The sequence below is a fragment of the Pedobacter humicola genome (assembly GCF_056490705.1).
In genome coordinates this window covers 115,343-173,013 of sequence record NZ_JBWJIG010000007.1, presented here as the reverse complement: position 1 = coordinate 173,013, position 57,671 = coordinate 115,343, and the positions used below count along the sequence as shown (strand labels likewise).

At 38.7% G+C, this 57,671-nt stretch carries 47 protein-coding genes (2 of these 47 running past the window's edge); 35 read left to right on the top strand and 12 right to left on the bottom strand.

Annotation, left to right across the window (positions count from 1 at the left end; genetic code table 11):
• A protein-coding gene (gene porT, locus AC04Q1_RS13345) for a type IX secretion/gliding motility protein PorT/SprT (protein WP_478365091.1) crosses the window boundary here: on the bottom strand, positions 1–118 show its beginning. The gene continues 680 nt to the left of window position 1, outside the view; 118 of the gene's 798 nt are visible here — the first part of the coding sequence; its start codon is at positions 116–118; its stop codon lies beyond the left edge, outside the window.
• The gene (gene ubiE / locus AC04Q1_RS13340) at positions 115–846 is read right to left on the bottom strand and encodes a bifunctional demethylmenaquinone methyltransferase/2-methoxy-6-polyprenyl-1,4-benzoquinol methylase UbiE (protein ID WP_478365090.1); all 732 of its coding nucleotides are present in this window, start codon (positions 844–846) and stop codon (positions 115–117) included. Before ubiE ends, porT begins: the two co-directional genes overlap by 4 nt.
• Before the next feature lie 154 nt (positions 847–1,000).
• Here ubiE and yihA point away from each other — a divergent pair, with 154 nt between their 5' ends.
• From yihA to AC04Q1_RS13320, 4 genes are all read left to right on the top strand, one after another.
• Positions 1,001–1,624 (top strand): ribosome biogenesis GTP-binding protein YihA/YsxC, encoded by a 624-nt coding sequence (gene yihA / locus AC04Q1_RS13335; protein WP_116251379.1) that lies wholly within the window; start codon positions 1,001–1,003, stop codon positions 1,622–1,624.
• A gap of 221 nt (positions 1,625–1,845) precedes the next feature.
• Positions 1,846–2,703, top strand: coding sequence for a UbiA-like polyprenyltransferase (locus tag AC04Q1_RS13330; RefSeq protein WP_478365089.1), 858 nt, complete (start codon positions 1,846–1,848; stop codon positions 2,701–2,703).
• Between the two features lie 73 nt (positions 2,704–2,776).
• Positions 2,777–4,483 carry a M3 family oligoendopeptidase gene (locus AC04Q1_RS13325; RefSeq protein WP_478365088.1) on the top strand — a complete coding sequence of 569 codons (1,707 nt, stop codon included), beginning with the start codon at positions 2,777–2,779 and terminating at the stop codon, positions 4,481–4,483.
• 382 nt (positions 4,484–4,865) lie between these two features.
• On the top strand, positions 4,866–7,289 hold the full coding sequence (locus tag AC04Q1_RS13320; RefSeq protein ID WP_478365087.1) for a TonB-dependent receptor: 2,424 nt from the start codon (positions 4,866–4,868) through the stop codon (positions 7,287–7,289).
• 3 nt (positions 7,290–7,292) lie between these two features.
• On the opposite strand, the gene AC04Q1_RS13315 is transcribed toward AC04Q1_RS13320, so the two are convergent.
• Positions 7,293–8,528 (bottom strand): MFS transporter, encoded by a 1,236-nt coding sequence (locus AC04Q1_RS13315; RefSeq protein WP_478365086.1) that lies wholly within the window; start codon positions 8,526–8,528, stop codon positions 7,293–7,295.
• 273 nt (positions 8,529–8,801) lie between these two features.
• Between AC04Q1_RS13315 and AC04Q1_RS13310 the strand changes: the two genes are divergently transcribed.
• Together AC04Q1_RS13310 and AC04Q1_RS13305 are read left to right on the top strand one after the other, a co-directional pair.
• Positions 8,802–10,751: an amino acid permease gene (locus AC04Q1_RS13310; protein WP_478365085.1), complete on the top strand. Its 1,950-nt coding sequence runs from the start codon at positions 8,802–8,804 to the stop codon at positions 10,749–10,751.
• Positions 10,752–10,755: 4 nt separating this feature from the next.
• Complete coding sequence (locus AC04Q1_RS13305; RefSeq protein WP_478365084.1) at positions 10,756–11,310, top strand: transposase; 555 nt, start codon at positions 10,756–10,758, stop codon at positions 11,308–11,310.
• A gap of 194 nt (positions 11,311–11,504) precedes the next feature.
• Here the strand turns inward: AC04Q1_RS13305 and AC04Q1_RS13300 are convergent, their stop codons facing one another.
• On the bottom strand, positions 11,505–13,484 hold the full coding sequence (locus AC04Q1_RS13300; protein ID WP_478365083.1) for a KUP/HAK/KT family potassium transporter: 1,980 nt from the start codon (positions 13,482–13,484) through the stop codon (positions 11,505–11,507).
• 180 nt (positions 13,485–13,664) lie between these two features.
• On the opposite strand from AC04Q1_RS13300, the gene AC04Q1_RS13295 reads away from it, so the two are divergent.
• From AC04Q1_RS13295 to AC04Q1_RS13215, 17 genes are all read left to right on the top strand, one after another.
• Positions 13,665–14,195: a T9SS type A sorting domain-containing protein gene (locus tag AC04Q1_RS13295; protein WP_478365082.1), complete on the top strand. Its 531-nt coding sequence runs from the start codon at positions 13,665–13,667 to the stop codon at positions 14,193–14,195.
• Positions 14,196–14,270: 75 nt separating this feature from the next.
• Positions 14,271–14,882: a fumarylacetoacetate hydrolase family protein gene (locus tag AC04Q1_RS13290; RefSeq protein ID WP_478365081.1), complete on the top strand. Its 612-nt coding sequence runs from the start codon at positions 14,271–14,273 to the stop codon at positions 14,880–14,882.
• Positions 14,883–14,885: 3 nt separating this feature from the next.
• Entirely contained in the window at positions 14,886–16,619 is a 1,734-nt protein-coding gene (locus AC04Q1_RS13285) for a M23 family metallopeptidase (protein ID WP_478365080.1), read from the top strand.
• A gap of 173 nt (positions 16,620–16,792) precedes the next feature.
• Positions 16,793–17,257, top strand: a complete 465-nt coding sequence (gene bcp, locus AC04Q1_RS13280) for a thioredoxin-dependent thiol peroxidase (RefSeq protein ID WP_478365079.1) — start codon at positions 16,793–16,795, stop codon at positions 17,255–17,257.
• A gap of 57 nt (positions 17,258–17,314) precedes the next feature.
• Positions 17,315–18,160, top strand: coding sequence for a transketolase (locus AC04Q1_RS13275; RefSeq protein ID WP_316847550.1), 846 nt, complete (start codon positions 17,315–17,317; stop codon positions 18,158–18,160).
• A gap of 129 nt (positions 18,161–18,289) precedes the next feature.
• Positions 18,290–19,246 carry a transketolase family protein gene (locus AC04Q1_RS13270; protein ID WP_109931287.1) on the top strand — a complete coding sequence of 319 codons (957 nt, stop codon included), beginning with the start codon at positions 18,290–18,292 and terminating at the stop codon, positions 19,244–19,246.
• A 79-nt stretch (positions 19,247–19,325) separates the two neighbouring features.
• Entirely contained in the window at positions 19,326–19,886 is a 561-nt protein-coding gene (locus tag AC04Q1_RS13265; RefSeq protein ID WP_478365078.1) for an RNA polymerase sigma factor, read from the top strand.
• Between the two features lie 33 nt (positions 19,887–19,919).
• Positions 19,920–20,576 (top strand): hypothetical protein, encoded by a 657-nt coding sequence (locus tag AC04Q1_RS13260; protein WP_478365077.1) that lies wholly within the window; start codon positions 19,920–19,922, stop codon positions 20,574–20,576.
• Positions 20,577–20,579: 3 nt separating this feature from the next.
• Positions 20,580–21,020, top strand: a complete 441-nt coding sequence (locus AC04Q1_RS13255; protein WP_478365076.1) for a hypothetical protein — start codon at positions 20,580–20,582, stop codon at positions 21,018–21,020.
• Between the two features lie 69 nt (positions 21,021–21,089).
• A complete protein-coding gene (locus AC04Q1_RS13250) occupies positions 21,090–22,295 on the top strand; it encodes an aspartate aminotransferase family protein (protein WP_478365075.1) in 1,206 nt (401 codons plus the stop codon).
• 27 nt (positions 22,296–22,322) lie between these two features.
• Positions 22,323–23,000 (top strand): response regulator transcription factor, encoded by a 678-nt coding sequence (locus AC04Q1_RS13245; RefSeq protein ID WP_478365074.1) that lies wholly within the window; start codon positions 22,323–22,325, stop codon positions 22,998–23,000.
• A gap of 88 nt (positions 23,001–23,088) precedes the next feature.
• Complete coding sequence (locus AC04Q1_RS13240; RefSeq protein WP_478365073.1) at positions 23,089–24,393, top strand: sensor histidine kinase; 1,305 nt, start codon at positions 23,089–23,091, stop codon at positions 24,391–24,393.
• Positions 24,394–24,456: 63 nt separating this feature from the next.
• Positions 24,457–26,361 (top strand): 7TM diverse intracellular signaling domain-containing protein, encoded by a 1,905-nt coding sequence (locus AC04Q1_RS13235; RefSeq protein ID WP_478365072.1) that lies wholly within the window; start codon positions 24,457–24,459, stop codon positions 26,359–26,361.
• Between the two features lie 344 nt (positions 26,362–26,705).
• Entirely contained in the window at positions 26,706–29,561 is a 2,856-nt protein-coding gene (locus AC04Q1_RS13230) for a SusC/RagA family TonB-linked outer membrane protein (RefSeq protein WP_478365071.1), read from the top strand.
• Positions 29,562–29,571: 10 nt separating this feature from the next.
• Positions 29,572–30,981 carry a RagB/SusD family nutrient uptake outer membrane protein gene (locus AC04Q1_RS13225; RefSeq protein ID WP_478365070.1) on the top strand — a complete coding sequence of 470 codons (1,410 nt, stop codon included), beginning with the start codon at positions 29,572–29,574 and terminating at the stop codon, positions 30,979–30,981.
• 238 nt (positions 30,982–31,219) lie between these two features.
• Positions 31,220–32,668: a glycoside hydrolase family 30 protein gene (locus AC04Q1_RS13220; protein ID WP_478365069.1), complete on the top strand. Its 1,449-nt coding sequence runs from the start codon at positions 31,220–31,222 to the stop codon at positions 32,666–32,668.
• A gap of 127 nt (positions 32,669–32,795) precedes the next feature.
• Positions 32,796–33,269 (top strand): hypothetical protein, encoded by a 474-nt coding sequence (locus AC04Q1_RS13215; protein ID WP_478365068.1) that lies wholly within the window; start codon positions 32,796–32,798, stop codon positions 33,267–33,269.
• Positions 33,270–33,389: 120 nt separating this feature from the next.
• Here the strand turns inward: AC04Q1_RS13215 and AC04Q1_RS13210 are convergent, their stop codons facing one another.
• From AC04Q1_RS13210 to AC04Q1_RS13195, 4 genes are all read right to left on the bottom strand, one after another.
• On the bottom strand, positions 33,390–33,815 hold the full coding sequence (locus AC04Q1_RS13210; protein WP_478365067.1) for a hypothetical protein: 426 nt from the start codon (positions 33,813–33,815) through the stop codon (positions 33,390–33,392).
• Positions 33,816–33,929: 114 nt separating this feature from the next.
• On the bottom strand, positions 33,930–34,616 hold the full coding sequence (locus AC04Q1_RS13205) for an RluA family pseudouridine synthase (protein WP_108198402.1): 687 nt from the start codon (positions 34,614–34,616) through the stop codon (positions 33,930–33,932).
• A 107-nt stretch (positions 34,617–34,723) separates the two neighbouring features.
• Positions 34,724–35,539 carry a 3-methyl-2-oxobutanoate hydroxymethyltransferase gene (gene panB / locus AC04Q1_RS13200; RefSeq protein ID WP_478365066.1) on the bottom strand — a complete coding sequence of 272 codons (816 nt, stop codon included), beginning with the start codon at positions 35,537–35,539 and terminating at the stop codon, positions 34,724–34,726.
• Between the two features lie 38 nt (positions 35,540–35,577).
• The gene (locus AC04Q1_RS13195) at positions 35,578–35,781 is read right to left on the bottom strand and encodes a hypothetical protein (RefSeq protein ID WP_478365065.1); all 204 of its coding nucleotides are present in this window, start codon (positions 35,779–35,781) and stop codon (positions 35,578–35,580) included.
• Between the two features lie 35 nt (positions 35,782–35,816).
• Here AC04Q1_RS13195 and carA point away from each other — a divergent pair, with 35 nt between their 5' ends.
• The 6 genes from carA (at position 35,817) to AC04Q1_RS13165 (ending at position 41,815) form a co-directional block, all read left to right on the top strand.
• Positions 35,817–36,929, top strand: coding sequence for a glutamine-hydrolyzing carbamoyl-phosphate synthase small subunit (gene carA / locus AC04Q1_RS13190; RefSeq protein ID WP_478365064.1), 1,113 nt, complete (start codon positions 35,817–35,819; stop codon positions 36,927–36,929).
• A 74-nt stretch (positions 36,930–37,003) separates the two neighbouring features.
• Positions 37,004–37,864, top strand: a complete 861-nt coding sequence (locus AC04Q1_RS13185) for a hypothetical protein (RefSeq protein ID WP_478365063.1) — start codon at positions 37,004–37,006, stop codon at positions 37,862–37,864.
• A 96-nt stretch (positions 37,865–37,960) separates the two neighbouring features.
• Positions 37,961–38,725 (top strand): ABC transporter ATP-binding protein, encoded by a 765-nt coding sequence (locus tag AC04Q1_RS13180; RefSeq protein ID WP_478365062.1) that lies wholly within the window; start codon positions 37,961–37,963, stop codon positions 38,723–38,725.
• A 150-nt stretch (positions 38,726–38,875) separates the two neighbouring features.
• Positions 38,876–40,000 (top strand): ABC transporter permease, encoded by a 1,125-nt coding sequence (locus AC04Q1_RS13175; protein WP_478365061.1) that lies wholly within the window; start codon positions 38,876–38,878, stop codon positions 39,998–40,000.
• 119 nt (positions 40,001–40,119) lie between these two features.
• On the top strand, positions 40,120–41,076 hold the full coding sequence (locus AC04Q1_RS13170; RefSeq protein ID WP_478365060.1) for a Fic family protein: 957 nt from the start codon (positions 40,120–40,122) through the stop codon (positions 41,074–41,076).
• A 55-nt stretch (positions 41,077–41,131) separates the two neighbouring features.
• Positions 41,132–41,815, top strand: a complete 684-nt coding sequence (locus tag AC04Q1_RS13165; protein WP_478365059.1) for an XAC2610-related protein — start codon at positions 41,132–41,134, stop codon at positions 41,813–41,815.
• A 76-nt stretch (positions 41,816–41,891) separates the two neighbouring features.
• Here the strand turns inward: AC04Q1_RS13165 and AC04Q1_RS13160 are convergent, their stop codons facing one another.
• The 4 genes from AC04Q1_RS13160 to kbl all read right to left on the bottom strand — a co-directional run bounded on the left by AC04Q1_RS13160 (position 41,892) and on the right by kbl (position 45,256).
• Positions 41,892–42,467, bottom strand: coding sequence for a TetR/AcrR family transcriptional regulator (locus AC04Q1_RS13160; protein WP_478365058.1), 576 nt, complete (start codon positions 42,465–42,467; stop codon positions 41,892–41,894).
• Position 42,468: 1 nt separating this feature from the next.
• Positions 42,469–42,879: a Rieske (2Fe-2S) protein gene (locus tag AC04Q1_RS13155; protein WP_478365057.1), complete on the bottom strand. Its 411-nt coding sequence runs from the start codon at positions 42,877–42,879 to the stop codon at positions 42,469–42,471.
• Positions 42,879–43,919 (bottom strand): phenylalanine--tRNA ligase subunit alpha, encoded by a 1,041-nt coding sequence (pheS, locus tag AC04Q1_RS13150; protein ID WP_478365056.1) that lies wholly within the window; start codon positions 43,917–43,919, stop codon positions 42,879–42,881. Before pheS ends, AC04Q1_RS13155 begins: the two co-directional genes overlap by 1 nt.
• A 149-nt stretch (positions 43,920–44,068) precedes the next feature.
• Complete coding sequence (gene kbl, locus AC04Q1_RS13145; protein ID WP_478365055.1) at positions 44,069–45,256, bottom strand: glycine C-acetyltransferase; 1,188 nt, start codon at positions 45,254–45,256, stop codon at positions 44,069–44,071.
• Between the two features lie 247 nt (positions 45,257–45,503).
• Here kbl and AC04Q1_RS13140 point away from each other — a divergent pair, with 247 nt between their 5' ends.
• The 6 genes from AC04Q1_RS13140 to AC04Q1_RS13115 form a co-directional block, all read left to right on the top strand.
• Entirely contained in the window at positions 45,504–47,951 is a 2,448-nt protein-coding gene (locus AC04Q1_RS13140; RefSeq protein WP_478365054.1) for a DUF5686 and carboxypeptidase regulatory-like domain-containing protein, read from the top strand.
• 123 nt (positions 47,952–48,074) lie between these two features.
• Positions 48,075–49,010: an oxygen-dependent tRNA uridine(34) hydroxylase TrhO gene (gene trhO / locus AC04Q1_RS13135; RefSeq protein ID WP_478365053.1), complete on the top strand. Its 936-nt coding sequence runs from the start codon at positions 48,075–48,077 to the stop codon at positions 49,008–49,010.
• Positions 49,011–49,400: 390 nt separating this feature from the next.
• A complete protein-coding gene (locus tag AC04Q1_RS13130) occupies positions 49,401–52,280 on the top strand; it encodes a ligand-binding sensor domain-containing protein (RefSeq protein ID WP_478365052.1) in 2,880 nt (959 codons plus the stop codon).
• Positions 52,281–52,641: 361 nt separating this feature from the next.
• Positions 52,642–55,656: a SusC/RagA family TonB-linked outer membrane protein gene (locus tag AC04Q1_RS13125; RefSeq protein WP_478365051.1), complete on the top strand. Its 3,015-nt coding sequence runs from the start codon at positions 52,642–52,644 to the stop codon at positions 55,654–55,656.
• Positions 55,657–55,668: 12 nt separating this feature from the next.
• Positions 55,669–57,153: a RagB/SusD family nutrient uptake outer membrane protein gene (locus AC04Q1_RS13120; protein WP_478365050.1), complete on the top strand. Its 1,485-nt coding sequence runs from the start codon at positions 55,669–55,671 to the stop codon at positions 57,151–57,153.
• An 18-nt stretch (positions 57,154–57,171) separates the two neighbouring features.
• A protein-coding gene (locus AC04Q1_RS13115; protein ID WP_478365049.1) for a LamG-like jellyroll fold domain-containing protein crosses the window boundary here: on the top strand, positions 57,172–57,671 show its 5' portion. Its footprint extends 328 nt past the window's final position; only the first 500 of its 828 coding nucleotides appear in the window; the start codon lies at positions 57,172–57,174; its stop codon lies beyond the right edge, outside the window.

The following is a 57,671-nucleotide window of genomic DNA, read 5'->3' as shown; positions in this document are numbered from 1 at the left end:
ATTGAAAATTGAAACCAAAACTCCAGTCTTCATCATCAATGCCACCACCCCAGTTTTGAGCAAAGGCAGTTGTAGAAACAGTGAAAAGTGAAAGGATGAGGCTTAATCTTCTGATCATTTGGTTCCTATATATATCGAACTTATTCCAAACGTTAAAATTCTTTGTTTGGTACTTTTAAAGCCAACTTTTTCCATCAGATTGGTAAAATCTTCTCCATCGGGAAAAGCTGCTACCGACTCTGGCAGATAGGTATAAGCCCTGTGGTCTTTAGAAAATAGTTTCCCAAAGAAAGGGGTTACCTGCTTAAAATAAAAGCTGTACAATTGTTTAACCGGAAAAACTTTAGGTTTCGAAAACTCGAGTACCACCATTTTGCCATCAGGCTTTAATACCCTGAACATATCTTTTAATCCTTTTTCAAGATTTTCGAAATTACGCACACCATATGCGCAGGTTATGGCATCAAAGGTATTATCCTCAAAGTGTAATCCTTCCGAATCGCCCACCTGAACCGTAAAAACTTCGTTTAAGCTACGTTCGTTGATTTTCTTTTTAGCAACGTCCAACATACCTTCAGAAATATCTACACCGATCACCTTTTCGGGACGAAGTTTTTTAATGGCTTCAAAAGCAAAATCGCCGGTGCCTGTAGCTACATCAAGCAGAGTTCTTGGATGGATGGAAACCAGCTCCTTGATCGCTTTCTTGCGCCATAGTACATCAATGCCTAAAGAAAGGAAATGATTTAAAAAATCGTAAGTGCCAGAAATGTTGTTAAACATGGTTGCAACCTGCTCTTTTTTAGTTGCGTCGTCTACTTGGTATGGGGTGATATTCTGATTCATGATATGCGGCAAAGATAGAGAAAAGAGTTTGCAGTTGGGAGTTTAGAGTTTGCAGTTTAGCGATTGCCTTAAACTTTACGAATTGCTGACGACAGTAGTTTTTCTACTCCTCACTCCAAACCCTCAACTCAAAACTAATTGTTACCTTTGTACCATGATTATCAAAACGGCAACATTTGTTTGCAGCAACACCCAGATTTCGGCCCTACCGGTACCAACGATGCCCGAATATGCATTTATCGGCCGCTCTAATGTGGGTAAATCTTCACTGATCAACATGTTGGTTAATCAGCATGGATTGGCCAAAACCTCTCAACGCCCTGGTAAAACCCAGTTGATCAATCACTTTCTGATAAACGAAAAGTGGTATATTGTCGATTTACCGGGTTATGGTTATGCAAAGGTTTCGAAAACCAGCAGGGAGAAATGGGAGAAATTTATCCGTGCCTATATTACCAAAAGAGAAAGCTTACAGTGCGTGTTTGTTTTAATAGATAGCCGTTTAGAACCGCAGGGAATTGATATCGAATTTTGCTATTGGTTGGGTGAAAAACAGATTCCTTTTTCCTTGATCTTTACCAAAGCCGATAAACAGGGCATGACTACTACCCAGAAAAATGTAGCTGCCTTTAAGAAAAAATTAGGTGAGTTTTTTGAAGAGATTCCCGCAACCTTTATTTCATCTGCAGAAAAAGGAACGGGTAAAGATGAGGTGCTAAACTTTATCTATGAGGTGAATAAAGATTTTGTTGTACCAACAGATTATAAGAAATTTTAGATAGTTCATTAGTCATTGGCTCAATAGCCGAACAGCATATGGCTAATTGTGGGATAGATCAAAGCAGATAGCATGATGCGGATTGAATTTAACTTAGGATCTTTAGTATAACCAATAACATGATGTATTTATGCACCAAGTCTAGGAACCATTTAACGATAAACCATCAACTAAACAATTAACCAGTTAACCGATTTATACAGTTAACCCATTTCCAATAAATGAAAAAATACTTTTCACTCGTATTATTCGCCCACTCTGTTTTCGCATTGCCATTCGCCATGATTGGTTTCTTTTTGGGTGTAACCACAACCGAAAATCCTTTCTCGTGGTATAAACTGATTTTGGTTTTGCTCTGCATGGTTTTTGCCCGTAACTCGGCAATGGCCTTTAACCGTTATCTCGACAGAAATATCGACGCCAAAAACCCACGCACAAAAATGCGCGATATCCCTGCTGGTAAAGTTTCGGCAAATGAAGCGCTGATTTTCGTAATCGCCAATTGCGTACTTTTTGCCATTACTACTTATTTTATTAATCCGCTATGTTTCTATCTGTCGCCAATAGCTTTATTTGTGGTTTTATTTTATAGTTACACCAAACGCTTTACGGCGCTTTGCCATTTGGTATTGGGCCTGGGCTTATCCCTTGCCCCTATTGGCGCTTACATTGCCGTAACCGGACATTTTGCCCTCGTTCCTGTTTTGTATTCTTTAACTGTATTGTTCTGGGTAAGTGGATTTGATATTATTTATGCCTTACAGGATGAAGAATTCGACCGCGAAGAAAAATTACATTCTATCCCATCTGCTCTTGGCATTAAAAATGCTTTAAATGTATCAGTGCTGTTGCATGTACTATCGGCTACATGCGTAATATTGCCGGTGTTTTTTACATCCTTTAGCTGGGTATATTACGTAGGTATTGTGTTTTTCTGTTCGATGTTGATTTATCAGCACTTACTGGTAAAACCAAATGATATCAGTAAAGTAAACCGGGCCTTTCAAACCTTAAACGGTTATGCATCGGTAGTATTTGCTGCATGCTTTTTAATAGACGCATATTTGAGGCATAAATAAAATGAGTAAAGGTCGAATGATTGAGTTTCGATTGACTGAATGAAAATCATACCCTAATTCAATAATTAAATATATGATTATAACGAAAAAACCCAGAACATACATCCCTCAGGAATTAACCATTACCTGGGAAAGCTTAGCACCACTTTTCACCGAATTGCAAAACCGTGAAATCAATAGCGCAGCTGAATTAGCGCAATGGTTAAAAGACCGTTCTGAGCTGGAGGCTGCTTTAGAAGAAGATTTCGCCTGGAGATATATTAAAATGAGTTGCGATACGGCCAATGAAGAGTTGGTTAAAAACTTCCAATATTTCGCTACAGAAATTGAACCTAAGATTTCACCACTGGCCAACGAATTGAACAAGAAATTTGTCGAAAGCCCTTTTATGGAGGATCTGGACAAAGAAAAGTATTTCGTATACAGCCGCGCGATTAAAAAAGCTTTAGAGCTGTACCGCGACGAAAACATCGAGCTGTTTACCGAGTTACAGGTGAAACAACAGAAATACCAAAGCACTACCGGTGCCATGAGTGTGGAGCTAAATGGTCAGGAATATACCTTAGAGCAAGCTTCGGTTTTTATAAAAGATTTAAACCGTGAGGTGCGCGAAAATGCCTGGAAAACCATTCAACAGCGCCGTTTGGTGGATAAGGATGATTTAAACATCCTTTTTGATGAACTTATTAAACTGCGCACACAGGTTGCCTTAAACGCTGGTTTTGAGAACTACCGTGATTATATGTTCCAGGCTTTGGGCCGTTTCGATTATACTCCGCAGGATTGTTACGATTTTGCCAATGCCATCGAGAAAGAAATTGTACCGATTTTAAAAGAACAGGCCGAAAAACGCCGCGAAGCTTTAGGTCTGGAAGTCCTAAAACCCTGGGATTTAGAAGTAAGTGTAAGTGGTAAACCCGCTTTAAAACCTTTTAACAATGGTGAAGAACTGATTGATAAAAGCATTGCCTGTTTTAATGCCATTGACGAAAAACTTGGCGAAAAATTGGCTACCATGAAAGCCAATAATCTTTTCGATGTAGAAAGCAGAAAAGGTAAGGCACCTGGTGGTTATAACTATCCTTTAGCCGAAACCGGAGCACCGTTTATATTTATGAACTCGGCAAACTCGTTACGCGATTTAACCACAATGGTTCATGAAGGCGGACATGCGGTGCATACTTTTTTAACCGCAGATTTAGAGCTAAACGACTTTAAACATTGTCCATCTGAAGTTGCTGAACTGGCTTCAATGAGCATGGAGTTAATCTCTATGGACAACTGGGATGTTTATTTCGACAATGCAGAAGATTTAAACCGCGCTAAAAAGGAGCAGCTGGCTGATGTTTTAAAAACGTTGCCATGGGTTGCCGTGATTGATCAGTTTCAACACTGGATTTACACCAATCCTAACCATACCGCTGCCGATAGAGAAGAAACCTTTAAACAGATCTTTAACCGTTTTGGTGCAGGCTTTGCCGACTGGACAGATTTAGAACAACAATTTGGAAACGGATGGCAGAAACAACTGCATTTATTTGAGGTTCCTTTTTATTATATCGAATATGCAATAGCGCAGTTAGGTGCCATCGCCGTTTGGAAAAATTATAAAGAAAACCCTGAAAAGGCTTTAGAACAATACCTGGCTGCACTTGCATTAGGTTATACCAAACCGATGAACGAGATATATGAAACCGCAGGGATCAAATTTGATTTCAGTGCAGAATATGTAAAAGAGCTGGCGAGTTTTGTGAAGGCTGAACTGGAAAAGTTAGGTTAGGTAGAAGGTTCGAAGGTGGAGGGTATTTCCTCCCAACAGCAATAAATTAAGGTCGTGGTATTTTGCCACGACTTTTTTGTTTATTGTTTTTTTGCCACGCCTGCCTTGCCATTCAGGCAGGGAAACACGGATGTTGTAAATACGTTTCGACTCAGCTCATGCCAAACCCTAAGCCCATTTCTAAACGATTATCATTACAAAAGATGCTGAACTACTTGCAATACCAATAAACTAATGACGAATGAACCATTTAACTAAACGAATGTAAAAAAGTGTTAATTGGGTTAAACATTGTTAAAATCCACGGGTTAATGCACCTAATGATTTAGTTTCGTTCTAATTCCTAATCAGATAAGAGGAAAAACTAATCATCAGCTCACTAATGAAAATATTCGCTCCGTATTTCGTGCTCTCCCTGTTATTTTTAAATGTAGTGTCTGCTCAGACTACTAAAATCACCATTAGCGGCACGGTAATAAGCAAAAATGGCATTAAGATTTCCGCTAGCCTTAAATTTATCAGTTTGGCAGATACAGTTTTTGTAAAAACCGTCACCACTAACGAAGAAGGGAAATATGTACTGGCAAACTTCCCGTCAAATAAATTTGCCCTTGAGGTAAACGCTATAGGTTATCGATCTATAAAAGAAATACATGAATCTTTTGCAGGCAAAACGAATCTCGATTTAAGCTTCAGTCTGGAGCCGGATGTAAAAGAACTCGAAAGTGTTGTGGTAGCGGGTCGGAAAGCATTAATAGAACGCCATACCGACAAAACGGTAATGAATGTAGAAAACAGCATTGTTTCAACCGGAAATACTGCACTCGAAGTGCTTGCCAAAATGCCCGGTGTATCCGTTAACCAGGATGGGATCATCAGCATAAAAGGAAAAACTGGTGCAAATGTACTCATTGATGGAAAATCAACTTATTTATCGGCCGAGCAACTGGCTACCCGATTGCGTTCGTTAAACAGTAACGAAATAAAAACGATTGAACTGATCACCAGCCCTTCTGCTAAGTACGATGCCGAAGGAAATGCAGGTCTGCTCAACATTAAGTTAAAAAAGAACGCCAGTTATGGTACCAACGGAAATGTCGATTTAGGTTTTGGTTATGGGAAGAATCCAAAAAGCGATGCGGGTATATCCGTTAACCACCGAAATAAGAAGCTTAACTTATATGGAAGCTTCGCCAGCAACAACAATAAAGCCACCGAAAACCTGGATATTTTACGGGTAGTAAACGGGAGTGATCAAAATACTTATTTTCATCAATCGAACACACAAACAAGATCAACACATAACAACAATTATAAGGCTGGGATTGATTATTTCCTCAATGATAAAAACACTTTAGGTTTTCTCACCACAGGTTACTTTAACAATGGCCACGACGTGTCCAACGGCCTTACTGCTATCGGCAGAAGTTTTGCACAGGTCGATTCATCGATTGTTGCCGATAACCCGGCAAGGAATAAATACCGCAACCAGGCTTACAACCTCAATTACAAAAGCGTGATCGATACCTTAGGCCAGGAGTTATCAATCGATTTGGATTATGCGAAATACCACAGCGAAGAAAATACCATTTACCAAAACACGTTTTTCGACCAAAATGGTTCGATATATAAATCATCAGCTATCTTTCGAAATGCCACCCCTTCTTTTATCAACATTAAAGCTGCAAAAATCGACTATACACTTCCACTTAGCGTTACGACTAAATTAGCGATTGGTTTAAAAAGCAGTTGGGTAAGTACCGACAATGATTTTCAATTCGAAAACCTCACCGAAACAAATTGGAAAAACGATCCAGGCAGAAGCAACCGGTTTATTTACGACGAAAACGTCAATGCCGCCTATGCAACTTTAAAGCAAGAGTTTAAATCGACCAGCGTAGAAATTGGCCTGAGAACAGAACAGACTAATTCTAAAGGCAATTCTATAAACGATAACAAGATTGTAAAGCGCAGTTACTTTGATTTTTTTCCAAGCTTTAATGTCAACCAAACCTTAAACCCAAATCATGAGATCGGTTTTTCATACAGCAGAAGAATTGACCGTCCCGATTATAAATCACTTAATCCCTTCGTTTATTTTGTTGATTTATATACGTTTAGCCAGGGAAATCCCTTTCTCAACCCACAATACGCCAATGCTTTTCAACTGGCGTACAATTATAAAAAAACACTGAATATTTCATTGGGCTATAGCATCACCAACAACTTAATCATCGATGTATTGCTACCTGAACTCGAGAAGAAAACCTTGTATCAAACCGTACAAAACCTCGATAAACAATATGCCTACGATTTAACGATCGGCTACCCCACCACCATTACCAAATTCTGGAGCATGGATAATACCTTTACCAGTACCTATAACCAGATCAAAACCGCTAATTTAGGTAATGGTGTTTATGACCGGAAAAAGGTAAATTTTATGATCAACAGCAGTCAAACTTTAACGCTCAGCCCTTCAACATCGGCAGAACTTTCAGGGGAATATGCCTCCTCACAGATTTATGGCACCTATGCTATTAAACCTTATTATGGGATAGATTTAGGCATCAAGAAATCGTTCTTCGATAAAAAGCTCAATGTTAAACTTGCAGTCAACGATGTTTTCGACACCAGAAAGGCAAGAATCAGCAGTGCACTTTCTGGTTTGGATTATAACCTTACCCAAAAACAAGAAAGCAGGGTTTACAGGTTGAGCCTCAACTATATTTTCGGCAGCAATAATGTTAAAGGTAGCCGCGAGCGAAAAACCAGTGTTACAGACGAAGAAGGCAGAATTAAATGATAGCTATAGCTCTTCTTTTCTCCTGAGTTTTAAAATAACAAACATCACTAAAACCGATATTAGGATCATAATCAGATAACTGTAACTCAGGTTGCGCTCATCTTTGGCAGGGATCAGGTTTACAATACCGTAACTCAAAAAAGAAACAATTACATAAGTAATTCCCCCAGTTAATCCACCTGCTATTCCTGCATTTTTAGGAAACTTGCTCAAACAGAAAGTGAAGTAGTTGTTAAAGGTAAAGCCTGCCCCAACATGGATCAGAAAGGCAAAGAAAATTAACGACCATAGGTTCGACACGAAATTTAAGCTCAAGATCATCAGGATTACAAAGGCCACCTGAAACAGCGAGTTGATCATTAATCTTCTGAAAAAAGGTTTATTGATGGTCGCCTTACCGATAAAGCCGCCAACCATCCAGGCGAAACCCAAAAACAGCGAACTGTAACCGGCAATGACAGGAGAGAAGTTAAAATGGTGTTCGATAATGAAGGGGCCAGTCATGTTGTAAACCATCACCATACAATAAGCCAAACCCAGCATCACAATACCGAGTGTAAAACTGGTGGTTTTAATCATTTCAACATAGATTTTGGTTATCTTTTTGAGTTGAAAATCGGTAAAGTTTCTTAACGTTTCGCCGCTGAACAATAATTCCAGTACGGCAAACACCAGTGCAAAACCAGCCAAAAAGTAAAAGTTCGATTCCCAGCCAAATGCCGTTTGCAGATAACCGCCGATAAAAGGTGCTACGATTGGTCCGGTAGACCAAATAATGGAAAACATACTAAGATAATGTTTTAGCTGATCGCCTTCATAAAGATCTACAAAGTATGCCCTTTTGGCCACTACGATTGCCCCTACGGTAAGTCCGTGGATAATCCGCATCAAATAAATGAGATAAATATTATGCGTAGTAGCGATGATAATACTGGCTGCAGCGAATATTAATATTGAGTATAAGCAGATCTTATACCTGCCAAAACTATCGAGCACACTACCGATAAAAAGTTGTGCAACGCCATAGCTAATCAAAAAAATGCTTAAAGTAAGTTGAACCTGTACACTGCTAACCTGCATTTCGCCAGCCATTGTAGGTAGCGATGGGATATAAATATCGGTAGCAAAACCCGAAAGCGGGATTAAAGCAAAGGCCAATATGGTGGCCAAACCCTGGTTGCCTTCTTTGATATATTTTATGTGTGTAGTATTTGCATTCATAGGGGTAACTGTAATCATTTATAAATATTCCAATCAAACAAGGATTTGAGGGTTTTAATTTACCTGATTGATTAAGAGCGACAAAATTAACAGTTTCATTCAGCCTAAAATTATGCGAATCAAACAAAGGATTATTCTAGCCAAATAATTGCGGTTTTTTACTTAAAATCAATAAATCGGGCTATTTATGATCGCATTTATGGCTTAAACGGAGTGTAATGAAAATTATATCCTGCTTTAAACGTTTTTAGCCAAACTTTTTATAAGTTTGAAGAAACAAGCAAATAAAAGATGTTCGAAAAGCTATTCAGAAAGAAATCTATTTCCAAGATATTACAAGATGCGGCAAAAGGCTATGGCGACCATGAAAATACATTACATAAAACACTCGGAGTACGCGATTTAACAGCTTTTGGAATTGCAGCGATTATTGGAGCAGGGATTTTTAGTACGATTGGTAAGGCAAGCGCGGATGGTGGTCCGGCAGTAATCTTTTTGTTTATTTTTACAGCAGTTGCCTGTAGTTTTGCCGCTTTTGCCTATGCAGAGTTTGCTTCTATGGTACCTGTGTCAGGCAGTGCTTACACTTATTCTTATGTAGCCTTTGGCGAACTGGTGGCCTGGATTATCGGCTGGTCGCTCATTATGGAATATTCCATCGGGAACATTACCGTAGCCATTTCCTGGTCTGATTACTTTACAGGGTTACTTTCCACCATAAAAATACCGCCGCTTGGCATAGATGGCATCCATGTACCCGACTGGATGACCATGGATTACTTAAGTGCATATAACGGACATAAACATGCAGAAGCACTTTTAGCAGCGGGTAAAAATCTTGCTGATTTAGATGCGGCTACAGCTTTGGCTAATAACGCATGGCTTACCGCCCCCACAATCGGTAGTTTCCATCTGGTTGCAGATATCCCGGCCCTGGGCATTATCATTTTAATTACCTGGTTAATTTACCGTGGCATGAAAGAAAGCCGCAACGCCAGTAACGCCATGGTAGTGGTTAAACTCGCCGTAATTCTATTGGTTTTAGCCGTTGGTATTTTTTATGTGGACACAAAAAACTGGGATCCGTTTGCACCTAATGGTGTTGCGGGAGTTTTAAAAGGCGTTTCAGCAGTATTTTTTGCTTATATCGGTTTCGATGCCATTTCGACTACCGCCGAAGAATGTAAAAACCCGCAGCGTGATCTTCCCCGCGGAATGATGTGGGCGATCATCATCTGCACCATCCTATATGTAGCCATTGCATTAGTTTTAACGGGTATTGTTAAATCAGATACACTATCTGTAGGCGATCCGCTCGCATTTGTTTTCGACCAGATTAATTTAAAATTAATGAGTGGTATTATTGCCGTAAGTGCTGTTTTTGCCATGGCCAGTGTACTTTTGGTGTTCCAGATGGGTCAACCACGCATCTGGATGAGCATGAGCAGAGATGGACTATTACCAAAATCATTTTCAAAAATCCACCCGAAATATAAAACACCTTCTTTTGCGACCATAGTAGTTGGTTTTGTAGTCGCCGTTCCATCATTGTTTATGAACCTGACCATCGTTACCGATCTCTGTTCTATTGGAACGCTTTTCGCCTTCGTATTGGTTTGTGCAGGTGTTTTAGTATTACAGAACAGGCCTGATGTACAACGCGGGAAATTTAAAATACCTTATGTAAACAGTAGATTTATAATTCCGATCGCCTTAATTGCAACGGTTATTTTTGCCTTCACACAATATGGAAAAGAGACAAAAGCTTTCTTTCTCAATACGCCCAAGACCATCCAAACGGTAACTTTTGTGACTTCCCTGAGCGGCGATGAACTTAAAATAGTAAAAGAAGAAATTGTTAAAAATGCGGCTCCGCAAATTATTTTAGCAGAGAAAGTTGATGCAGAATCATATCTGAGTGCGTTGCCTGCCGATCGTTACGAACAGTTTATTTCAGCGTCGAAAGTATCCGTTGAAAAGAAATACGAAAGTGGCTGGGGCCTGTTTAAACACAAAATCCCGATGTGGATTTTCTTAATCATCTGCGTGGTGATTACTTATTATTGCATCACCAAAAACCTATCGTTAATCCCTGTTTTAGGATTGATCAGCTGTTTGTATATGATGTGCGAACTGGGCATTTCCAACTGGATCGGTTTCGGTATCTGGCTGGTAATTGGTCTTGTGGTTTATTTTGCTTACGGCTACAGGCACAGTAAACTGGCCAATCCGGAGGGTTAGTAAAATGAAATACAATCCTTTAATACATCATCGAAGATCGATTAGGTTAAAGGATTATGATTATTCAAAAGCAGGGGCCTATTTTATCACGATCTGCTGTGAAGATAGGCTTCATAGATTTGGAAGGGTTTCAGGGCATGAAATGATCTTAAATGAATCCGGAGCTATCGCTTATAACGAATGGATTAATTTAGCCAATAGATTTTCAAATTTTGAACTAGATGTCTTTCAGATTATGCCGAATCATATGCATGGCATAATCGTTTTATCTGATTTTAATACTGTCGGGGCGACCCTTGCGGTCGCCCAGGAAGAAGATAAGGCATATAGGGCGACCGCAAGGGTCGCCCCGACGATTGCCGACATTGTCGGAGCTTACAAATCAATTGTTTCGAATGCATGTCTGCAATTATTCAAATCGCACAACAAAACAATGGGAAAGTTATGGCAACGTAATTATTACGAACACATTATCCGTGATGCAAGAGCGTATCAGAACATTTCAAATTATATTATCAATAATCCAAGCAAATGGAACGAGGATAAATTCCATCAATAAGCAAAAATCCCCTTTCATTTACAGAAAGAGGATTCGATTTATTTCTTCTTTATAAAAGCCAGGGCTGTAATCGTCACAAGCCCTAACCCAGATGCAATCATGTAATTATTGGCATGATCGAGGTGATATATTTTTGCCACGGGCCCAGCTATAAATAAGCCTATTCCCAATATTAAAATAGCCATCCTCATCAATTAAACGGGCAATCTATGTAATTCGATATCGTCGGGCGTAACAAAGATCAATGGAACTTTTTCTACATCAACATAACTACTGTCTAAACCAAAACTCCGTTCTTCTGATAAACTTAGTTTTTTCAGGATAAAATAGTAATCCATGATCTGTCGCTCGTAAAAACTCAACTTCGTAAACTTAGACAAATGTTTTTCCAACAGGACAAACCTAAAATCGCCTGCAATCTTATGTTTATTCAACGAGGTGTATTGACTAGTGATGTCTATTTCTCCATTTTTAACCAATTCTTCGACTACCTTACGGTATAATAAATTTACCCGCTGCTCAATCCTGAAACCTAACCTGAAATCAATTCTGATCAGTTTACCCGGGATGAGGAACTCAACTTTATAATCTAAGGTATAAGGCTCATCCATTACATCCACGTGCACCAGCCAGTATACATCGGCACGTTTTGGTTCCTTTTGAATGATGGAATAAATAATCTTGGATTCGATTTCTGTTTTAAAGTTCGCACTGGTTAAATAAACCAGCTGAGATGAGTATTTGGGAACCGATTCATCATTGCTCAGTTCGCTTAAAATCTCATAATAATCTTCAATTTCAACGTATTTTACAAATCTGTTTTTAATCTTGCGCGCCACAAACCAGCTCCACATCACGGTAAAAAGTGCCGAACCGATCAGTACCGTTAACCAACCTCCGTCAGAGAATTTGTGCAGATTACTGAAGAGGAAAGTACCTTCTATAATCACATATACAGAAATAAAAATCGCGATCAGGTATCTTGGGAAACGTTTGCTCCTTAAATACACACTTACCAAAATCGTGGTCATCAACATCGCTATGGTAATGGACAGGCCATAAGCTGCATCCATTTTAGACGATTCTTTCCAGAAGAATACGATACTGCAACAGCCCAACCAAAGCATCCAGTTAATAGATGGTACATAAAGCTGACCTTTTTGAACAGATGGATATACAATTTTGATCTTTGGCCAAAGGTTTAAACGAACCGCCTCTGAGATTAAGGTAAAGGAACCACTAATTAATGCCTGACTCGCAATAACCGCTGCCATAGTAGCTAAGATCACCATCGGTACCTGAAAATGGCTCGATATAATCTGAAAGAAAGGGTTCATTTTTGAACTGGGGATGAAAGTACTTTCGTTCTGCAAAATCCAAACACCCTGACCTAAATAATTTAAAATCAGTGTTATCTTTACAAAGATCCAACTGATCCTGATGTTGTTACGTCCGCAGTGACCCAGATCTGAATATAATGCCTCTGCCCCGGTGGTACAGAGAAAAACACCTCCTAAGATAATAAATGCCTTACTATTGGTGGCCAATAAATGCACGGCATAATATGGATTAAGTGCTTTTAAAATGCTAAAATCCTTTACAATAAATAAAAGCCCGGCGATACCCAAAACCGTAAACCAAACAAACATTACAGGGCCAAAGAGCTTCCCAACCAAATTGGTTCCAAACTGCTGGATAATGAAAAGCACAGATAATATCGCGATTACCACAGGAACCACTGGAATATCGAACTTATTTGTTAATCCCTCTATAGCTGATGTTACCGTGATACTTGGTGTAATTACGCCATCGGCAAGTAATGCGCATCCCCCAACTACTGCAGGTACGATTAACCATTTTGCCTTTTTCCTTACCAGAGAGAATAAAGAGAAAATACCACCCTCACCTTTATTATCAGCCCTTAAAGTAATAATAACATACTTAATAGTGGTTTGAAGGGTAAGCGTCCAGATGATGCAGGAAAGTACGCCAAGAACAACATCAGTGGTTATAGATCCCGGACTTCCCACCACTCCACCTTTTACGCCCAGAATGCTGGTAAAAATTGCATTAAGTGTATATAATGGTGAGGTACCAATATCACCGAACACAATACCTAAACTAATTAGAACACCGCCGGCGGTTAACGCGTTGACATTTTTATGATTTGACACTTCGTTGATTATTTTAGTGCGGCAAAAGTAAACTAACTATAACAATTTAACAACCAAATTATTGTGTATTTTTAACACTATGAAAATTAAATTTTATTGTTAAATTGTGTTAAATTATGGCTTTTAAACAAAATGTTTAATTTCTTTGTTTTAAATTAATACATTTGCTATACCAATTTGATGAAACTCTACGCTAAGATAACGTTCCTCACAAAACTAGCTTGCACATTGTGCATTGTTTTGCTATGCGGCGTAAATTCTTGGGCGCAACAAGCTGATAGTATTCACATTAGCTTAAAAAACAGAACCAAAAAAACAAGTAGGATCCCTGAAATTAAAGCAAATATTACGCCTTATAAACCTCTTTATATGTCGATAGGTGGCTCCGGCATGTTCAATACTTATTCCACAACACCAAAAAATACAACGGTCGTAGCAAAAGATAAATTGTTAACCATTGTTAAAATATATCCAAATCCGGTAGAAGATCAGCTAAATATTATCTTATCCATCGGAAAAGATGGTACTCAAACCACAATCAAAATTATCGATTTATTAGGAAACGAAGTTACAACGCTATCAAATGAGCGTCTAAATGCTGGTGAGCAAACCAAAAGCTTCGTTATTCCGAACAGAATAAATCCTGGGATATACTTCTTAAGGGTTATCGCTGGGTCAGAAAGTCAAGTAAAACGCATCTCAGTTTTATAAGCCCGTTTTCTTTTCTATTTTTGATTGATGCGGATTTAGTCCCCATTAATTTTATCATATTTCATATTCTTAAGAATGAAAATCATCGCCATTGGCAGAAATTATGCCGAACATGCAAAAGAACTGAACAATCCGGTTCCTACTAGTCCAGTAATTTTTTTGAAACCTGATACGGCCGTTTTAAAAGATAATAAGCCTTTTTATTTACCTGATTTTTCTGATGACGTTCATTATGAATTAGAAGTGGTTTTAAAAATCTGTAAAGAAGGAAAACATATTGCCGAAAAATTTGCAGCCAATTATTATGATGAAGTGGGTTTAGGCATCGATTTTACCGCACGTGATATCCAGGCCAAACACAAAGAAAAAGGATTGCCCTGGGAACTAGCCAAAGCTTTTGACAACTCAGCGCCCATCAGTATTTTTCTTCCTAAAAGTGATTTCGAAGATCTTTATCAGTTAAATTTCGAACTGAAGGTGAATGGAGAAAGCCGTCAGGTAGGGCATACTAAAGATTTGTTATTCTCGTTCGAGAAGATAATCAGCTTTGTTTCCCGGTACATCACCTTAAAAAAAGGAGATCTGATTTTCACGGGAACGCCACAGGGTGTTGGCAAAACAAACAGGGGCGATAAATTAGAAGCCTGGCTGGAAGGAAAGCAACTTTTAAATTTTGATGTAAAGTAACGAATGATTAAAAATCCGATCCAGTACAAGTTAAAATTTTCCGTTTCAATTTGCCTTTTATTTGCCTCAGTCTGTGTTCAGGCACAGCAGATTTTCAGTACGAATAAATATCCCATAACCGATTTCAGGCAGCCGCTCGATATTACTCCACCTGCCCTTGCAGGTTCTTTTGGCGAAATCCGCGGCAACCACTTTCATTCCGGAATCGATTTCAGGACCAACCAGCGCGAAGGTTACCCTGTTTATGCCGTAGCCGATGGATATATTTCGCGGTTAAGGGTACAGAATAGCGGCTTTGGGCAAGCATTGTACATCAACCATCCAAACGGTTTTACCACCGTTTATGGCCACTTACAGCGTTTTTCACCAAAAATTGCCACCATTGTTAAAAACCTCGAATACGAGAAAAAGTCTTTTGAAATCGATGAATTTCCCGATGCTACACTAATTCCGGTACATAAAGGTGAAATTATTGCCTGGTCTGGTAACCGTGGCAGCTCGGGAGGTCCACATTTACACTTCGAAATCAGGGATACTAAAACGGAAGAAACCATAAATCCCCAATTTTTCGGGATCATTATTCCGGATAATATCCCTCCGGTAATTCATGGTTTATATGTGTACCGCCTAAATGGTAAAACCTTTAATGAGTCAATTCCAAAACAGGCCATCGGTATTACGGGGGCAAATGGAGTTTACAAAACCACCGCCCCCATCAGTTTAACCGGAGAAGTTGGCTTTGGCATTGTGGTAACCGATCGGCACAATGGCTTATCAGGAACAAATGGTGTATATTCTATACAGTTAGAGGTTGATGGCAAAAAGGTATACACTTCTGCTCTGGAGCGTTTTGCTTTCGAAGACAGTAAGGCCATCAATTCGCATATCGATTACCCAACTTATTTAAACACAAAAAGGAGCATCCAAAAAAGTTTTGTAGAACCGGGTAATCCCTTAAAAATTTATAGTGGTTTAGTGAATAGTGGCAGAATCAATTTTAATGATGGCGCATTACATCAGGTCCGTTATATCATTACCGATTCGAAAGGAAATTCATCTGTGCTGCCTTTTACGGTAAATGCGGGTTCGGCACCAATTGCAACAGCAAGTGTTCCGGCTGGAATAATTTATCCCTATAATAAGGTAAACGAATTTAATGCCGATGATGTTAAAGTCGTTTTCCCATTAGGCACATTATACACTGATTTAAATTTCACTTATAAAAAACTACCTAAACCAGCAGGGAATGCCTGGTCGGCCGTACACCAGATCCACAATCGATATACCCCCATACATATCGGTTTCGACATTTCGATCAAAGCCGATAATCTTCCGGAAAACCTGAAAAATAAAGCACTGATCGTAAATTCAAATGGCTCATCACAAGGTGGTTTTTTTGAAAATGGTTATGTTAAGGCTACGCCAAAAAACTTCGGCAGCTTTTATATCGCTACTGATACCATTGCACCAAGGATAGTCCCCGTAAATATCGCTGAAGGAAAAAATATGACAGGTTTATCTAAAATATTTTTCAAAATCAGCGATAACCTATCTGGCATTAAAAGTTTTAACGGCTATATCGATGGTAAATGGGTTTTAATGGAGTTCGACACCAAAACAGCCACTCTCTGGCACAGTTTCGATGAAAGAACTGGCACAGGAAAACATACATTAGAATTGGTGGTAATGGATATGAAAGAAAATACCAGAAAATATACGGTAACGTTCTTTAAATAGGAGCAGGTTTTTAAGATTTAATGATTTCACGATCAGGATGTGTTAAACTTGAGATTTACACTAAGAAATGTCATCTTTTAACATATATCGAACAGTATAATAAGTTAAACTGTTTAAATTGCACGAGTTATTAAGCAATCAATTATTACAGCATTCAAATTCAATCATTATATATGGCAGAGTTAAAAGAAGGTGATCAGGCACCTGCAATTACATCAAAAGATCAAAATGGAGTTGAGGTATCTTTAAGCGATTACAAAGGGAAAACTGTTGTGCTTTATTTTTACCCAAAAGATGATACTCCTGGCTGCACGGCTGAGGCTTGCGATTTTAGGGATAATTATCAGGGTTTACAGGCAAAAGGTATTGTAGTTTTAGGCGTTAGTGTTGATGACGAAAAATCACACCATAAGTTTGTAACCAAGCATAACCTACCATTTACCCTACTTGCAGATACCGACCAGAAAATTGTAAATGATTATGGTGTTTGGGCAGAGAAAAACATGTATGGCAAAAAATACATGGGTACGGTACGCACCACATTTATTATAGATGGCGAAGGAAAAATTTCGCATATCATCAAAAAAGTTGACACAAAAAACTCAACGCAACAAGTACTCGATTTAATCAATAACTAATTATGATATAGCGGGTAAAATATTACCTTTGCTATGTAACAACAACCTCTTATTTTAATGAAACATACAATTAAAGAGCTAGAAGATATTGCCTCTCAGATCAGACGGGATATCGTAAGAATGGTTCACGGATGTCAATCAGGCCACCCAGGTGGTTCATTAGGTTGCGCCGATTTTTTTACTGCCCTATATTTTGAAGTCTTAAACCACAAGAAAGATTTCACTATGGACGGTATTGGTGAAGATTTATTCTTCTTATCTAACGGGCACATTTCTCCGGTTTGGTACAGCACACTTGCGCATGCAGGTTATTTCGATAAAAGTGAATTGGCAACTTTCCGTAAACTAGATTCTAGATTACAGGGTCACCCTACTACGCACGAACACTTACCGGGTATCCGCGTAGCTTCGGGCTCATTGGGTCAGGGCATGTCAGTAGCCATCGGCGCTGCACTAACCAAAAGGTTAAATGGTGATAAATCTTACGTATTCACGCTACATGGTGATGGAGAATTACAAGAAGGCCAAAACTGGGAAGCAGCAATGTTTGCACCCTTCCATGAGTTGGATACTTTGATCTGCAGCGTAGATTATAACGGTCAGCAGATTGATGGTCCTACTAAAAAAGTACTTTCTTTAGATAGTTTACAAGCAAAATTTGAAGCATTCGGATGGCATGTAATCAATACCGATGGCAATGATATGCAATCTATCGTTGAGGGATTACACTATGCAAAAACTTTGACTGGAAAAGGTAAACCGATCTTAAACTTAATGAGTACGCAAATGGGTGCTGGTGTAGATTATATGATGGGTTCGCATAAATGGCATGGTACGGCGCCAAATGATGAGCAATTGGCCTTAGCTTTAGCACAGTTACCAGAAACATTAGGGGACTATTAGCCCCTTACCCCCCTGAAGGGGGAGTAAATAACTTTTAATTTTAACTACAAATAAAGCCCCTTTAGGGGTTTGAGGTATGAAAACCTGCGAAGCAAGCTTGAACACCTTTAAATAAAAAAATATAAGCTCGTGAAAAAATATACATATACAGAAAAAAAAGATACACGTTCGGGTTTTGGTGCTGGCTTACATGAGGCTGGTAAGAAAAACGAAAATGTGGTTGCTTTATGTGCCGATTTAGTTGGATCGCTTAAAATGGATGCTTTTATTAAAGATTTCCCTGAGCGTTTTACACAGGTTGGTATTGCAGAAGCAAACATGATCGGTATTGCAGCAGGTATGACCATTGGTGGTAAAATTCCTTTTACAGGTACATTTGCCAACTTCTCTACCGGCCGTGTTTACGATCAGATCCGCCAGTCGGTAGCTTATTCTAATAAAAATGTTAAAATCTGTGCATCTCACGCAGGCTTAACTTTAGGCGAAGATGGTGCAACACACCAGATTTTAGAAGATATCGGTTTGATGAAAATGCTGCCGGGAATGGTGGTGATCAATCCTTGTGATTATAACCAGACTAAAGCAGCAACTTTAGCCATTGCAGAATACGAAGGCCCGGTTTATTTACGTTTTGGTCGTCCGGTAATCCCTGTATTTACAGATCCTGATCAAAAATTCGAAATCGGTAAAGCCTGGATGGTTAACGAAGGTACAGATGTTACCATTATTGCTACAGGACACATGGTTTGGAAAGCGATTGAAGCCGGCGAAAAACTGGCTGAATTGGGAATTGATGCCGAAATCATCAATATCCATACCATCAAACCTTTGGATGACGAAGCAATCTTAAAATCGGTTAAGAAAACAGGTTGTGTAGTGACTTGCGAAGAGCACAACAAGTTTGGCGGTTTAGGCGAAAGCGTAGCCCGTTTGTTAACTACCGAATTGCCAACCCCACAAGAATTTGTAGCCACTAATGATACTTTCGGCGAAAGCGGAACACCAGATCAGTTAATGTCTAAATATGGCTTAGATGCTGTAAACATTGTTGAAGCTGTTCAAAAAGTAATTGGTAGGAAAAAATAGAATTGAGACAATGGATATGAGATTTGACACATAAAATCAAATCTCATATCTCAATTCTCACATCTCAAATCTATATATAATGAAACAAGTTGAAGATTCAGAAATTCTTGCACTGTTTGCCGTAGAGCGCACGCGAAATGAAGCCTTTAACCTGTTATTAAAAAAATATCAGCAAAAAATATACTGGCACATCCGCAGGCTGGTTTTAAACCACGATGATTGCGATGATCTTTTACAAGAGGTATTTGTTAAAGTTTGGAAAAACCTCGATAAATTCAGGAGCGATTCTCAGCTGTATACCTGGATTTACCGTATCGCTACTAACGAATCAATCACCTTCCTAAACAAACAGAAGCAGCGCAACAATACACCTTTAGATGAAGTATCATCTGAACTTGCCGATAACCTGGTGGCATCTTCCTATTTTAACGGCGATAAGCTCGAGCTTAAACTGCAAAAAGCAATTCTTACTTTACCTGAAAAGCAACGGATTATCTTCAATATGAAATATTTTGACGATATGAAATATGAAGAGATTTCGGAAGTTTTGGGCACCTCTGTAGGGGCTTTAAAAGCATCCTTTCACATCGCCGCAAAAAAAATTGAAGCTTTTATTACAAATGATGAAATAGACTATTAAACCTTTTCACTTTAATTGTATCATATATCTGTGATGAACGAAAATATAGAAAATAACGATTGGATGAACGAAGCTCCTGCCCTTGCGGCAATGGGGAAACGCAATCCATTCTCCGTTCCTGATGGATATTTCGAAAATTGTGATGAGGCCATTTTTTCTGCTGTCTTTCTAGATGGACTAAAACAGAAAACCAGTGACAATAATTTTGAAGTTCCGCAGAATTATTTTGAAGAATTAACGGAACGGATAGAAATGAATATTGCGCTGACAGAAATGCCTAAAGCAAAAAATGCTTTTGCGGTACCAGAGAACTACTTCGACACTTTACAAAGTAGAGTTGCAGATAGAATTGCAGCATCAGAGCCTAAAAAAGAGGCAAGAATTATTCCTTTATGGCGACGCAACATTGTTAAATACGCAAGTGCCGCATGTTTTGTTTTGATGGCTTCATTTGGTGTATATTTCTATCAGAATGGATCAACCACAACCGTTCAGCAGGTACAATCTGCCGAAGCAATAAACGAACAACTATTGTATGATATTGATGAGAGTACAATTATCGATCATTTAGAAGCAGAAAACACAACAACATCCACTATAAAAACTACTTCTGCGTCAGATACAGAAATGGAAAACTACATCCTGAGCAATTTCTCTTCGAACGATTTATCTCAGGAATTAAATAACTAACACATGAAGAATTTACTTTTTGTTGCTTTAATATTCTTATTACCCACCACCCTTTTGGCACAAAGACCAAGGGGAGAAGAAATAGAATCACTTAAAATAGCATTTTTCACCCAAAAACTTGATTTATCTCCTGAAGAGGCTAAAATTTTCTGGCCTATTTATAACGATATGCAAGGGGAACAAAATGCCCTGCGTAAAGAACGCATGCAAAAAATGATCTCTTTCCGCAAAACAACCGAAATTGATAATTTAACCGACGCGCAGGTACAAAGTTTAATTACCAGCGAGTTCGATTTTAAACAAAAAGATCTTAATCTCGACAAAAAATATTATTACAGGCTTAAATCTGCCCTGCCCATTAAAGTGGTAGGCAAGTTTTACAGAGCTCAAGAAGGATTTAAAAGAGAATTGCTCAATAGATTTAAAGGTGGTCAAAAACCATAAACAAAAAGACTTACAGCAATGTAGGTCTTTTTGTTTTAAAGCGCTCCATCATTTCCGTACTTTTGTACCATGCTTACCCAACGTCAGTTGTTTTTACAACACAATGCACAAACCTCTCCTGAACCACTTATGCTCGAATTTGTCAGGGCAAAAGGAATTTATATTTACGATGCCCAAAACAAAAAGCACATCGATCTTATTGCCGGCATCGGTGTAAGTAATGTTGGCCACTGCCATCCAGCTGTAGTTAAGGCCATTCAGGAGCAGGCAGAAACTTATATGCACCTGATGGTTTATGGCGAGTATGTGCAAACGCCACAGGTCAATTTTGCCAAAGCCCTCGCCGATATTTTACCCGAAAGCTTAAGTTGTACCTATTTTTTAAATTCAGGAACAGAGGCTGTGGAAGGCGCCATGAAACTGGCCAAACGATATACCGGCAGAAAAGGTTTTATTGCCTGCAAAAATGCTTACCATGGCAGTACCCAGGGTGCAGAAAGTTTAATGGAAAGCGATTTCTATTCTTCTGGATATGGACCTTTCTTGCCGCATGTAAGTTTTATCGAACATAATAATATAGCTGATCTGGATAAAATCACTACAGAAATTGCTGCCGTTTTTATCGAACCCATCCAGGGTGAGGCCGGAATACGTGTTGCAGATTTAAGCTACATGCAGGCCGTAAAAGAAAAATGCCGTGAGACCGGAACGTTGTTAATTTTTGACGAAATACAATCCGGGTTTGGCCGCAGCGGTAAAATGTTTGCCTTTGAGCATTATCATGTTGTGCCCGATGTTCTGCTGTTGGCAAAAGGAATTGGCGGAGGTATGCCAATCGGTGCATTTATCAGTTCCTTAGAAATCATGTCTGTGTTATCGCATACACCAATTTTGGGCCACATGACTACCTTTGGCGGTCATCCGGTTTGTTGTGCTGCAGGATTGGCTACCTTACGCACATTGGTCGACAATCATATTGTGGATGAGGTGGAGGAAAAGGGGCAATTGTTTAAAAAGCTCCTTCAACACCCTGCTATTAAAGAGATCAGAGGGAAAGGTTTAATGCTGGCAGTTGAATTTGAAAATTTTGAAATCAATAAAAAAATTATCGACGCCTGCATCTTGGATGGCATATTATCAGACTGGTTTTTACATTGCAGCAATTCTATGCGCATCGCTCCTCCACTAATTATTACAAAAGAAGAAATTGAAGAAGCCTGCGCGATCATCCTAAAAAATATTAACTTCGTTATAGAGACCAAGATTAAAGCCTAAAGCTATCAAGAACATTAAATAAAAAAAATGAACGTACTCATAGTTGAAGATGAAAAGAGCCTGGCGCTTGAAATGGATGAATTCTTAAGTAAAGAAGGGTTTATTGTTGAGCATGCATGGAAAAAATCTTCTGCGGAGGAAAAGATATTTGTAAACAATTACGATTTCATTTTATTGGATTTAGGTCTGCCGGATGGCGATGGCTTTGATATTCTGAAACAATTAAAAGCCACTAAAGACCGTGATGACGCGGTAATTATTCTAACTGCACGTAGTGCCGTAGATGATCGGATTAAAGGTCTTGATGAAGGTGCAGACGATTATCTGCCTAAACCTTTCTCATTAAATGAGCTTTTGGCGCGGATGCATGCCATTACGCGCAGAAAACATAAGCTGGAGAAGAATGAGATCAATATCCACAATTTTTTGCTCAACATCCAGAACAGGACCGTTTCTTTTGGCGAAGAGAGATTAAACCTCACCAAAAAAGAATTCGAAATATTCAATTACCTGGTACTGAACAAAAACCGTGTAGTATCGAGAATGAGCCTAACCGAACATGTTTGGGGCGACATCTTAGAAGTAAACTCTGATTCGAATTTTGTTGATGTTCACGTAAAAAATTTACGTAAAAAACTTGCAGCGGTGAGTCCGACAGACTGGTTTGAAACCGTAAGAAGTATTGGATACAGGATTAATTGCTAGTGCATTTAGGGTGGGCGATTGGCGGCTAGCTTTAATTACCTTCTTAGAAGGAGCCAAAATCCATTCACATTAAACATCATCCATTTACATGAAGTTACAGGTTAAGTTTTCTTTATACAATGCAGTAACCAAAATCGCCATCATATTGGTGCTGGGTGCTATCATTTTATTCTCGTTAGACCGACTTGCCTATAACCAGCTCGATAACCGTTTAATCAAGAAGAAAAACAAAATCATCGAGAATTTAAACGACAACGAGATTGATAGCCTTTTAAATAAAGAACAATCATTTACCGACTATAATATTTTAAAGGAGGAATTTATTGTTTTAACCGATATTCCAGACAAGCAAAAAGATTCTACAGCAAAAGTATTTACTGAAAAGCGGGAAATTGAAGGTGATATTGAGGTATACCGCATCCTGAACTATAAATTTTCTTACCATACTAACTGGTACAATCTCGAGATCGGAGAAACGATGACAGCCCTGCAATCGATTAAGAATTCGATCCGCTTTTACATGCTCGTCGTGCTGGTAGCTGCATTGCTGATTACGCTGGTAGCCGACTTTACCTTCTCTAACTTTTTATTGAAGCCGTTTTACCTCATTATCGATAAAAAGATTAACCTGGTTGATGACCCATCTCACTATAATTATCAGAATATACCCACCAGCACCGAAGATTTTAAAATCCTGGATAATAGTATTAATTCCTTAATGCGAAAAATAAATACACTTTTCGCCCTGGAAAAACAATTTATTGCCAACGTATCGCACGAGCTGCTCACCCCTATTTCCATTTTAAGTACGAGATTCGAAAATATGCTCAATACACCAGATATTCCGGTAGAGCACGAGAACAAAATTTATGCTTCGTTAAAAACATTAAACCGTTTAAAGGTGATAATCAACAGTTTGTTACTCATCTCGAAGGTCGAAAACAATCAGTATTTAAAAACCGAAGAAATTAGCCTGAAACAAGAAATCGAAGACATTTACGAAGATTTAGAAGATCGTATAGCAGATAAAAATATCAGTTATAGTGCAACCCTCAGCAAGGATTTTCATTTTACAGGCAATAAGGCATTGATCCACACACTTCTGATCAATATCATTAATAATGCGATTAAATATAATATTGATGGTGGAACCATCGCGATAACGGATAAAACCGAGTATGAAAAATATGTATTAACCGTCAGCGATACCGGATCGGGAATGAGCAAAGTACTTGTGGAGGATGCCTTTGACCGTTTTAAAAGAGGAAATACCGAAGAGAGCGGCTTTGGTTTAGGTTTGGCAATTGTTCAAAGTATTGCCAAATTCCACAGAATCGAGATCGACATTAAATCAGAAGAACATAAAGGAACCAGTATTTCATTAATTTTTTAAAATGAAACTCCGCTGATAACCTGATCGGTATCACCTAAATACAATTTTGTACCTTTGTAGTTCATGCTGGCACTAACTTATTCAAAGCGTTTATCTTTTTTTATTGGTATCATTTTATTGTTTTCTGTTTCGGGCTTAAAAGCACAGAAAATAATAGAACTGCAGGATGCTGTTGCCCAGCACATCTTTACCTTTAAGGAAATCGAGGTTTTGGAGGATGCCGGTAACCTGTACACTTTCGATGAGATTAAAAGCAGCGCCTTCGATCAAAAGTTTAAGGCCAGCTTAAGCAGTACTCCACAAACCAAACAACTCAATAAAACATATTGGTTCAGAATAAAAATTAAACAGAATGACCTGGCTGATAAGCCATTTATTCTTGAATTTTTCGATCAGACTATCGATCACATCACCGCTTATATCCCACAGGGAGATCAAAAATACAAGGTCAAAAATTTAGGTGATGCCAATCCTTTCGATAAACGCCTTATCCACCATAAAAATTTCGAAATCCCAGTACAAAACGAGGGAAACGAAACACAGACTTACTATTTTAAGATCAGTTCTTCGCAAATAGCTGATGTCATCATCGTATTGAGAACCACCGAATGGTTTATCTCTTATGCCTTGGACGAGTATTTCTACTTTGGTATTTTTTATGGGATGATCCTGGTTTTCAGTTTCTATAACCTCATCATGTATGTTGCCATCAGGCAAAAGCAATATCTCTATTATGTACTCTACAACTTAAGTGTTGGCTTTTTCGAAATGAGTACTGATGGGATAGCTTATCAATATTTATGGCCCAATGCCCCGGCATGGAATCAGGTAGCCTATGCTTTTGCTTTATGTGCCACCAGTATTTTCGCCCTGCTGTTTACCCGGGAACTTTTATATGTCAAAGCAAAGGCACCCAAACTCAATCAGTTTATTTTAGGCATCATTGTGTGCAGAATTTTATTCTTTGTTTATTGCTATCTTTTCGATCAAACGCTCTTTAGTTATAAATTTATAGAGGCCGTTCCTTTGTCCGTTGCATTTTTTACCGGGATTTATATTTACAAAAAAGGATATCAACCTGCCCGTTTCTTTGTTTTAGGCTATAGCTTTCTATTTGCAGGCTTTGTCTTAAAATTCCTGATTATGCTTGGTATTGGCTGGCTTAATTTTGGGGCTATTAGTTACTACAGTTTAAGTTTCTGTTTCGTACTCGAGATGATCTTTTTGTCATTTGCCATAGGTGATAAAGTGCGGATACTAAAAGTAAAAAAGGATAAAGCGCAACAGAAAATCATCAGGCAAATGGCTGTAAACGCCAAACTAAAAGATAGCATTAACCAGGAACTCGAGAGTAAAGTAGAAGAGCGCACCCGCGAGGTTTACCACAAATCACTCATTATTGAAAGTAAAAACCAGGCACTGGAAGAAGCCAATGCACTGCTACAGCAACAGGCAGAGGAAATTTCGCGGATGAATGTGCTGTTGGAGCATGATAACGAAGAATTGCAAACAAATGTAGAAAAGGTCACCCGAGATCGGGTAATGTCTACAGAAGTTGATTTTGAGGAGTTCAGCAAAATATATCCCGATAAGGAAACCTGTTATGAGTTTCTTGCCCAGCTAAAATGGAGCAATGGTTACCACTGCCGCAAATGCAGTAACGACCACTATTTTAACGGACACATTTTAAATAGCCGCCGGTGCAGTAAATGTGGTTACGAAGAATCGGTAACCACCTATACTATTTTTCACAATACACGGATACCGATCAATAAAGCATTTTACATGATCTTCCTGATTTATTCTTCTAAGGGAAAGATATCCTCTCATAAATTATCAGAAATCCTTTCCATTAGGCAAAGTACCTGCTGGACCTTCGGATCACGCATAAAAAAAGTAATGGACGACCGGAAGAAAACTTTAAAAAAAACAGCAAAAAACGGCTGGAGCCAGCTGGTAATTGAATAAAAGCCACGTTAATCCGTCACAAATTTGTTTGTTTTACGCTTCATTTCAAGAAAACCGGGTAGGTATTTAAGCGTATCAGATTTCATCCGAAGAACTAATTACCCAAGCCACTTAACCACTGATTATCAGGCTTAAAATGGCTATTGGTACTGTGGTACTAAAGCGTATCGAATTTAATTCAAAAATCTATATATCAGATAGTTACGTAAAATTTAACGTTTAAAATACTTGTATTTAACATGAATTGAGTGTTAACTTTACCGCATAATATTAACAAGAGCAAAATTATGAGACAAAAGTTTACATTGCTTATAGTATGTATGCTATGCGGTATCTCTCTGAGTATGGCACAGAATATAACTGTAAAAGGTCTGGTAAAAGACAAACAAGGCTTACCATTACCTGGAGTATCTGTAAAGGTAAAAGGCACTAACCAAGGTGCTTCTACAACGGATAACGGCGCATATAGCATTAGCGCACCCCAAAATTCAACTTTGGAATTTACTTTTATCGGTTACAAAACGATCGAAGAGGCAGTAAATAACCGTACAACAGTAAACATTACTTTATCAGATGATAATCAACAGTTAAATGAGGTGGTCGTAATTGGTTATGGTACCACAACTAAAAAAGATTTAACTACTGCAGTAACCTCTATTTCGGCAAAAGATATCGAAAACCAACCGGTTACCAATCCGTTACAAGCCATTCAGGGTAAGGCAGCAGGCGTTCAGGTCATCTCGCAATCGGGCAAGCCTGGTGCAGGTGTATCGGTAAGTATCAGGGGGAATACTTCAATTACAGGATCTAACAGTCCACTTTATGTAATTGATGGGGTAACCTCACGTAATGCAGATTTCTTAAATCCATCAGACATTGAAACTTTAACCATTTTAAAAGATGCGTCTGCAGCAGCCATTTATGGCTCTAGTGGGGCGAATGGTGTTGTTTTAATCACCACAAAGAAAGGAAGCGCAGATAAAATTAGAGTAGGTTTTAATGCTTTTACTGGTTTTTCTAATTTATGGCAAAAGCTGGATGTGTTAAACGGGGAACAATACAATGCCTTGCTTAAGGAAATGAACTACACCGCATTCGGCAACCAAAATACCGATTGGCAGGATGTTACCTTTGGTACAGGAACACAGAATAACTATCAGGTTTCCTTATCCGGGGGTATTAAAGGGGGGCAGTACTACTTCTCGAGTGGCTATCAACAGGATAAAGGTACTGTTGCTCCAGCCGTGTTGGATAAATACACCATTAACTTTAATGGTTCGCAGAACATCACCAGCTGGTTAAAATTAACCGGTACAGCCGCTTTAACTTATAGAAAATCGGTTGATGTTGGCGATAACAGCGGTGTAGCCGGCGGTGGTGTAATATTGGCCGCATTATCAACCCCGCCAACTATCGGAATCTATAACCCGGATGGTAGCGGTCAGTATGCAGGTAACCCTAACCAGGGTGGTTGGGAAAACCCAATTTCTTATGCCTACCGTATGACCAACGGAACCAACAACTTCCGTTTCTTAGGGTCATTTGCGGCGCAGATTAATTTTACCAAAGATCTATTCTTTAAATCGAGTATCAGTACCAACTTAAACAGAAACCGCTATCAAAGTTTCTTAGATCCTTTTACCTCTGAATTTGGAAGGACCCAACAGGGAAGGTATCAGAGTAACCGGACAAAAGATAATGTTTGGTTGAATGAAAATATCGTAAACTACACCAAAAACGTTGGCAAAAATGCTTTTACGGCTACTGGTGGTATGACCATACAAGAATCTGATTATAAATATTATACTTATGAAGATTCTAAATACCTGGATGCAAACAAAAATTTATTGCCAGCTGCTACCTCTGTAGCCTTAACCATTCCATCGTTCGCGCAATGGTCTAAACGTTCCTATTTAGCACGTGTAACCTATGCTTATGATGGCAAATATCTGTTCAGTTCTAATTTCCGTGCAGATGGTTCTTCACGGTTCGCAAAAGAAGGCCGTTATGGTTACTTCCCGTCAGCATCAATCGGATGGCGTATTTCTGGTGAGAACTTTATGAAAGGAAGTAAAACCATAAACGACTTAAAAATTAGAGGTAGCTGGGGTAAAGTTGGTAACGATGAGGGTATTGGAGATTATGCTTATTTAGCGTTATATCAGCCCACTACTTCTGGGTCGTATAACTTTATCCAATTGGCCAATCCTGATTTGACATGGGAAAAAACCACACAAACCAACGTGGGTTTAGATTTAAGCATGTTTAATTCAAGAATTACCTTTACCGCTGATGCATACATTAAAAAAACCGACGATCTACTTTTAAATGTTCCTTTAGCACTTAGTACTGGATTTGATACCCAGGCCAGAAACGTAGGTTCAATGGAAAACAAAGGTTTTGAGTTCGTATTATCGACAAAAAACATTGTTAAAGATAAATTTACATGGTCTACAGATTTAAACTTCTCTTTAAACCGTAATAAAGTAACCAGTTTAGGCAACTCTCTAACTTCTATTAATTTCGGTGGCATTGATAGCCGCGACAACGCGATCAGAGTAGAAGTGGGCAAACCGCTAGGTGCTTTTTATGGTTATGTTTATCAAGGTGTAGATCCGGCAAATGGTAATGCCAAATTTGCTGATTTAGACAATGACGGCAAAATTACCGCAGCCGACCGTACTTACATCGGAAATGCACAGCCTAAATTTACCTACGGGATGAACAATACATTAAATTATGGTTCATTTGGTCTATCATTCTTCTTCCAGGGTGTTCAGGGCAACGATATCTTTAATGCATCACGTATTGATCTTGAAGGACTTTATGATTCAAAAAATCAGTCGACTGCCGTGTTAGACAGATGGACAACTCCTGGTCAGGTTACCAATATCCCAAAAGCATCAAAAGGCAATACCGATAACTCCCGTACTTCGAGTAGATTTGTCGAAAATGGTTCCTACCTGCGCTTAAAATCAGCTACTTTATCATACAATTTCAGCTCAGATCTGTTGAAGAGATTAAATATGACAAAAGTAACGGTATTTGCAACCAGCTATAACCTGTTAACCTTTACCAAATACACAGGTTTTGATCCGGAAGTACAGCGTTATGATGGAAATAGCCCATCAATGGGTATCGATTATGGAACATATCCACAAGCTAGAACTTTCTTATTTGGTGTTAACGTAGGCTTTTAATTTAAACAAAATGAAACTTAAAATATATTCATTAATTACAGTTGGGGCCGTTACGATGGCATTAAGCAGCTGTAAAAAAGATTTTCTGGATAAGCAACCAATCAGTCAGGTAACACCGGATGTTGCCTTTGCTGATGCCGCAGCTGCGGAAAAATTGATCCAGGGCGTTTATGATGGCATGTACAATGATTATCACATCATGGATTTTATGACCAATGGCGATGTTACTTCTGATAACTGTTATGCTGGTGGCGATAACCCAAATAATATCCAGATCGACCTTTTCAAGGTAATCAATACCAATGAAAATGTTACCAGAGATTATACCGCATTGTATAGGGACATCAAAAATGCCAATTTGGTAACAGACAACGTGCCTAACATACAGGATCCTAAATTAGATATAAACGACCGACGCAAGCAGATACTTGCAGAGGCCAGAATTTTACGTGCCTACATGTATTTTAATGTGGTAAGATTATTCGGCGCTGCTCCTCTTGTTTTAAAAATCCCTTCTACAACTGAAGAGTTTTCTCCACCTAAAGCAAGTGTTGACGCCATTTATGCCCAAATAATCGCTGATCTTGAATATGGTGCAGCCAATGCACGCATTTCTGCACCAAACAAAGGATTAATGACCAAAGGCGTTGCCAATGCACTTTTAGCTAAAGTATATGCAACTAAGACAAATCCTGACTGGAATAAAGTAAGTACTTATGCCGATGCGGTTATTGGTGGTGGTTATACTTTGGTACCGAATTACGATTTCTTATGGGATCAAAACCACAAAAACAATTCAGAAGCCATTTGGGAAATGCAATATGATGGCTGGGGTGGTTTACATGGCAACTGGATGCCAAGTCAGTTATTTGGTGCCGGGTGGAAAAAATTTAATACACCAACCAATGATTTAGTAAGCACGTTTGATGCTGAAAAGGACGTAATACGTAAAAAATCAAGCATTTTGATTGATGGCATTGGATGGGATGATGATTATTGGAAAAATCCTGCTGTATATCCGCACATCAACAAATATAGAGCTGATGATAAAACAGATACCTATCTCATCCGTTTGGCTGATATCAAATTATTAAAAGCAGAAGCCTTGAACGAATTAAGTGCTTCGGGTTGGTCTGCAGCAGCAACAATCGTAAACGAAATCCGCAATCGTGTGAATTTAGGTGTAACGCCAGCAGCTGATCAGGCTTCTATGCGTTTGGCTATCGAGAAAGAGCGTCGCTTAGAATTGGCATTTGAGGGACAGCGCTGGTTCGATTTATTAAGAACAAACAGAGCAGTTACCGTAATGAATGCTCAAAAAGATGGCAACGGCAATTCATTGAATTACAACATTACTACAGCCAATCTATTATTCCCGATTCCACAGTCTGAATTGGATAGAAACCCCAACCTTCGTTAATTTCTTTATTATAACAAAGGCGGCTACGGTCGCCTTTGTTTTATAACTTTTTCTTTTAAAAAAAACGAAGCTGGTGATTCTAATTTGTCAACGTTAAGCGCTTCAAAACGTTTCACGAAACATTGAAACTTGCACTTCGACAAATTCAGGATGATAGTTCTAAAATCTGCTTCTTTTTATTACCCACATTTTTTATACTATGCGAAATACCCTGAAATCTCTAACCAAAGCCATCATTATGAAACCTATTTACAATCTTGGCACTGCGCTGAGCATCCTGATTATTGCCTGTGCCTGCAGCAAAAGCCCGGAGGCAGGCGGTGGGAATTCGGAAACACCACCTTCTACAGCACCAGTAAAAACCGATGTTGCATTTTGGCTCACCAAAGGTGATCAATCCCAATTGTTGAAAAAACAGGACGTTGCATTAAACTTTTCAACCGCAACCAATAATCATCCAACCATTGACGTTGATCCTGCTACCACTTTTCAAAGTATGGATGGCTTTGGCTATACCTTAACAGGCGGAAGTGCGGGACTGATTAATGCTCTACCTGCTGCTTCACAAGATAAGTTGCTAAAGGAGCTATTTGCGGGCACTGAAGATGCCATTGCAGTGAGTTACATCAGAATCAGTATCGGCGCTTCAGATCTAAGCGCTACGCCTTTTACCTATAATGATTTAGCTGATGGGGAAACAGATGATCAACTAGCTAAATTCTCTATCGCTAAAGAACAGGCAGATTTGATCCCAATATTAAAAAAGATTGTGACCATAAACCCAGCAATTAAAATTTTAGGTTCTCCTTGGACTGCTCCTACCTGGATGAAAACGAATAAAAGTTTTATTGGTGGCAGTTTAAAACCAGAATATTACCAAACCTATGCAAAATATCTGGTGAAATATATTCAGGCAATGAAAGCCGAAGGTATAGTAATTGATGCCATCACCCCACAAAATGAGCCTCTGCATCCAGGCAATAACCCAAGTATGTATATGACGGCTCTGGATCAGGCAGATTTCATTAAAACAGCATTGGGTCCCATTTTTCAAAGTAATAACATTAAAACCAAAATTATTGTTTATGATCATAATGCAGATAAGCCAGAGTATCCCATTACCATCTTAAATGATGCCGATGCCAGGAAATATGTTGATGGTTCTGCGTTCCACTTATATGCAGGGCCAATTACGGCACTTACACAGGTACACAACGCCCATCCCGACCGCAATGTTTACTTTACCGAACAGTGGGTTGGCGGTCCTGGCAACTTTGCCGAAGATTTAAAATGGCATGTATCTACCTTGATTGTTGGCGCAACACGTAACTGGAGCCGTAATGTTTTAGAGTGGAACCTGGCTGCCGATCCTAATTATAATCCTCACACCGATAAAGGTGGTTGTACCACTTGCCTGGGTGCGATTACCATTGCGCCTGCGGTAAGCAGAAACGTAGCCTACTATGTAATCGCCCATGCTTCTAAATTCGTGAAACCAGGCTCTGTGAGGATTGCATCAAATATTACAAATAACCTTCAGAATGTGGCATTTAAAACACCTGATGGCAAAAACGTACTGATTGTATGCAATAATAACAATACAGAAACGGTTTTCAATATTAAATACAATGGTAAAATGGTAAGCAGTAGCCTGGATAAAGGTGCTGTTGGTACTTACGTTTGGTAAGATTTTATATAGTTTAATTGTTTAGTCAGCCTCGCATTGCGGGGCTTTCTGGTTTATAACCATATTTTGGCAGGGGCTTTGCAGTACATAATGAAATCAATCCGATAAGAAAACAAATCATATCCCTATGAAAAACATGATTCCAATGCTAGGAGTTGCTGCTTTATTTATGGCCTCATGCCAGGGCGGTACAGCAAAGAAAACACAGGCAAAAATAGATTCGACAATTGTAACCAATGCCGAAAAAGCACCCGATGCCCTTCAATGTTATCAATACATTAAAAACCGTGATACTGCTACACTCTCGTTAAAAACAGAAGACAACAAGGTAACAGGCACCTTAGGTTACAATTTATACGAAAAAGATAAAAATTCAGGTACTATTGCTGGTATTGTTAAAGGCGACACCATTATTGCCAATTATACTTTCCAGTCTGAGGGGCAAACATCCGTTAGGGAAGTGGCATTCTTAAAACAAGGGGATCAATTAGTAGAAGGCTTTGGCGATGTGCAGGAAGTTAAGGGAGAAGTTAAATATAAAGATCTAAACAAGCTAAAATTTGATGGATCGATGGCTTTCGGTAAAACTGATTGTAAATAATACTGAAAAAATCGTCATTCCCAGCCAATAGCTAATGTGTTGATCAGGAATCTTAATGTCAATTGAAAATGCTTTAGGATTCCTGATTACACGTGATGACGGTTTTCAATGCTTTTGTTTTTACTTTACAACATCTTTTGCTGCACTAGTCCACTCCTCACTTAGTTTTAGTACATAATCAGAATATTTTTGTATTTCATCTGGCTTTAATTTGGCGGCCCAACCAGTTGCCTGATTCGCCCATGCGGTATATTTATCGTTTATGGCTTTAATTTCAGTAGCATTTTTACTTTTCACAGCGGCAACATACTCATCCTTAAGTGCAGCATATTCTGCTAAACCCTTATTCACTTCTTCACTGGAAAAAGTGGGAATATCGGTTTTAACAATTTCTGTTGTTTTTGTTGTTGTTTTAACGATGGTGTCTCCATTAGCAGAAATTTCGCTCGAATCTTTAGTCGTTTCTGTTTTTTTGGTACTCTCGCAAGAAACTAACATAGATGCTAATAGGCCAGTGGTAGTGATAGATAAGATGGTATTTTTCATGATTAATTTGGTTTTGGTTTTGAACAGACGAAATATAATGCCAAATCATAAAAAATCCGGTCAAATATTAAATATTGTGATCCGGACATCTTAATTATATTAAATGTATTGCTTTTATAAGTCTTCGAAACGTTCCCAAAAACCATCAACAGGCAATTTGGCAAAAATATTTACAGGTTCTTTTTTAACGGGATGTATAAACTGTAAACGGCGGGCATGTAAACAAATACTTCCCTTTCGGCTTCCACGTGGATAACCGTATTTATTATCGCCCATGATGGGGCAGCCCATCGACGATAGTTGTACCCTGATCTGGTGTGAACGACCAGTTAATGGGTCTACTTCCAATAGATAATAATCGCCAACCTTTGCCTTTACCTTATAAGAAAGTTCAGCCCGCTGACTACCGGTAACCTCTGTATTGTAATAAGAAACCACATTTTTCTGTGGGTTTTTAACCAACCAGTGGATCAAAGTGGCAGATTCTTTTTCTGGCTTGTTTTTCACTACTGCCCAATAGGTTTTCTTTACTTCCCTGTTTTTGAAAACAGCATTCATCCGCTCTAAAGCCTTACTGGTTTTAGCAAATAAAATCACACCGCTCACAGGCCGGTCTAACCGATGTACCACCCCCAAAAAAGCACCGTTTGGTTTATTGTATTTTTTAGCGATATACTTTTTTACCTGTTCATCCAAAGGTTCATCTCCGGTTTCATCCACCTGTACAATATCACCTGCCCTTTTATTAATGGCGATTAAATGGTTATCTTCAAAAAGGATGTCGTTATCGGTAATTGGCATTTAACCCCTCCGCCCCTAAAGGGGTTCTTAAAGTTTTAATAATATATTGATTTGTATTTCCACAAGCTATCCCAATGCATTCAAAAAGCCCCTTTATGGGTTTGGGGTTAATACTGTTCTTTTTCGTTCGGAAAATCGTTTGCTTTTACATCACGGATATAGGATTGTGCAGCGCCCAAAATTTCATCGTATAAATTAATATACTGACGTAAAAAACGGGGTTTAAAACCTTTTGTTAGGCCAATCATATCATTTACGACCAATACCTGTCCGTCGCATGCCTGGCCGGCACCAATACCAATAGTAGGAATATTCAGGCTTTCGGTAACTTCTTGACCTAAAGCAGCCGGAATTTTCTCCAGCACAATGGCAAAGCAACCGGCAGCCTGTAGCGCCAAAACATCAGATTTTAATTTATTTGCTTCTTCTTCTTCTTTCGCGCGAACGGTATAAGTACCAAATTTATAAATGGATTGAGGGGTTAAACCCAGGTGCCCCATTACGGGTATACCTGCAGTAATAATCCTTTGAACAGATTCAATAATTTCTTCTCCACCCTCTAACTTAACACCATGTGCTCCAGATTCTTTCATAATCCGAATGGCAGAATTCAAAGCTTCTTTCGAATTTCCCTGATAAGAGCCAAAAGGCAGATCGACTACCACAAAAGCACGTTTCACCGCTCTGATTACCGAAGCAGCATGGTAAATCATCTGATCTAGCGTAATCGGCAAAGTCGTTTCATGACCAGCCATTACATTAGAAGCAGAATCGCCTACCAGTAGAACATCCAGTCCTGCATCATCTAAAATGGTAGCCATCGAATAATCGTAGGCCGTTAGCATCGATATTTTTTCACCACGTTGCTTCATTTCCTGTAAAGTGTGCGTGGTGATGCGTTTGATTTCTTTATGTACCGACATAAGATTTGTTTTGTGTTGCCAAAAGTATTGTTTTTTCTTTAAAAAGGGATGAGGTAAAAGGTATAAGGTTTAACATGCGGCAACCTTATCCCTATACGCTCCACCTCAAACCTTATTTCACTTTTCTCTTTACATTTCCAATCTAAAACTCTATCTTTGTACCCCGAAATGGAAGGGATATATTCATCTTTTTTTGCACCCCGCAAAAACGGCTTTAATGCCGAAAGCCATTCTTTTTTCAACTCTTTTTTTAATCAAAATCCATATTGTAATTACCATGACTAACTACACCAAGTTACCTGCGATTTTATTACTGGCCGATGGCACAGTTTTTTACGGCAAAGCGGCCGGAAAAATTGGCACCACTACTGGCGAAATTTGTTTTAATACCGGGATGACAGGTTACCAGGAAATTTTTACTGACCCAAGTTATTTTGGACAGATAATGGTTACCACCAATGCACATATTGGTAACTACGGTATCCATAAAGATGAAATCGAATCAGGTTCGATTAAAATTGCTGGTTTAGTTTGTAAAAATTACAACATCGTTTATAGCCGTAAAGAAGCTACAGAATCTATTCAGGATTATTTCCAGAACGACAATTTAGTTGCCATTTCTGATATCGATACCCGTGCATTGGTTCGCCACATCAGAGATAAAGGAGCTATGAACGCAATTATTTCTTCTGAGATCACCAATTTAGACGAATTAAAACAAAAATTAGCCGAAGTACCTTCAATGGAAGGGCTGGAACTTTCTTCAAAAGTAAGTACAACCGAACCTTATTTTTATGGCAACCCTGAAGCAAGTTTAAAAGTTGCCGCTTTAGATTTAGGCATTAAGAAAAACATTTTGCGCAGTTTTGAAAACCGTGATATTTATGTTCAGGTTTTCCCCGCTAAAACTACTTTTGCCGAAATGGAAAAATTCGGTCCGGATGGTTATTTCATTTCTAACGGCCCCGGCGATCCATCAGTGATGCCTTATGCAGTGGAAACCATTAAAGACATTTTAGCTGTTGACAAACCATTGTTTGGTATTTGTTTAGGTCACCAATTATTGGCAGAGGCCAACGGTATCGGCACCATGAAAATGTTTAATGGCCACCGTGGTTTAAACCATCCCGTAAAAAACATCATTAAAAACCACTGCGAGGTAACTTCACAAAACCACGGTTTTGGTGTAGTGCCTGATGAGGTTAGAAATTCAGATCAGGTGGAGATCACACACATTAACCTAAACGATAAATCTATCGAAGGCATCCGTGTTAAAGGCAAAAAAGCATTCTCAGTTCAATATCACCCTGAGTCTTCCCCAGGCCCGCACGATTCGCGTTACTTATTCGACGATTTTGTTGAGGTAATGAAAGGTGAATTAAGCTGGTAAATATCGGTCAATCTGTTAAAGCATTAAAACACTGCCAATAAATATTAGCAGTGTTTTTTTATTTAAATTAGAGCATGTTCAAAAACCTACTGATTACATTTCTTGCTCTTTCGACATGTTTCTTAGGCTCATGTATTTCCAGGTTATCCAGACCAGCTATCACCGGCACTATTCTAGATTATCAGAACAAACCAATTGTTGGCTGTAAAGTAGGCGAAACCCTTACCGATGCAGATGGAAAATTTTATCTAAAAGAAATCCGGTACAACAAGTTTTTCATACCTGAAATCTTCATGATGGAAGCTCCCCCCTTGCACATTTCTGAAGATATAAAAAAGGAAGGCTTTTTAAGTTATACTATCGAAGGACACAGTACATTTGGTGGCGGACAGGGAAAAGGAGCTGCTTCAAGTATTGACACGATCTACCTAAAAAGAATAAATGAAATAATTAAACCTGAAAATTACATCTATACGAAGTGGACATTTGCAGCCAATAAAAATCTGGATACTTTATATGGAACGAATGCCAATTTTAGACTTCAAAACTCAGTAACCAACAACAGGGATTTTGTAGAAAAAGTACAATATGGATTAATCTACAAATTTAATGCAACAAGGAAACCCGACAGTACATGGAGTGCTGAATCTTATGATCTAAAAACTACCTATTCTTTATCGCTTAAAACCAACGGCACCTATACCGGTAAAAAAGTACGCGAGTATCAAAACCCCTGGAAACACCGCATGGAATATGATCGTATTTACAGAGAATCATATGTAATTCCTAGCGACAGCATCAATACAAAAGGAACATTCAGTTTTTTAAAAGATCAAATTATTTTTGATGGTGCTTTCAACAAAGCCAAAAACAGTTATAAAATAGATTCGGTAGATCGGGATGTTATTATTTTAATCCGAAAAAACAACAACTAATGATTCTACCTACTATAAACATCATTTTACCGACATTTTCGGTTATCCATCTACAAATTCATTCTCTATTCATTTAAAGCTGCTTACATTCGCAATATGGAGACAAAAAAAGCCATTATCAGCGTAAAAAACCTGGTAAAAAAGTATGATGATTTTGTGGCCGTTCAAGGCCTTAGTTTTGAAGTATACGAACACGAAATTTTTGGTTTGCTCGGGCCGAATGGCGCAGGGAAAACCACTACACTCGAAATTATCGAAACTTTAAGAGATAAAACTTCGGGTGAAATTATCGTGGATGGTTTTTCGGTAGACAAACAGCCACAGGAAATTAAACAGATTATCGGCGTACAATTACAGGCCGCTGGTTATTATCCTAACCTAAACCTGATCGAACTGATCGAACTTTTTGCCGGTTTATATGGCGCCAGCATCAAACCTATGGAAATGCTGGAGAAAGTAAATCTTCAGGATAAGGCAAAGGCGAAATACAAAGCCCTTTCCGGAGGCCAGAAACAACGTTTCTCTATCGCTACCACACTGATCAATCAACCTAAGATTATTTTCCTTGATGAGCCTACAACAGGCTTAGATCCACAGGCCAGAAGAAATCTTTGGGATTTAATTACCGAAATCCGCGATGCAGGAACAACAGTTGTAATTACTACGCATTATATGGACGAAGCAGAACAACTTTGCGACCGTGTGGCCTTTGTAGAGCGTGGACAGATTATCGCCTTAGACACGCCAGACAACTTGATTGATAAACTGGTAAGCAGTGGTTTTGAGCGTAAAAAAGAAGTAAAAAAGGCCAATCTGGAAGATGTTTTCATTCATCTAACAGGCCAGGAGTGGCGAGAGTAATTCACCCCCTAGCCCCCTGAAGGGATTACAGGCGATATGGAAATAGCAATTGCAAAAACGGACTAATATTTCCCTTTTATCTTGACTAAATTCCAAAAACAACCATTTTTAATATTATAGATTTTAAAGAACCAATAAGATAATAGCAATATGCAAAACGATACTCAGACTAGAAAGGAAAAAGTCTCCTTTAGGGGGTTGGGGGGCTACAGTAACACCACCGCAACTCTTGCCCTTGCCAAAGCCAGTTTCCGATCGATTATGCGAAGCCCATCGGCAGTAGTATTTACCCTTGCTTTTCCTTTGATATTTATTTTGGTCTTCGGCTTTTTAGGTGGCGGAGGAACACGTATCGATGTTGGTGTTACGCCAGGCTCGGATATAAACAATCCGGTTATGGGTATGTTAGAAAAAACAGGGATGATCCGACTGGTTAAAGATAAATCGAAAGCCGACTTTGACAAACTGTTAGAAAAAGGTAATGTTGATGCGATGATCGATGTGCATAGGAAAGTAAATGCTGCTGCTTATTCGGTTAATGTGGTATATACTTCCGCATCAAGAGATAAAGGCGGAATTTTAAAATCGGTGTTAAACAATATCTTTTATGACAAAACCTTAAAACCAACAGTTGCAGAGATAAAAGAAAGCACCATTACTGGTCGCGAATATAAAACGATCGATTTTATCCTTCCAGGACAATTGGGCTTCTCATTGTTGAGCACCGGTGTTTTTGGAACAGCATTCGTATTTTTAAGTTTGCGGCAAACGCTGGTAATTAAACGTTTTTTTGCTACTCCTGTAAAACGCTCGAGCATCGTAATCGGCGAAGGTATTGCCCGTATAGGCTTTGCTTTAATTGGTGCGTTGTTTATTATTCTGATCGGCCATTTCTTTTTCGGCTTTACGCTCGTACATGGTGTGCTCACCGTCGTCAATATGCTCATACTGGCTACACTTGGTGTGATTGTGTTTATGGGTTTTGGCTTTATTATTTCGGGCATTGCTAAAAGTGAAAGCATGGTACCCCCTATCTCAAATATTGTTACTTTACCACAGTTTTTATTATCGGGAACATTTTTTTCTATAGAGGCTTTTCCAAACTGGTTACAACCCATCAGCAGAGCGCTACCTCTTACTTATTTAAATGACGCCATGCGTAAAGTAGCTTTTGAAGGATTAGGTTTGTGGGATGTTAAATTCCAGATCATGATCCTGTTGCTCTGGGGCATTGGCATTTATGCTGTAGCAGTAAAAGTGTTTAAATGGGAATAACCGAATAAAAAAAGAAATTTTTAAATGATAACCTACCCTGTTATCATTTTTTTTTGCGAAAATTTTTAATATCGGATAAGTTTATTTTCTAATACAACCGATAATTGATATATTTGGATATGTGGGCATTCGATTTAAGTAATTTAGAGGAGCTACAAGCACAAATAGAAAGGTTGTACGAAAAAAAGGCCAGGCTAGAAACATCAAGGCCTCTGCCCAGTAGTGCGCTACACCGTATCAAAGAAGACCTCACCTTGGAATGGACTTACAATTCCAATAGTATAGAAGGAAATACCCTAAGCCTGAAAGAAACCCAGATGGTTCTACAGGAGGGTATGACCGTTAAAGGCAAATCGTTGCGGGAACACTTTGAAGCATATAACCATGAAAAAGCCATCGATTACCTCTATACCTTAGTAAACAAAAACTATACACTGAGAAGCATTGATGTGCTATCATTACATGGTTTGGTACTCAGGAGTATTGAAGATGATTATGCGGGCCGTTTAAGGAACGGTGGTGTTCGTATTGTTGGGGCGAATTTTACGCCACCCAATGCCAACAAAGTTCCTGATTTATTGGACGAATTAATTGGCTTTGTAAATAATAACCCACTCGGTCTAAATGATATTTTACTGTCCACTATATTCCACCATAAATTGGTCTGGATCCATCCCTTTTTTGATGGTAATGGCCGTACAGTGAGGCTTGCGATGAATTTATTGCTGATGCGGAATGGCTTTCCCCCAGCTATTATCCTCAAAAATGATAGAAAGAAATACTATGAGGCACTTAATCAGGCCAACAAGGGCAATTATCACAAACTTTGTTTATTAATGCTACAGGCCGTAGAACGCTCGTTAAACATCTATATCAATGCACTGCCAGGAAATACCTATGGAGATTACGAACCCATATCTCATATCGTTTCTGAGCCCGATGTTCCATATGGCCAGGAGTATGTGAGTTTGCTTGCCAGGCAGGGCAAGATAGATGCTTACAAAGAAGGAAGAGACTGGCTTACCACAAAATCGGCTGTTCAAAGCTATATTAAAACGCGTAAAAGAAAACGTTAACCTTTTTTAACTTTTTGCGGCGTGATATTGATGTAATTTTACCAAAAATCAATTGATGAAAAGTTTGATCATTTTTTGCGTTATTTTATTGATAACCAACACTTCGAAAGCACAGTTTAAATTCCTTGCCAATAACAGCTCCAACCAATACAAAGCTAAAATTTTTGTAGATAAATGCGAAGATAATGCCTGTAGTGGAAAGGCCACTGTTATTATTTATGATAAGGTATCAGACAGAGAAATAGATACTTTCCATTCTGAAGATCTGGATTTTGGCTTAACAGAAAAGCAGGATGCGAAACTTGGCTGGCTTGAGCTTGGAAAATACCAAACCCCATTGATTTTTGGCGATTTTAATTTTGATGGATTTGAAGATATTGCCATCAGAAATGGCAGCAAGGGTGCTTATTCCAGCCCATCTTACAATGTTTATTTGGCATCAAAGGATAATACGTTTCTGTTAAATAGCGAACTCACCAAACTGGCAAGCGAAAACCTTGGCATGTTCGATATTGACAAAAAAACGAAGCAGATTGCCATTCACCAAAAAGATGGATGCTGTTTTGATAAAACCATCAATTATAAATATGGCACTAAAAATGTACTTTACGAAGATTCATCGGTAATTGAAGATTCGAGCATTGCAGATAATGTTACCGTAATTACGCAAAAACTGGTGGACGGTAAAATGAAAAGAACCGTACAAAAGTTCAAGATCAAAGATTATTACAATCAATAAATCAGCTATTACAGGTTTTAGTCACAGATTACACAGATAGAAATTTATGTAATCTGTGGTCAATTCATATTGATCTTTAAAGTGCCGCTTTCACTAAAAAAGGCAATATCTCTTTTTGAAAGCCAACAAAGTTTTTACGCACGTCCGAGTCACTTACCGAGGTAAATGCGAACGAAAATACGATACTTTTACTGGCCTTCAACAAAAAGGCCAAACCTTCTCTTCTTGCCGGATTGTTTTTAAAATTATCCAGTTGTAAATAAGCTGCCAACAGTAATGCTTCAAGCTGATCTGACAAATGTTTTAAAAACTCCTGAGAGTTTGCATTTTCACGGACAAAATCCCAACCGATAAATTCATTACAGGCTGTAAAAGATAAACGGCTGGTTTTCATCACCAAGGCCTTTAAATGCTCCTCTTCTGAGGCATAGCTTAGTTTATTATGGAGGATTTCGTGAAGGTTTTGGTCGAGATAATCCATGAGGATGCTATCCAAAACCTGCTCTTTACTTTCGAAATATTTGTAAATGGTTGCTTTGGCTATACGCGCCTTTTTAGCAATTTCGTTTACACTGGTTTTATGATAACCATATTTCCTAAATAGTTCTTTGGCAGCCTTTTTTACTGTTTCTTTTATTTTTTCAGCTTCCATTTTAATTGCTTACGTGTAATAGTGTGTTGCCTTGCAACGAAATATTGTATGCTTTTAAGCTTTTTTCGGCAGGTGCTTTTTGCGGACTACCATCCAATAGTGAAAATTTTGCGCCCGAGCATGGGTCGGTTGCCGTTACGCCACTTTCATCAGGTGCTACTTTGCAAATTTTTTCCGGATTAACGGTACTGCAACGATCAAATGCTACATAAGTACCAAGCGGCGTCTTCACGATCAACAATCCACCTATTCCATTATCCGATACCACCAGCACATTATTTACTGCTTTCAAGCTAAACTCGGTTATGGTAACATTATAATTTACCGGCACGTCTGGAATATAGCCTCCATCTTTACCACAACCTGTGGTCAGTATCAGAACAAATAATATACTGTATAAATACTTCATCATTAAATTAAAGCAGATTTAAATTGCTTCAAGAAACGTGCATCGTTTTCAGAGAATAAACGCAGATCTTTAATCTCATATTTGAGGTTGGTAATACGCTCTATACCCATTCCAAAGGCAAAACCGCTGTATTTTTTCGAATCGATACCACAGTTTTCCAACACATTGGGATCTACCATACCGCAGCCCAAAATCTCTACCCAGCCACTGTATTTACAAAACTGACAACCTGCGCCCTTACAGATTGTACAAGAGATATCCATCTCTGCAGACGGTTCAGTAAAAGGGAAATATGAGGGACGGAAACGTACTTTGGTACCTTCTCCATATAATTCCTGAACGAAATAAAATAAGGTTTGCTTCAAATCTGCAAACGAAACATTTTCATCAACATACAAACCTTCTACCTGATGAAAAAAACAATGTGCCCTTGCCGAAATGGCTTCATTGCGGTAAACACGCCCAGGCATAATGGCCCTAAACGGTGGCTGACCTTGCTCCATCATGCGCACCTGAACCGAAGAAGTATGCGTACGCAAAGCGATATCGCCCTTCTCTCCACCTTTTTTAATAAAAAAAGTATCTTGCATATCTCTTGCAGGGTGTTCTTCGGGGAAATTTAGCGCAGAGAAGTTGTGCCAATCGTCTTCAATTTCAGGACCTTCTGCTACTGTAAAACCAAGTTTGGCAAAAATCTCTACAATTTCTCTGCGAACCAAGGCTAATGGATGGCGCGAACCAATCTCAAAACCTTCACCGGGCAGTGTTAAATCCAGTTGCGAGCCTTCAGTTTTCGTTTCAGAACTTTCTGTAGATTCTTTTAAGGTAAGGTATTTTGATTCAGCAAGTTGCTTAAACTCGTTTAAAACCTTGCCCAATGATCGTTTTTCTTCAACGGAAACAGATTTGAATTCGTCGAAAATCTCTTTGATTATCCCTTTGCTTCCTAAATATTTAATCCGGAATTGCTCTAATTCATCTGCTTTTTCAGTTACGAAAGCATTAATCTTATCGGTGTATTGTGTTATTTTGTCCTGTAACATGGCTTCAAATATACAGCAAATTATCTAATAATTTTACAGTTGCCGGGTTCAAATAATCTGTTTACAATATCATTATAAAAGAAAATGAACCCGTAAACAACAAAAGCCGCATAAAGCGGCTTTTGTTGTTTACTAAAGATCTATACGTTTTAAATCACCCCTAATTCTTTTCCTACTTTGGTAAATGCCGCAATCGCTTTATCTAAGTGATGCTGCTCATGGCCAGCTGACAACTGTACACGGATCCTTGCTTTACCCTGTGGTACAACCGGATAAAAGAAGCCAATTACATAAATGCCCTCTTCCAGCATTTTAGCGGCAAATTGTTGTGCAATTTTGGCATCGTATAACATTACCGGAACGATCGGGTGAAAACCAGGCTTGATATCGAAACCGGCAGCAGTCATTCTATCGCGGAAATACTTGGTATTGTTCTCCAGTTTATCTCTTAACGAAGTGGTTTCGCTTAACATATCCAATACCGCAATAGATGCACCTGCAATTGCCGGCGCCAATGTATTAGAAAATAAATATGGACGTGAGCGCTGACGCAACATGTCGATAATTTCTTTTTTTCCTGAAGTAAAGCCACCAGATGCCCCACCTAAAGCCTTTCCTAAAGTACCGGTAATGATATCTATACGATCCATAACATTAAAATGTTCATGTGTTCCGCGGCCATTTTTACCGATAAAACCGGTACAGTGCGATTCATCAATCATAATCAACGCCTCGTATTTATCGGCCAGGTCGGCAATTTTATCCAGTGGAGCAACCGATCCATCCATAGAAAAAGCACCGTCAGTTACAATAATCCGATGTCTGCAATCTTTAGCTGCGATCAATTGTTTTTCCAGATCTTCCATATCTGCATTTTTATAACGGAAACGTTGTGCTTTACATAAGCGCACCCCATCGATAATTGATGCATGGTTTAATTCATCAGAAATGATGGCATCTTCTGCATTAAACAAAGGTTCGAACACACCGCCATTGGCATCAAATGCGGCAGCATACAAAATGGTATCTTCTGTGCCTAAAAATTCAGAGATCTTCGCTTCCAGTTCTTTGTGCACATCTTGTGTTCCGCAGATAAAACGCACTGAAGACATGCCATAACCATGATCATCGATCGCTTTTTTAGCGGCTTCAATCACTTTTGGGTGAGAAGAGAGCCCTAGATAATTATTTGCACAAAAATTAACTACCTCAGCACCGCCGCTTACTTTAATGTCGGCACCCTGTGGTGTAATAATAATCCTTTCGCGTTTAAATAATCCAGCGTTTTCGATTTCTTCAAGTTCTTTTTGAAGAACAGGTTGTAATGTTTTATACATGGCCTTTTTATATAGTTTATTTTACGCCCAAAGTTATAAAAAAAAGTCTTTTCCGACCTAAAAAGGCAATTTTATCAAATATTTCGCAAACAAACGTTTGATAGATCGGATAATCCTGATGATGTTCAATTATTTTAAAAAAATGCAGGGCCATAATTATTTTTTTTTCAACTTAACAAACTTTAACACATACCTATATGTATAGTCTTAAAAGTTATTCGATATTTATAGCTTACTAATCTAATTTATGATAAGAATCTGCGCGCTCCTATTTTTTTGTGGCCTCACCAATTTTGTTTTAGCTCAACAATTTACCATTACCGGCACTGTTAAAGACAGTAGCGGACAGCCTATTCCTTTTGCATCAGTTTACTTAAAAAACACCACGAACGGAACATCTGCAAATGTTGATGGAAAGTATTCAATAAAGCTAAAAACCGGAGAACACACGCTAAGTTTTAGGGCGGTGGGGTACAAACAACAAGAACATATTATTAACCTTACTGATGATGTATCACTTAATGTAACGTTAACCTCCGAAAGTTATACTTTAGAAAACGTAAATATCAGGGCTAATGCCGAAGATCCTGCTTATGCCATCATCCGTAAGGCCATTAAGCAGAGACAAACACATTTGAATGAGGTTAAAGCATTCAGTTGCGATGTGTATATCAAAGGTGTTCAGCGTTTAAGAGGGGCCCCTAAAAAGTTCTTTGGCCAAGACATCCAAAAAATATTAGAGCTTGATACCAACCGGAAAGGCATTATTTATTTATCAGAATCACAGAGCAAGTTCAATTTTAGAAGGCCAAATGATGTACATGAAGAAATGATCTCCTCAAAAGTTGCCGGCAGAAACAATGCCTTTAGTTTTAATAAGGCATCTGATCTGATTATTAACTTTTACGACAATTACCTGCTCGAAAATACATTAAGTGCCAGGGGTTTTATTTCTCCAATTGCAGATAACGCACTTTTCTATTACAAATACAAATTACTTGGCGAAAGCAAGGAAAATGGTGAAACGATCCATAAAATAGAGGTTATCCCACGCCGTGAAAACGACCCGGTATTTCGGGGGATTATCTATATTATTGATGACAGCTGGAGAATTTACAATACTGATGTATACCTGACCAAAAAATCAGGAATCAATTTTATTGATACACTAAACATCAGCCAACAGTTTACTAAGGTTAAGGATATTTACATGCCTACTGCGATTAATTTTCAGTTTGCGGGCAACGTATTAGGCTTTAAAATTGCAGGCTATTATGTGGGTATCTATAACAATTATAATCTTGATCCAAAGTTTCCTAAAAACTTTTTCAACGGCGAAATTTTGAAAGTAACCGAAATGGTGAACAAGAAAGACTCTGTTTATTGGAAAAACAACAGACCGATTCCTTTAACAGGTGATGAAAGACTTAATTACGTTAAAAAGGATAGCATTGCTAAACTAAAAGAATCGAAAAAATACCTCGATTCGTTAGAAAAAGACAATAATAAGTTCGGGATCGGCAAATTGCTCCTTAGAGGATATAGTGTTAACGATCGCTACGATAAGGAATATTGGTCTTTCGATCCTGTGCTTAGAGCGATATTTTACAATACGGTAGAAGGGTTTGCCATTAAATATGGGGTTACTTATAGAAGGGATTTCGAGAACAGAAGGTCATATTCTATCCGGCCTGAATTGAGGTATGGTTTTGCCAACCAAAAACTTACCGGAAGCTTAACCGGAAGTTACTATTACAATCCACTCAAAAGGGCCAGTATAGGTGCCTCATTTGGAAATGGCATTTTCGATTTGAACAACCTCGGCTCAATGACAACCTTGGGCAATAGCATCAACTCATTGTTTTATGAAAAAAACTTTCCCAAGTTTTATGAGAAAAGTTTCATCAATATCAATACCAGCCGCGAACTGGCAACGGGGTTGCAGGGCAGTGTGAGTGTAGATTACAGCAGGAACAAAAATTTAACCAATAACTCTACATTTAAGTTTATTGATGCAAAGGATAGAGAATTTACTTCAAACAATCCATTTACGCCGACGGTAGAAACGCCACTTTTTCCAACCTATAATTCATTCAGTGCAACTGCAAGTTTAACTTATACGATTGGACAGAAATACATTACCCGTCCCGACGGTAAGTTTTACACTGAGTCAAAATTCCCGAAAATGACTCTATTGTATAAAAAAGGATTTAATGGTGTGTTAAACAGTGATGTTGATTATGATTTTGTAAAACTTGAGGTTTCTCAGGACAGGATCGGATTAGGATTATGGGGTTATACTTCATTTTTGGCGGGTGTAGGCAAATTCCTAAATAACGATAAAATGTACTACCCTGATTTTAAACATTTCGCGGGTAACATTTCGACTATTTTCCCTCCTAACCTAAGGAAGTTTCAGTATTTAGATTTTTATCAGTTCAGCACCAACCAACAATATTTTGAAGCGCATTTAGAACATAACTTTGCAGGCTTTTTCATGAATAAGGTACCTTTGCTACGCAAGGCCAAGCTCGAAGAATTTATTGGCGGCGGCTACCTGTCTTCTCCTGAAAAAAGAAATTATAAGGAATTTTATTTTGGACTGCAACGCTTGGTCCTGAGGGCCAGTTATGGCTTTGCTTACGACGGTGGACGTAAATTAACACAGGGATTTAGGATATCGTACGGTTTCTAGGATGGAAGATGTTAGATGGAGGTGAATACATTATCTATCTAACATTTTCCATTTTTACATCTTACATAATTCCCGTATCTTTGCCCCGCTTTAAACGCCGTTTGCAACGGTATCAACAGCGTTATGAAAAAATATCAAACACTACTTTACTATTGCTATAGTTACATAGCAGAGGCAGAACAATTTGCTGCAGATCACCTTAAATTTTGTAAATCATTAGACTTAGTTGGCCGTATTATTGTTGCCGATGAGGGTTTAAATGGAACCGTTTCCGGAACCGTTGAGGCTTGCGAAGCTTACATGCATGCGGTACATGCAGATGAAAGATTTGCAAAAACTGAATTTAAAATTGATGATGTTGAGGAGCCTTCATTCCTGAAAATGCACTGCCGTTATAAATCGGAAATTGTGCATTCTGGTTTAAGGGATACTTCGATTATTAATCCGAACGAAAAAACAGGCAAACATCTGGAACCTGTAGATTTCATGAAAATGAAAGACGATGAAGATGTGATTATTCTCGACGTACGTTCTAATTATGAGCACAATCTTGGTAAATTCAAAAACGCAGTAACTCTTGATATCGAGAATTTCCGTGATTTTCCTGAACAGATTAACCAGCTAGCTCAATATAAAGACAAAAAAATACTAACCTATTGCACGGGTGGGATTAAGTGCGAAAAAGCTTCTGCTTTGCTTTTACACCATGGCTTTAACGATGTTTACCAATTACATGGTGGCATTATCAAATACGGAAAAGAAGCTGGTGGCAAAGATTTTGAAGGCAAATGTTATGTTTTCGACAACCGTATTGCTGTTGATGTAAATGAGGTAAACCCAACCATTGTTTCAGTTTGTTATAACTGTGGTAAAACCACACCTAAAATGATCAACTGCGCCAACCCAGAATGTAATGAGCACATTACCCAATGTGATGAGTGTGGCGATCAGCTACAGGGCTGCTGCTCAACAGCGTGCACCACTAATCCACGCAAACGTCCTTATGATGGAACAGGATATTATGTAAAGGTTCCGCAACTGGTGGCGGTTAAAGGATAAATAAATTATTTTTTAGCGCTCATCTCAATGCTGGCCTTCATGCTGAATTAATTTCAAGATCTATCTTGCATGAAAGATGCTGAAATAAATTCAGCATGACGAATGGCCGAAATGACCTGTATATAGACTGTTTTCCGGAAGATTTTATGTTCCAACTGACAAAACAGAATTGATCGTCATCTTCCACCGGAGCATAGCGGAGCGGAGAAATCTATCTTGAGGTAGATTTCCCGATTGTGTTGCACTTCTCTCGAAATGATGGTATTGTAGAAGTTATTGAGATTACAATGTTTTTTACGCATCATTCCTTAACCAACACTCCCCATCCGCCCGTTTTAAACAATTTTTCGTTTACTTTGTGTAATAATGGGTTTACCCAATTACCATTTTATGCTAAACTACTTCCGGTTCCTCATCCTGTTATCATGCTTTGCCATAAGCACCTGTGCATCAGAAATTAAAAGCATAGGTGTACCCTTTATAGAAAATTACCCTAAATCTGTTTATTCATCAGGAAACCAGAACTGGAGCATTGCAAAAGATAAAAATGGCGTAATGTATTTCGGTAATGCCGAAGGGCTTTTAACTTTCGACGGGCGCTATTGGCAGAAATACCAGATGCCCAACAGGCAAATTGTGCGGTCAGTAGCTACAGATAATAATGGAAGAATTTACACCGGAAGTTTTGGCGAATTTGGCTTTTGGTCTGTTAAAACTAACAAATTAAGCTATAGCTCACTCACCAATCTTTTACCAAAAGGCATCAAAATTAACGATGAGGTTTGGAAAATCTATGTAGACCAGGATCGGGTAATCTTTCAATCCTTTTCCAAGATCTTTATCTACAAAAACAATAAAATCGAGGTCGTAAAATCACCATCTTCTTTTCTGTTTTTGCATAAAGTAAATAACAGATACCTGATCGAAGTATTGGAGAAAGGCCTGTTCGAACTGATCAACAATAAATTGGTTTATATTCCAAATAGTGAAAAACTGGGCAAAGAGGGTATCCTCTCTATCCTTCCCTATAAAACCAACGGCCTGATTATTGGGACCAGTAAAAATGGTTTATTTATTTATGATGGAAAAGATTTCAGGCCTTTAAACACACCTGCAAACAGCTACCTAAAAACCTATCAACTTAATAATGGGGTGAGTTTATTGGGTAAGTATTTCGCGTATGGTACTATCCTCAATGGCTTGATCATTATCGACGAAAATGGAAGGGTTGTACAACGGATCAATAAATCGAGCGGTTTGCAAAACAACACCGTTTTAAGTTTATATGCCGATAATGAGCAAAACCTATGGACTGGACTGGATAATGGGATCGACCGTATAGAGCTTAATTCGCCTCTATATTTCTATTTCGATAAAACAGGCCAGTTTGGCACCGTTTACTCCAGCATCATCTTTAACCATAAAATTTATCTGGGTACAAACCAGGGACTATTTTATAGTGAATGGTCGCCGGATAACCTTTTACCCTTTAATTTTAAACTGATCCCAAATTCGCAGGGCCAGGTTTGGGAACTGACCATTATAGACAATGAATTAATCTGTGGACACAACAGTGGTACTTTTAAGGTAAGCGGAGATCAAATCGAATGGTTATCACGATCTGCCGGTGGCTGGACGATCAAAAAACTAAATTCTAATCCAAATTACCTGGTTCAGGGCACATATACCGGACTATCCCTATATACAGAATCTCCGGGTTCGGGATTAAAATTTGCCAGCAAAATTGCAGGTTTCGATGCGCCATCAAGATATGTCGAACAGGACAACAAGGGAGATATCTGGGTAGCACACGCTTATAAAGGTTTATTTAAACTGAGCCTAAGCCCGAATTATACCAGCGTAACCAACACTAAATATTTCGACGAAAAGAATGGTTTGCCTGGTAATTACAACATTAATATCTTCAATTTAGAGAATAAGATTGTTTTCTCATCTGATGCGGGTTTTTATACTTACGACGAATTGAGCGACAAATTTACCAAGTATGCGGCACTTAATAAAGAACTTGGCTCATTCCAATCCTCCAATAAAATCATCAACGCCGGTGGCAAAAAGTATTGGTTTATTAACCACGGAAAAACCGCCCTGGTTAATTTTAGCGAACCTGGTAAGGTAGAAATAGATTCGAACCAATTCAGCATTTTAGACGGCAGAATGGTTCAATATTATGAGAACATCAGTCAAATCAGTAGTTCCATTTACCTGATTAGTGTTGATGATGGTTTTGTGATTTATAACCCAACTGCACAGCTTAATGCACTGAAGCAAAAACTGCCTGCTGTTTTGATCAGGCGTGTGGAAGATATTACCGATAAGTTTTCGCTTATCAGCGAAGCTGGAAATGGTGAGGAAGCAACAGAGATACAGAACAGCCGTAATAATATCCGCATTTCTTATGCCCTTCCCTATTACCGACAGGCGAAGGTTAAGTACCAGTTTTATTTAGAGGGTTATTCAAAAGCCTGGTCTGACTGGACTTATGCCACACAAAAGGATTTTACCAATTTAAGTGCTGGAAACTATATTTTTAAAGTGCGGGCAAAAACAGATGACAGTTCTATAAGCGGGGAAACCGTTTATGCATTTACAATTTTAAGGCCATGGTATTTAAGCAGCTGGGCCATTATTCTTTACGCTATCCTATTTGTAGTGGTACTGATTCTGGGCAAGAAAATTTATGAAAGAAAGCTGCGGAGAGACAGTAAAAAAATCAGCGACCGCTTACAAGCTGAACAGGAGGCTAAATTAAAGCAGGAAACTGAGATCAACGAAAAACAGATTATAAAACTCCAAACTGAGAAATTACAAGCAGAATTGGCTTCGAAAAACCGGGAACTGGCCAATTCTGCCATGACTTTGGTTTACAAAAATGAGCTGCTTCAAAAATTGAGTGACGAGATTACCAAACTAAAGGATGAAAACGGCAAAAAACTCTCTGATGATCAAACGCGAAAAATCCAGAAAGTAATCAATGATGGAATGAATGATGAACGCGACTGGCATTTATTCGAGAACAGTTTTAATGAGGCACACGAGAGCTTCTTTAAAAAACTAAAAGCACAACATCCTGATCTTGTTCCAAATGATTTAAAACTCTGCGCCTACCTGAGGATGAACATGAGCAGTAAAGAAATGTCGTCGTTACTTAATATTAGTTTAAGGGGGGTAGAGATACGGCGCTACCGCTTACGCAAAAAACTCGAAGTGCCGCATGATAAAAACTTGACTGAGTTTTTGATGGAGCTTTAACTGGATCTAAAATCAATTTTTGGCAGAAAAATCGTCTAAAATAGTTTCGGGAACGTTTGCATAAAAAACAGTTCATGAGGCTTTTTTCTGTTACCTTACAAAATAGGCACTACATCATTACCTCTCATCACCACTTTCTGAACCCCGCAAAACACTTAGTGTGCTTTGTACACTTGTGTATATGTTAATATGATGTTAAAATCCTAAATACTGCGTTTTTGGGCTAAAATCACACCTGGTTTAAATGCTTGAGATACTCCACAAGCCTTAATGATGTATTAATGTTGAGGTAAAAACACTTGCACATCAGCAAAAACAACCTCACATTTAACTAACAATTAAACTAAATTTATAATAAAGCATGAAAAGAATCTTTACAAGACTTTCTGTTCTCGCTGCATTTTGTTTGCTAACAATTAACGTAGCATTAGCGCAAAACATTACCGTAAAAGGTAAGGTAATTGATGGAGGTGATAAAACACCCCTACCAGGCGTATCTATTTTAATTAAAGGCACACAAACTGGTACGCAAACAGATGTAAACGGCAACTACTCCCTTAGCGCGCCGGCCAACGCTACACTGGTATTCAACTTTGTAGGTTATACACCATTTGAGCAAGCTGTAAACAATCAAACTACCATTAATGTATCATTAGCATCATCAACACAACAATTAGAGCAGGTTGTAGTTGTAGGTTATGGTACGCAACGGAAAATTGATGTTACAGGATCAGTAGCTACAGTTAAAGGTGAAGACATTGCAAAACAAGCCTCTACAAATGCGGTAAGTGCATTGCAGGGAAAAGTTGCGGGTGTTAATATTACCAACAACGGTGCGCCAGGCTCCTCTCCAACAATCACCATTCGCGGTACCGGATCTATTTACGGCAATACGGGTGTATTGTATGTGGTAGACGGTGTTTGGTATGATGAAGTTAGCTTTCTAAATCCAAGTGACATTGAAAATTTAAGTATCCTGAAAGATGCTTCTTCTCAATCTATCTATGGTATCCGTGCGGCAAATGGTGTTGTGTTAATCACAACCAAAAAAGGTAAATCAGGTGATCCGGTAATCAATTACAACGGGTCTATTGGCTATCGCGTAGTTACCAATCAATTGGCCATGGCTAACGCAACAGAGTATGCCACCATAATAAATGAGCTATCTGCAATTAATGGCGCGCCCAACCTTTTCGCCAACCCGTCTAGTTTTGGTGAGGGTACTAACTGGTACAACCAGGCATTTAGAAATGCATTACAAACCAATCATCAGGTATCTATCAATGGTGGCAATGAAAAAAATACTTACAACTTTTCTTTAGGTTATACCGGTGAAGATGGAATCGTTAAAACACAAAACTATAAACGTTATACCGCTAAGTTTTCTAACGACATCCAGGTACTAAAGCCTTTAAAAATTGGTTATACCATTTCGGCAACAGCATCTAACTCTGATGATGTTAACGGTTCTATTTTCCGTCAGTTATATGCAGCCGGACCAGTAGTTCCTGTTTATTATGCTGATGGCACCTATGGTGATGCGAATGATTTTAGCTTAGGTGGGGGAAATAATTTTAACCCTCAGGTAACCTTAGATTATTTTAATCAAAAATCTAAGAATTATCGTTTCAATGGTAATTTTTATGCAGAGTTAAATTTTGCTAAGCATTTTACTTTTAAAACAAGTATAGGTGGAGATTTTGGCCAGGCCGAAGTTCGTGCCTACAATCCTGTTTATAAAGCAACTCAAGGACAAAGAAACGATAAGAGTTTATTAGAAATTAAAAGAACTGAGGATAGAAACTGGATTTTAGAAAACACCTTAACCTATAAAAACACTTTCGGTGATCATAACTTAACTATTTTGGCAGGTCAAACTGCTCAGCGTAGAAAAAATTACTATATTAATTCATCAGCGCTTAATGTTCCTTATTCAAGCGAGGGTGATTTATATTTAGCCCTTGGTAATGCGGCCGATAGGTCAGTAATTGATGGTGGTAGTTTAACGACCTATTCGTCTTATTTTGGCAGGGCAAATTATGCATTCAAAGACCGGTATCTTTTAAATGCAACCATACGTGCTGATGCTGCATCGCAATTTTATGGCGGAGGCGATCTTTGGGGTTATTTCCCATCAGTAGGTGCTGGTTGGGTAATTTCTAATGAGGATTTTATGAAAGATCAAAAAATCTTCAATAGCTTAAAACTTAAAGGATCATGGGGAAAAGTGGGTAATGCCGGCGTTCCTGTAAACCCAACAACACTTGTTGTAAAACAAGATGGGGCCTATGTAGTTGTGTTTAATGGTGTTGCTTACACGGGTGCAAATGTGAGCTCACTGGTACCCTCTTTCCTAAATTGGGAACGTACTACGGGCACGGATGTTGGCTTGGAAGCAAGTTTCTTAAATAACAGATTAAATATAGAAACTGGTTTTTACAATAAAAAAACAGAACAGGCCATTTTTGAAATCCCTATTTTATCTTCAATTGGTACATCTTCTGGCAAGCAAATTGGCAACCAGGCTGATTTACAAAATCGCGGCTTTGAGTTTATGGCTACCTGGAGAGATCAGACTAAAAGCGGTTTTTCATATTCTATTAGCGGTAATGTTGGCTTAAATAACAATAAAGTTTTATCAGTTGTTACCGGCTTAAATCCTATTTATGCAGGTGGTGCAGGTCTTTCTAACGGTGGCTTAGCAACACGCACTATACAAGGTGGTGCAATAGGAGAATTTTTTGGCTATAAAGTAGATGGAATATTTCAAACTCCTGCAGAAGTTGCCGCATCAGCTCAGAAAACAGCAAAACCTGGCGACTTTAAATACATCGATCAAAACAACGATGGTGTGATTGATGGTAAAGACAGAATTGTATTAGGTAATCCTAATCCTAAATACAATTATGGTTTAAGCGCTACCCTTGGCTACAAAAACCTCGATTTAACAGTTGATATACAAGGTGTTGCCGGCGTTGATGTTTACAATGCCAATATTGGATCGCGTTTTGGAAATGAAAATTTCAGTAAAGACTTTTACGATAACAGGTGGCATGGAGCAGGTACATCAAACACTTATCCTTCAGCAGCAGTTGGTTCAACTTTTAACTCAGCGCCAAACTCTTTCTATGTTGAAGATGGATCATATATCCGTATCAGAAATATCCAATTGGGTTATTCTTTACCGTCAACCTTAATGAATAAGTGGACAATGAAAAAAGTAAGAGTTTTTGTTGATGCACAAAATCCTGTAACCTTATTTGGATATAAAGGTTTTACTCCGGAAATCGGTGGTACGCCAACAAACGCTGGTATCGATGCAAGTGTGTATCCATTATCAGCAGTTTACAGATTAGGTGTTAATGTTACTTTTTAATATCAAATAGCGATGAAAATAAATTATAATAATACATATATACAAAAGTTCGGGATAGTAGCAATCTGTTCCTCACTTTTAATAATACCTGCTTGTAAAAAAAGTTTTTTAGATGTTGATCCGCAAGCACAGCAACCTGCTGTGGTTTTCTGGAAAGATGCCAGTGATGCTGCAAAAGCGGTTAATTCTATGTATGCACAGCTTCGGACCTGGGGAAATACGGCTTTCCCTGCTTTGGCACTCGAAAGTATGGGTTCAGACGAAGCAGAAAAAGGTAGTGCAGCAAATGATTCTGACTATTTAAATGCCTACGATAATTTTACAGTAACGTCAACAGAAGGGCAAATGGGCGGATTTTGGGAAGCACAGTACCAAAATATCAATCTTTGTAACCAGGTGCTTGATAACGTTCCGGGAATAAATATGGATGCCAGCTTAAAAGCCCGTTATTTAGCGGAGGCCAAATTTATCAGGGCGTATTCTTATTTTAGATTAGTTCGTGCTTTTGGCGATGTACCTTTACGCTTAAACGTACCAAAAACACCGGCAGAATTTAATATCCCAAGAACGCCTAAAGCTCAGGTATGGGCTGCTATCGAAAAGGACCTGGATGAAGCTGCTGCAGTTCTGCCTCAAACCTATCCAGCTGCCGATCTGGGTAGAGCAACAAAAGGTGCAGCACTTGCGCTACATGCAAAAGTTGCAATGTATCAGCAAAAATGGGATCAGGTACTTTCCTTTACGAATACGGTAATTACATTGGGTTACGATTTATATCCTGATTATCAGGAAGGATTTCGAACTAACCACGAGAATAATATCGAATCCGTGTTTGAAATACAATGCGAACTTTTACTGAATAATAAAGATGCTTCTAACTCTCAATATAGCCAGGTACAAGGGGTACGGGGAAGTGTTGCCGGCTGGGGTTTTAATGTACCTACTTCAGCTTTAGCGGCAGCTTATGAAACTGGTGATCCCCGTAAAGATGCGACAATAATTTTTAGAGGAGAAACTACGCCACAAGGTGATGCCATTAGCCCTACCGGAGATAATCCAATGTATAATCAAAAATCATATGTACCATTTAGTTTAATTGTAAGCGGCTATACAGAAGGCTCACAACAAAATGTTAGGGTAATAAGATTTGCGGATGTATTGCTAATGAATGCAGAAGCTGCAAACGAGCAAGGAAATCCAACTTTAGCTAAAACATCATTGAACCGTGTACGTGCCCGTGCACGTGGAGGAGTTGCCGGTATTTTACCGGATGTAACTACTTCTGATAAAGATGCTTTGCGCCAGGCAATTTGGAAAGAAAGACAAGTAGAACTAGCTATGGAGTCTGACCGGTATTTTGATGTGATCCGTCAGGGTCGTGGAACAGCTATATTTGGCCCTAAAGGCTGGAAAGCAGGCAAAAACGAAGTTTGGGCAATACCCGCAAATGAAATTGATAAAAGTGCAGGAACTTTAACTCAAAATCCAGGTTACTAACCGCTAATTTTTACGAAAATGAAAACAAAATATTTTTTATTATTGACGGTTATGACCTTGGTGTTATCATCGTGCCAAAAAGACTTTGATCCAACAACTTATGCCCCCCCCTTAAATATCAATGGCTATACCAGTTCTAAACAAATTGCTACTTCAAGCCTGGTAGCGCATTGGGCATTTGATGGCAGTTTAATCGATAGCGTATCGAATACGGCCGGCACCAATACCGGAACCAGTTTCGGTACCGGTGTTAAAGGCAAATCGCTGCAAGGCGCATTAAACGGCTACGTAACGTCAAACACTCCGGCCGCAGTGCAAAATTTAAAAAGTTTTACACTGACTTGCTGGTTTAACATGCCCCTCAATGATAAAGGAATTGTTGGACTAGTTGATGTTGCAAAATCATCCGACTTTTGGGGAAACCTGACGCTGTTTATGGAAAATAATGGAGATGCTTCAACAGGCAGACTGGTGGCCCGTAGTTATACAGGTGTGGTAAATAATGGTGGCGACAATTT

Excerpts from the sequence above, each read along its gene's own strand:
- ubiE (WP_478365090.1), bottom strand. The coding sequence starts at position 846 with ATGAATCAGAATATCACCCCATACCAAGTAGACGACGCAACTAAAAAA.
- yihA (WP_116251379.1), top strand. The coding sequence starts at position 1,001 with ATGATTATCAAAACGGCAACATTTGTTTGCAGCAACACCCAGATTTCG.
- AC04Q1_RS13330 (WP_478365089.1), top strand. The coding sequence starts at position 1,846 with ATGAAAAAATACTTTTCACTCGTATTATTCGCCCACTCTGTTTTCGCA.
- AC04Q1_RS13325 (WP_478365088.1), top strand. The coding sequence starts at position 2,777 with ATGATTATAACGAAAAAACCCAGAACATACATCCCTCAGGAATTAACC.
- AC04Q1_RS13320 (WP_478365087.1), top strand. The coding sequence starts at position 4,866 with ATGAAAATATTCGCTCCGTATTTCGTGCTCTCCCTGTTATTTTTAAAT.
- AC04Q1_RS13315 (WP_478365086.1), bottom strand. The coding sequence starts at position 8,528 with ATGATTACAGTTACCCCTATGAATGCAAATACTACACACATAAAATAT.
- AC04Q1_RS13310 (WP_478365085.1), top strand. The coding sequence starts at position 8,802 with ATGTTCGAAAAGCTATTCAGAAAGAAATCTATTTCCAAGATATTACAA.
- AC04Q1_RS13305 (WP_478365084.1), top strand. The coding sequence starts at position 10,756 with ATGAAATACAATCCTTTAATACATCATCGAAGATCGATTAGGTTAAAG.
- AC04Q1_RS13295 (WP_478365082.1), top strand. The coding sequence starts at position 13,665 with ATGAAACTCTACGCTAAGATAACGTTCCTCACAAAACTAGCTTGCACA.
- AC04Q1_RS13290 (WP_478365081.1), top strand. The coding sequence starts at position 14,271 with ATGAAAATCATCGCCATTGGCAGAAATTATGCCGAACATGCAAAAGAA.
- AC04Q1_RS13285 (WP_478365080.1), top strand. The coding sequence starts at position 14,886 with ATGATTAAAAATCCGATCCAGTACAAGTTAAAATTTTCCGTTTCAATT.
- bcp (WP_478365079.1), top strand. The coding sequence starts at position 16,793 with ATGGCAGAGTTAAAAGAAGGTGATCAGGCACCTGCAATTACATCAAAA.
- AC04Q1_RS13275 (WP_316847550.1), top strand. The coding sequence starts at position 17,315 with ATGAAACATACAATTAAAGAGCTAGAAGATATTGCCTCTCAGATCAGA.
- AC04Q1_RS13265 (WP_478365078.1), top strand. The coding sequence starts at position 19,326 with ATGAAACAAGTTGAAGATTCAGAAATTCTTGCACTGTTTGCCGTAGAG.
- AC04Q1_RS13260 (WP_478365077.1), top strand. The coding sequence starts at position 19,920 with ATGAACGAAAATATAGAAAATAACGATTGGATGAACGAAGCTCCTGCC.
- AC04Q1_RS13255 (WP_478365076.1), top strand. The coding sequence starts at position 20,580 with ATGAAGAATTTACTTTTTGTTGCTTTAATATTCTTATTACCCACCACC.
- AC04Q1_RS13250 (WP_478365075.1), top strand. The coding sequence starts at position 21,090 with ATGCTTACCCAACGTCAGTTGTTTTTACAACACAATGCACAAACCTCT.
- AC04Q1_RS13245 (WP_478365074.1), top strand. The coding sequence starts at position 22,323 with ATGAACGTACTCATAGTTGAAGATGAAAAGAGCCTGGCGCTTGAAATG.
- AC04Q1_RS13240 (WP_478365073.1), top strand. The coding sequence starts at position 23,089 with ATGAAGTTACAGGTTAAGTTTTCTTTATACAATGCAGTAACCAAAATC.
- AC04Q1_RS13235 (WP_478365072.1), top strand. The coding sequence starts at position 24,457 with ATGCTGGCACTAACTTATTCAAAGCGTTTATCTTTTTTTATTGGTATC.
- AC04Q1_RS13230 (WP_478365071.1), top strand. The coding sequence starts at position 26,706 with ATGGCACAGAATATAACTGTAAAAGGTCTGGTAAAAGACAAACAAGGC.
- AC04Q1_RS13225 (WP_478365070.1), top strand. The coding sequence starts at position 29,572 with ATGAAACTTAAAATATATTCATTAATTACAGTTGGGGCCGTTACGATG.
- AC04Q1_RS13220 (WP_478365069.1), top strand. The coding sequence starts at position 31,220 with ATGAAACCTATTTACAATCTTGGCACTGCGCTGAGCATCCTGATTATT.
- AC04Q1_RS13215 (WP_478365068.1), top strand. The coding sequence starts at position 32,796 with ATGAAAAACATGATTCCAATGCTAGGAGTTGCTGCTTTATTTATGGCC.
- AC04Q1_RS13210 (WP_478365067.1), bottom strand. The coding sequence starts at position 33,815 with ATGAAAAATACCATCTTATCTATCACTACCACTGGCCTATTAGCATCT.
- AC04Q1_RS13205 (WP_108198402.1), bottom strand. The coding sequence starts at position 34,616 with ATGCCAATTACCGATAACGACATCCTTTTTGAAGATAACCATTTAATC.
- panB (WP_478365066.1), bottom strand. The coding sequence starts at position 35,539 with ATGTCGGTACATAAAGAAATCAAACGCATCACCACGCACACTTTACAG.
- carA (WP_478365064.1), top strand. The coding sequence starts at position 35,817 with ATGACTAACTACACCAAGTTACCTGCGATTTTATTACTGGCCGATGGC.
- AC04Q1_RS13185 (WP_478365063.1), top strand. The coding sequence starts at position 37,004 with ATGTTCAAAAACCTACTGATTACATTTCTTGCTCTTTCGACATGTTTC.
- AC04Q1_RS13180 (WP_478365062.1), top strand. The coding sequence starts at position 37,961 with ATGGAGACAAAAAAAGCCATTATCAGCGTAAAAAACCTGGTAAAAAAG.
- AC04Q1_RS13175 (WP_478365061.1), top strand. The coding sequence starts at position 38,876 with ATGCAAAACGATACTCAGACTAGAAAGGAAAAAGTCTCCTTTAGGGGG.
- AC04Q1_RS13170 (WP_478365060.1), top strand. The coding sequence starts at position 40,120 with ATGTGGGCATTCGATTTAAGTAATTTAGAGGAGCTACAAGCACAAATA.
- AC04Q1_RS13165 (WP_478365059.1), top strand. The coding sequence starts at position 41,132 with ATGAAAAGTTTGATCATTTTTTGCGTTATTTTATTGATAACCAACACT.
- AC04Q1_RS13160 (WP_478365058.1), bottom strand. The coding sequence starts at position 42,467 with ATGGAAGCTGAAAAAATAAAAGAAACAGTAAAAAAGGCTGCCAAAGAA.
- AC04Q1_RS13155 (WP_478365057.1), bottom strand. The coding sequence starts at position 42,879 with ATGATGAAGTATTTATACAGTATATTATTTGTTCTGATACTGACCACA.
- pheS (WP_478365056.1), bottom strand. The coding sequence starts at position 43,919 with ATGTTACAGGACAAAATAACACAATACACCGATAAGATTAATGCTTTC.
- kbl (WP_478365055.1), bottom strand. The coding sequence starts at position 45,256 with ATGTATAAAACATTACAACCTGTTCTTCAAAAAGAACTTGAAGAAATC.
- AC04Q1_RS13140 (WP_478365054.1), top strand. The coding sequence starts at position 45,504 with ATGATAAGAATCTGCGCGCTCCTATTTTTTTGTGGCCTCACCAATTTT.
- trhO (WP_478365053.1), top strand. The coding sequence starts at position 48,075 with ATGAAAAAATATCAAACACTACTTTACTATTGCTATAGTTACATAGCA.
- AC04Q1_RS13130 (WP_478365052.1), top strand. The coding sequence starts at position 49,401 with ATGCTAAACTACTTCCGGTTCCTCATCCTGTTATCATGCTTTGCCATA.
- AC04Q1_RS13125 (WP_478365051.1), top strand. The coding sequence starts at position 52,642 with ATGAAAAGAATCTTTACAAGACTTTCTGTTCTCGCTGCATTTTGTTTG.
- AC04Q1_RS13120 (WP_478365050.1), top strand. The coding sequence starts at position 55,669 with ATGAAAATAAATTATAATAATACATATATACAAAAGTTCGGGATAGTA.